General features: G+C 37.4%; 38 protein-coding genes and 1 riboswitch (1 of these 39 only partly in view). Of the genes, 6 read left to right on the top strand and 32 right to left on the bottom strand.

Going from position 1 to position 57,671, the window contains the following annotated elements; translation table 11 throughout:
* The 9 genes from DW721_RS08970 to uvrA form a co-directional block, all read right to left on the bottom strand.
* On the bottom strand, window positions 1–2,342 hold the 5' portion of the coding sequence (locus DW721_RS08970; RefSeq protein WP_118745533.1) for an ATP-dependent Clp protease ATP-binding subunit. It extends 109 nt beyond the left edge of the window; 2,342 of the gene's 2,451 nt are visible here — the first part of the coding sequence; the start codon lies at window positions 2,340–2,342; its stop codon lies off the left edge, out of view.
* A gap of 128 nt (window positions 2,343–2,470) precedes the next feature.
* Window positions 2,471–3,871: a cohesin domain-containing protein gene (locus DW721_RS08975; RefSeq protein ID WP_118745534.1), complete on the bottom strand. Its 1,401-nt coding sequence runs from the start codon at window positions 3,869–3,871 to the stop codon at window positions 2,471–2,473.
* A gap of 35 nt (window positions 3,872–3,906) precedes the next feature.
* Window positions 3,907–6,120 (bottom strand): SH3 domain-containing protein, encoded by a 2,214-nt coding sequence (locus DW721_RS08980; RefSeq protein WP_118745535.1) that lies wholly within the window; start codon window positions 6,118–6,120, stop codon window positions 3,907–3,909.
* Window positions 6,121–6,249: 129 nt separating this feature from the next.
* Window positions 6,250–7,128: an Hsp33 family molecular chaperone HslO gene (hslO, locus tag DW721_RS08985; RefSeq protein WP_022013789.1), complete on the bottom strand. Its 879-nt coding sequence runs from the start codon at window positions 7,126–7,128 to the stop codon at window positions 6,250–6,252.
* Between the two features lie 104 nt (window positions 7,129–7,232).
* Window positions 7,233–8,111: a class I SAM-dependent methyltransferase gene (locus tag DW721_RS08990; protein ID WP_118745536.1), complete on the bottom strand. Its 879-nt coding sequence runs from the start codon at window positions 8,109–8,111 to the stop codon at window positions 7,233–7,235.
* A gap of 43 nt (window positions 8,112–8,154) precedes the next feature.
* Complete coding sequence (locus tag DW721_RS08995) at window positions 8,155–8,733, bottom strand: hypothetical protein (protein ID WP_118745537.1); 579 nt, start codon at window positions 8,731–8,733, stop codon at window positions 8,155–8,157.
* 21 nt (window positions 8,734–8,754) lie between these two features.
* Window positions 8,755–10,032: an AAA family ATPase gene (locus DW721_RS09000; protein WP_118745538.1), complete on the bottom strand. Its 1,278-nt coding sequence runs from the start codon at window positions 10,030–10,032 to the stop codon at window positions 8,755–8,757.
* Window positions 10,033–10,327: 295 nt separating this feature from the next.
* Window positions 10,328–10,918 carry a 5'-deoxynucleotidase gene (gene yfbR / locus DW721_RS09005; RefSeq protein WP_118745619.1) on the bottom strand — a complete coding sequence of 197 codons (591 nt, stop codon included), beginning with the start codon at window positions 10,916–10,918 and terminating at the stop codon, window positions 10,328–10,330.
* 83 nt (window positions 10,919–11,001) lie between these two features.
* Window positions 11,002–13,845 (bottom strand): excinuclease ABC subunit UvrA, encoded by a 2,844-nt coding sequence (gene uvrA / locus DW721_RS09010; protein ID WP_022013785.1) that lies wholly within the window; start codon window positions 13,843–13,845, stop codon window positions 11,002–11,004.
* 301 nt (window positions 13,846–14,146) lie between these two features.
* Between uvrA and DW721_RS09015 the strand changes: the two genes are divergently transcribed.
* The gene (locus DW721_RS09015) at window positions 14,147–16,075 is read left to right on the top strand and encodes a GGDEF domain-containing protein (RefSeq protein WP_118745539.1); all 1,929 of its coding nucleotides are present in this window, start codon (window positions 14,147–14,149) and stop codon (window positions 16,073–16,075) included.
* Between the two features lie 170 nt (window positions 16,076–16,245).
* Here DW721_RS09015 and DW721_RS09020 read toward each other — a convergent pair whose 3' ends face one another.
* The 9 genes from DW721_RS09020 to metK all read right to left on the bottom strand — a co-directional run bounded on the left by DW721_RS09020 (window position 16,246) and on the right by metK (window position 30,098).
* Complete coding sequence (locus DW721_RS09020; protein WP_118745540.1) at window positions 16,246–18,333, bottom strand: methyl-accepting chemotaxis protein; 2,088 nt, start codon at window positions 18,331–18,333, stop codon at window positions 16,246–16,248.
* Between the two features lie 111 nt (window positions 18,334–18,444).
* Window positions 18,445–19,353, bottom strand: coding sequence for an alpha/beta hydrolase (locus DW721_RS09025; protein WP_118745541.1), 909 nt, complete (start codon window positions 19,351–19,353; stop codon window positions 18,445–18,447).
* 96 nt (window positions 19,354–19,449) lie between these two features.
* A complete protein-coding gene (locus DW721_RS09030) occupies window positions 19,450–20,244 on the bottom strand; it encodes an ABC transporter ATP-binding protein (RefSeq protein WP_118745542.1) in 795 nt (264 codons plus the stop codon).
* Window positions 20,238–21,194 (bottom strand): ABC transporter permease, encoded by a 957-nt coding sequence (locus DW721_RS09035; protein WP_022013780.1) that lies wholly within the window; start codon window positions 21,192–21,194, stop codon window positions 20,238–20,240. Before DW721_RS09035 ends, DW721_RS09030 begins: the two co-directional genes overlap by 7 nt.
* Window positions 21,195–21,481: 287 nt before the next feature.
* Entirely contained in the window at window positions 21,482–21,751 is a 270-nt protein-coding gene (locus DW721_RS09040; protein ID WP_022013779.1) for a hypothetical protein, read from the bottom strand.
* 7 nt (window positions 21,752–21,758) lie between these two features.
* Window positions 21,759–23,906 (bottom strand): glycoside hydrolase family 13 protein, encoded by a 2,148-nt coding sequence (locus DW721_RS09045; RefSeq protein WP_347560368.1) that lies wholly within the window; start codon window positions 23,904–23,906, stop codon window positions 21,759–21,761.
* A 157-nt stretch (window positions 23,907–24,063) separates the two neighbouring features.
* The gene (locus DW721_RS09050; RefSeq protein WP_347560370.1) at window positions 24,064–25,518 is read right to left on the bottom strand and encodes a CCA tRNA nucleotidyltransferase; all 1,455 of its coding nucleotides are present in this window, start codon (window positions 25,516–25,518) and stop codon (window positions 24,064–24,066) included.
* A gap of 137 nt (window positions 25,519–25,655) precedes the next feature.
* Window positions 25,656–28,121, bottom strand: coding sequence for a cellulase family glycosylhydrolase (locus DW721_RS09055; protein WP_118745545.1), 2,466 nt, complete (start codon window positions 28,119–28,121; stop codon window positions 25,656–25,658).
* Window positions 28,122–28,910: 789 nt separating this feature from the next.
* Window positions 28,911–30,098 (bottom strand): methionine adenosyltransferase, encoded by a 1,188-nt coding sequence (gene metK, locus DW721_RS09060; RefSeq protein ID WP_118745546.1) that lies wholly within the window; start codon window positions 30,096–30,098, stop codon window positions 28,911–28,913.
* 222 nt (window positions 30,099–30,320) lie between these two features.
* A riboswitch (SAM riboswitch) is annotated at window positions 30,321–30,416 on the bottom strand.
* A 195-nt stretch (window positions 30,417–30,611) separates the two neighbouring features.
* Between metK and DW721_RS09065 the strand changes: the two genes are divergently transcribed.
* A complete protein-coding gene (locus DW721_RS09065; protein WP_243035977.1) occupies window positions 30,612–32,006 on the top strand; it encodes a glucosaminidase domain-containing protein in 1,395 nt (464 codons plus the stop codon).
* Between the two features lie 369 nt (window positions 32,007–32,375).
* Here DW721_RS09065 and DW721_RS09075 read toward each other — a convergent pair whose 3' ends face one another.
* The 3 genes from DW721_RS09075 to DW721_RS09080 all read right to left on the bottom strand — a co-directional run bounded on the left by DW721_RS09075 (window position 32,376) and on the right by DW721_RS09080 (window position 33,797).
* Window positions 32,376–32,828: a PT domain-containing protein gene (locus DW721_RS09075; protein ID WP_243035978.1), complete on the bottom strand. Its 453-nt coding sequence runs from the start codon at window positions 32,826–32,828 to the stop codon at window positions 32,376–32,378.
* 99 nt (window positions 32,829–32,927) lie between these two features.
* Entirely contained in the window at window positions 32,928–33,089 is a 162-nt protein-coding gene (locus DW721_RS16085) for a hypothetical protein (protein WP_182436280.1), read from the bottom strand.
* A gap of 3 nt (window positions 33,090–33,092) precedes the next feature.
* Entirely contained in the window at window positions 33,093–33,797 is a 705-nt protein-coding gene (locus DW721_RS09080) for a hypothetical protein (protein ID WP_147355396.1), read from the bottom strand.
* 499 nt (window positions 33,798–34,296) lie between these two features.
* On the opposite strand from DW721_RS09080, the gene DW721_RS09085 reads away from it, so the two are divergent.
* The gene (locus tag DW721_RS09085) at window positions 34,297–36,915 is read left to right on the top strand and encodes a response regulator (protein ID WP_118745549.1); all 2,619 of its coding nucleotides are present in this window, start codon (window positions 34,297–34,299) and stop codon (window positions 36,913–36,915) included.
* A 178-nt stretch (window positions 36,916–37,093) separates the two neighbouring features.
* Window positions 37,094–39,043: a sugar-binding domain-containing protein gene (locus tag DW721_RS09090; protein WP_118745550.1), complete on the top strand. Its 1,950-nt coding sequence runs from the start codon at window positions 37,094–37,096 to the stop codon at window positions 39,041–39,043.
* A gap of 12 nt (window positions 39,044–39,055) precedes the next feature.
* Here DW721_RS09090 and DW721_RS09095 read toward each other — a convergent pair whose 3' ends face one another.
* The 5 genes from DW721_RS09095 to DW721_RS09115 all read right to left on the bottom strand — a co-directional run bounded on the left by DW721_RS09095 (window position 39,056) and on the right by DW721_RS09115 (window position 48,061).
* Entirely contained in the window at window positions 39,056–39,778 is a 723-nt protein-coding gene (locus tag DW721_RS09095) for a metallophosphoesterase (protein WP_118745551.1), read from the bottom strand.
* An 87-nt stretch (window positions 39,779–39,865) separates the two neighbouring features.
* Entirely contained in the window at window positions 39,866–40,612 is a 747-nt protein-coding gene (locus tag DW721_RS09100; protein ID WP_118745552.1) for a hypothetical protein, read from the bottom strand.
* 137 nt (window positions 40,613–40,749) lie between these two features.
* A complete protein-coding gene (locus DW721_RS09105) occupies window positions 40,750–42,324 on the bottom strand; it encodes a DEAD/DEAH box helicase (RefSeq protein WP_118745553.1) in 1,575 nt (524 codons plus the stop codon).
* A 421-nt stretch (window positions 42,325–42,745) separates the two neighbouring features.
* Complete coding sequence (locus DW721_RS09110) at window positions 42,746–45,655, bottom strand: cellulase family glycosylhydrolase (protein WP_118745554.1); 2,910 nt, start codon at window positions 45,653–45,655, stop codon at window positions 42,746–42,748.
* Window positions 45,656–46,141: 486 nt separating this feature from the next.
* On the bottom strand, window positions 46,142–48,061 hold the full coding sequence (locus DW721_RS09115; RefSeq protein ID WP_118745555.1) for a methyl-accepting chemotaxis protein: 1,920 nt from the start codon (window positions 48,059–48,061) through the stop codon (window positions 46,142–46,144).
* 333 nt (window positions 48,062–48,394) lie between these two features.
* Between DW721_RS09115 and DW721_RS16365 the strand changes: the two genes are divergently transcribed.
* Complete coding sequence (locus DW721_RS16365) at window positions 48,395–48,643, top strand: ATP-binding protein (protein WP_243035979.1); 249 nt, start codon at window positions 48,395–48,397, stop codon at window positions 48,641–48,643.
* Here the strand turns inward: DW721_RS16365 and DW721_RS09125 are convergent.
* From DW721_RS09125 to DW721_RS09145, 5 genes are all read right to left on the bottom strand, one after another.
* Window positions 48,630–49,286 carry a retron system putative HNH endonuclease gene (locus DW721_RS09125; protein ID WP_118745557.1) on the bottom strand — a complete coding sequence of 219 codons (657 nt, stop codon included), beginning with the start codon at window positions 49,284–49,286 and terminating at the stop codon, window positions 48,630–48,632. The genes DW721_RS16365 and DW721_RS09125 overlap by 14 nt on opposite strands.
* Window positions 49,283–50,551 carry an AAA family ATPase gene (locus DW721_RS09130; protein ID WP_118745558.1) on the bottom strand — a complete coding sequence of 423 codons (1,269 nt, stop codon included), beginning with the start codon at window positions 50,549–50,551 and terminating at the stop codon, window positions 49,283–49,285. Before DW721_RS09130 ends, DW721_RS09125 begins: the two co-directional genes overlap by 4 nt.
* Window positions 50,552–50,628: 77 nt before the next feature.
* The gene (locus DW721_RS09135; protein ID WP_118745559.1) at window positions 50,629–53,454 is read right to left on the bottom strand and encodes a glycoside hydrolase family 3 protein; all 2,826 of its coding nucleotides are present in this window, start codon (window positions 53,452–53,454) and stop codon (window positions 50,629–50,631) included.
* 620 nt (window positions 53,455–54,074) lie between these two features.
* Complete coding sequence (locus tag DW721_RS09140; RefSeq protein ID WP_118745560.1) at window positions 54,075–54,995, bottom strand: hypothetical protein; 921 nt, start codon at window positions 54,993–54,995, stop codon at window positions 54,075–54,077.
* A 26-nt stretch (window positions 54,996–55,021) separates the two neighbouring features.
* Window positions 55,022–55,453, bottom strand: coding sequence for a hypothetical protein (locus DW721_RS09145; RefSeq protein WP_022013221.1), 432 nt, complete (start codon window positions 55,451–55,453; stop codon window positions 55,022–55,024).
* Between the two features lie 422 nt (window positions 55,454–55,875).
* On the opposite strand from DW721_RS09145, the gene DW721_RS09150 reads away from it, so the two are divergent.
* Complete coding sequence (locus DW721_RS09150; protein ID WP_118745561.1) at window positions 55,876–57,066, top strand: serine hydrolase; 1,191 nt, start codon at window positions 55,876–55,878, stop codon at window positions 57,064–57,066.
* 200 nt (window positions 57,067–57,266) lie between these two features.
* Here the strand turns inward: DW721_RS09150 and DW721_RS09155 are convergent, their stop codons facing one another.
* Window positions 57,267–57,506 carry a polya polymerase gene (locus DW721_RS09155; RefSeq protein WP_118745562.1) on the bottom strand — a complete coding sequence of 80 codons (240 nt, stop codon included), beginning with the start codon at window positions 57,504–57,506 and terminating at the stop codon, window positions 57,267–57,269.
* Window positions 57,507–57,671 lie beyond the last annotated feature (165 nt).

Below are 57,671 nucleotides of genomic sequence, written 5' to 3' on the forward strand. Positions count from 1 at the left end.
TCTATCTCTGTCTGTATTACTCTTCTTATAGGTCTTGCACCATAATTTTTGTCAAATCCTTTGTCTGCAATATATTCTACTGCTTTCTCTGATACAGCAAGATTTATACGCATCTGTGCATTGGTTCTGCTGCTAAGGTTTCTGAGCAGTATTCTTACTATCTCTTTGAGATTTTCTTTTGTGAGCATATGGAATACAAGTACTTCATCAATTCTGTTTATAAACTCAGGCTTGAAGATTTTCTTTACTTCATCCATAACGCCCTCTTTCATCTTTTTGTAATCGGCTTCCTCACTGTCGTCAGTACCAAAACCAAGGCGGCTAGGCGATACTATACGCTGTGCACCTGCATTTGAAGTCATAATGATGATAGTATTCTTAAAACTTACCTTTCTTCCCTGTGCATCCGTAACATGACCATCTTCAAGTATCTGAAGAAGAATGTTAAATACATCAGGATGAGCCTTTTCGATTTCGTCAAAGAGTACGACTGAATAAGGATGTCTCCTCACTTTTTCGCTTAACTGACCACCCTCTTCATATCCTACATATCCCGGAGGTGAACCAATCATTTTTGAAACACTGTGTTTCTCCATATATTCGGACATATCAACTCTTATTATCTCATTTTCTTTTCCGAATACAGCTTCAGCAAGTGCCTTTGAAAGTTCCGTTTTTCCTACACCTGTAGGTCCTAAGAAAAGGAATGAGCCTATCGGTCTGTTCGGATCTTTAAGCCCTACCCTTCCTCGTCTCACAGCTTTTGATACTGCTTCGATAGCTTCTTCCTGTCCGACTACTCTCTCATGAAGTATGCTCTCAAGTTTTTTTAGGCGCTCTGTCTCTTCCTCCTGAAGCTTTTGAACCGGTATTTTTGTCCAGTCGGCGATAACCGCTGCCACATCATTTTCATCCACACATACTTCTTTTCTGTTTTTCTCTTTCTCTATGTCAGTGCGAAGTTTTTCAAGTCTTTTTTCTGCATCAGACTGCATTTTCTTTAGCTCTCCGGCATGGGCATAATCTTCATTTCTAATGGCATCCTCTTTTTCTTTTTCCCACCTTAATATATCTTCTTCAAGCTCACGGAGCTCAGGTGTTGAAAGGTATCTGCTAAGACTAACTCTAGCCCCAGCCTCGTCAATAACATCTATCGCCTTGTCAGGAAGAAATCTGTCATTTACATATCTCTCAGACATTTTTACTGCCGATACTATGGCACTGTCACTTATCTTTACTCCGTGGTGCTCCTCATATCTCTCTTTAAGACCTGCAAGTATCGCAATAGTCTCCTCCGTGTCCGGCTCACTTACATCTACCGGCTGAAAACGGCGTTCTAAAGCTGCATCTTTTTCTATATACTTGCGGTACTCGTCTAGCGTTGTTGCTCCGATAAGCTGAAGTTCACCTCTTGCAAGTGACGGCTTTAATATGTTTGCCGCATCAAGTGCACCCTCTGCACCACCTGCTCCGATAATAGTGTGTATCTCATCTATAAATAAAAGAATATTTCCCGACTGTGTAACTTCTCTTACAGCCCTTTTTATCCTCTCCTCAAACTCTCCTCTGTATTTTGAACCTGCGACCATTCCTGAAAGATCAAGTGTGAGCACCTTTTTGTCCTTAATAATATCAGGCACATCACCTGCCGCAATCTTTTGTGCAAGTCCCTCAACTACTGCCGTCTTTCCGACACCCGGTTCTCCGACAAGACACGGATTGTTCTTTGTTCTTCTGCTGAGTATCTCTATAAGTCTTGTAATCTCTCTGTCCCTGCCTATGACCGGATCAAGTTTTCCGTCTTTTGCATACTCGGTAAGATTTCTGCTGTACTGGTCAAGCATCGGTGTTGCAGATTTATTCCTTCTGCTTTTCTGCATCATATACTCATTTTTGGCACTGTTTACATCCTGCCCCGTCGCCGTAAGAAGATCCACATAGAGTTTCTGGACATTTATCCCTCTCGTATTGAGAAGTCTTACTCCAAGACACTCCGTCTCTTTAAGCATTGCAATAAGGATATGCTCTGTTCCCGCCTGAGCTGAGCCTAATCTCTCCGCCTCGGTTATGCTGTTTTCAATAATCTTTCTGGCTCTTGGTGTATATTGCGGTCTTTCTGCCACCGCTACTCCCTCGCCTGTTTCAATCATTTCCTCTATAAGAACCCTGAGTTTTTCTTCCTCCACTCCGTTCTCACGCATAACCTCTGCTGCAACACCCTTAGTTTTTACAAGTGCTATAAGCAGATGTTCAGTTCCAATATAACCGTGTCCAAATGATTTTGCGACACTCAACGAATTATCAAGTGCTTTTTGTGCACTTTTGGTAAATTTATTTCGCATACGCTCAAAACTCCTTCATTTTATTAGTCTGCCTGCAACAGCTAAGTCTTTAATTTCTTATATCCATAAATCTGTAACCAGGCTGTCAACCGCTGCTATACGGCTTTCTTATTTCATAATTTTTACTCTCATTCTCTATGCCAATAATGCGTAATGTTGTTACTTTTTTCCTCAAACGAATCCAAATCTGTTTTTTCGTTATTATCTCCCAACATCTCTTTTTCTGATATATCTGTTCCTGATACATCTTTTTTTGACATACCATCTTTTAGACTGTCAAATTTCGGCATATTTTCACCATATATGTGTTTTATCTTTCCCATATATTCTATTGTATCTGTGCTGTCAACAGTTCCGGCATTATCAATACCACCGGCACTGCCGTCTGAAATACCACCATATGCACTTATAATATTATTATTCTGCCGATAATGCAAATATATTGTTATCATTCCTATAAACATCAACAGACATATGATAACCATTATTCCCACAATATATTTCATCGTCTTTAATTTTGTTTCACTGACAGAATCTGAACCTACAACAGTATTTCCGATACTTTCTTTGTACCATGCTTTTACTTTATCATAGGGCATAAAGCTGTCATTTTCCGTATCATACAGATAAAACTCCGGCTCCTGTCTTCCGCATTTACAATATATAAGTACAAATTTATGCTCAAGATTATCTTCGGTGGCATATGCCGTTATGACATGACCACTTAGAACTATCTCTGTTTTTCCAAACCCTGTCGGAATATCCTTGTCATTCTCTAGCGGAACAACCTTATATTCTTCATTATAATGAATGGTTATAACGCTGTTCTGATATGTTGCGGTCACACTCTTAACCGCATCTTTTGTAGTATTTTTTTTATCATCAGCGTTTATTTTTTTCTTTTTCGTTTTAGGTTTCGGACTTTCACTCGGCTTTATATCATCTTTCGCAGACTCATCATTATTTTTTTTGCCATCGTAAGGTTTTTCTGTCCCTGCCGGTTCTTTACCGTCAGGCTCTTTATTGTCATTTTTTTTGGGTGCATCCGCTTTTTTAGCACTCTTACTCTTAACCATTATATTAAGTGTGTCGGAAGATACTGACATCTTTGAAGAATCTTCTGAATTATATACTGCATATGGCTGTTTTAATTCTATTGATGTACTGCCCTCTTTTCTCGCGACAAACTTAATGGAATATTTAAGACTGTTCACCCCGGTCTCCCTGCCTGTATCTTCTATTTGAAATCGGTTGTCATTGCCACTTGCAATACTCCCGCCTGTCATATACTGAAGGACTCTGCTGTCATAAGAAAAACTGCCCTCAAAGCCACTCATGGCATCAGATGAATTTACCGTGATTATCACATAAACTATATCCCCTTTTGAAACCTGACCGGATGATGCCCTTACCGACACCTCAGCACTTGCTGCACTCACATTTACAGCTTTGGTATTTATGCATACCATTAAAAAAAATAATGCAAATGCAAACTTATAAAATATATTGATTTTTCTTTCTTTTTTCAATCAAATCACCCCTGCCACCACTAATACAATATCATCTATTTTCGTGTCACAACAATTTTGTATTTTCTTGTATTTCCGCTTTCAGATTTCACTTTTACATAGAAAGTATTTGTCCCGACTTCAAGGCTCTTTATTCCTGTGCCTGTCATTGTCGAATGTTTGCTTACCTTTGAAGCACATATCTTTACACTTGAAACACTGTTGTTCACCGTCAGTGTATATGTCTTTGTTCCGTTATCTCCAAGCACAAACTTACTGTCAAACACATGATCTTTAATATAAAGCGTACTCAGATAATTGTTTGGATTCTTGCCACCGGACGGAACATCACATGCTTCCTCAGGCATATTATCATACACCGGTATTGAAAATACCATCGACATATTTTTATCTATCACACCATAAGCCGCAACTGTTTTTGTCGCCTCATTGTTTGGTGCTTCTATATTTCCCATATACTGATGATTATACCTGTTTTTAGCTGTGACATTAAATTTTTCAAGGTACAGAGTATTCTGTCCCATATTTATATAATTTTTTCCTATATACTGTGCACCGCCGACTAATGACTTGTATCTGTTATTCCACGGGCGAAGATAGGTCTTTCCCGTTTTCGCCCATTTCAATCCGTTTGCCACTGCACCTCCGGCAACAACACTGTTATTTGCACCGATATTATAAAAATTGTATATTCCTTTATATCCGGATACAGTTCCAGATACCGAGCTGCTCATTTTATTTGCATTTATTACAACCTCCTGCTTCACTCGTGACGCAAGATGATAAGGACTTACCTTAGATTTTTTTGCAGCCGTCATAAATGTTTTTGAATATTTGACACTCACATTTTTGCCGCTGCTCTTATATGTATATTTTTTATTATACATAGGTGTATTTTTTAAGATATTTTCAACACCCGACTGTGTCTGACTTCCCCTCTGATACTCAAGACTCTCAAACTGGAAAATTCCTCTTTCATCAAGGAAATTTCGCGGATCCATATAATATTTTACCGCTTTTTTTGATGCCGTAACCCAGGTACTTCCATCGTATGGTATATACCTGTCCTTTGTCCAGTCATAAGCCTTTGCTTCTGTCGATTTCCACGCATATGACTTATTTATACTCAAAAGATTAAGCCCTACCTTTGACTCATTATTTATGACCGTAGACCATTTTAAACCGGTCTTATAAGGCTTAAACTCCCAACATGGATATTTCTCATGAAGTTTTACAAGTTCCGTTATATAATCATCCGGAAAACCTGCCTTTTTCAGATTTTTCTTAAATTCGGCATTAGTTTCAGGTGCAGCTGTCGGCTTTTCCGTCACTTTAGGTGCTGCCGTTGCATCAGGTTTCTTTGAAGGTTTAGCTGTCACTGTCGGTTTCTTTGTCACTGCAGGTTTTTTTGTTGCACTTGCACTTTTCCCTTTGATTATCTGAAAATATACATTGTCAGCCAAAATATACCCTGTATATGTTATCTTTGCCGATATGAATTTCACCTTAAAATATCTTTTTGATGCGACCGTCTTTTCCCCTAAAATAACAAACTGGTCACCATTTTTTACAACTATTTCTCTGCCTGATGAATTGGTAATAACAATAGCCTTTCCCGGTGTTTTTAACATATTAAGATTTCTACTGCTCTTTGATATTCCCGGAAGTCCTGTCCCATATGAAACATTCACATTTTCTGCTGCTATATATCCCTTATAAGATGTTCCCTCATATACAAATAAAGCATAATACCATCTTTTCACTCCGGATTTTTTTTCAATGTATATTCTAACTTTTCTTTTTGAAGGAAGTGTGATTTTTTTGCCATCTTTTGTAAGATATTCCTTTTTTGCGTTAAGATTTTTTCTTACATTTGTCTCAGAAAACACATATCCTACTATTGAAGTATATGTTTTACCTGTTTTAAATTTTAAATATTTTTTATTTACATAACCGTTGAGATTTCTACTGTTTTGCGTAAATTTAATATGATACCAGTCTCCATTTTTTTCAATAACGATAACCTTCTGTCCATTTGACAGCACAACTGATGTTCCGCCTGCCTGTAATTTAGCATAAGCTGTCCCCGGTCCTTTTCGTACATTTAAATACCCATTCACATTTACGACACCTATCGCATATGCCTTAAGCTCTTTGTGACTCTTACCCGGATTCAAAAAAAGTAAAAAGCAAATAAATGCAACTGTAAAAAGTATATATTTTTTCTTTTTTAAAGGCTTTAAAGACATCTGAACATTATCTCCTTAATCTACGCTGTATATCTCTCAGTCGTTTCATGTATCTCATAATCGTTATCTGCTTGATTATCACAATACTTTTAATATATTTTTTCTGCCTGTTTGCTTAATCTAAAACAGTTATTTTATAAACTCTTTCAACTGCTCCGTATCAAATTTATAATGTGAGCCGCAGAACTGACAATTAACTTCTACCGGCTTACCGTCATCTATCATTTCCTGCAGTTCTTTTTTTCCCAGACTTGCTATAACCTTTGATACCCGCTCGAACGAACAGTCACATTTATACTGCGTAGGTACAGTTTCAAGTATCTCCACATCCATTCCCTCAAGTACATAATTCAAAATATCCTCAGGAGTCATGCCCTTATCAAGCATCTCTGTAACAGAATGAACTTCGCCAAGTCTTGCCTCCAGCTTGTCAATAACCTCATCATCTGTGTCCGGCATAACCTGAATTATAAAACCTCCTGCCTGACGCACATGATTATCCTTATCCATAAGAACTCCAAGACCCACCGAAGACGGAACCTGCTCAGATGTTGCAAAATAATATGTCAGGTCTTCTGCTATCTCACCTGATACAAGATGTGTCTGTCCATTGTAAGGCTCTCTAAGACCTATATCTTTTATAACATTTAAAAATCCCGGTCCGAGTGCACCCGAAACATCAAGCTTTCCCTGTGCATTTGGAGGAAGTATAACATTCGGATTGTTTACATATCCCTTTACATCTGCGTTTGAGTCAGCCGTAACAGTTATGCCGCCGATAGGACCACCACATTCTATCTGAAGTGTGAGTACATCTTTTTCACCTTTCATCATACTTCCCATAATTGAAGCTGCCGTAAGAAGTCTGCCGATAGCCGCTGTTGCAACCGGACTTGTGTTATGTATTTCCCTTGCTTTCTCAACAATATCCTTACTCGTTACCGCAAACGCTCTAAGCTGATGGTCTGCCGCTGTTGCCCTAACTATATAATCTTTATATTCACTCATTTTTAATCTCCGTTTCTATTTTTATATTATATTGGTAACAGTTCAGGCATAAAATGATAATAGACAATATAATGAGCTTATTCATTGTATTATTAGTTCTCATTTTACGCTGGAATAGTCTTTTTTTCAGGTCGCTGTGCCACGAAATAAATCCTCTCGCTGTCCTCTTTCGCCGCATTTTCCGTGAAAGCGTCATAGACCTCAAGACATGAAAGCCCCGCCTTTTCAAGACAATCTCTCACAAACTTAATATCATATGCCCTCTGGTGATGAATTTCTTCCGACCTTTCAAAAAGGTCGTTCTCATCATCAACAAGACTGTATATCGTAAGCAGATATTCATTGATGCCTGTATCCTTATGAAATTCATTTTCCCATATAAAACTTGCATCCTCTCTGTTCTCTGCAATCGTCCTGCTGCCAAGTATATTCTCATAAAAATGTCTCGTTTTCATGTCAAAAATAAAAATCCCTCCAAAATCAAGAAAAATCTTTACTTTTTTAAAAACCTTAAGCAGATCATTTTCATCCGTTATATAATTCATGCCGTCACAGACACACACCATAGCGGCGGCAGTACCGTAAAGGTCAAGTTCACGCATATCCTGATTTAAAAACAGTATCTCATTTTTACTCTCGCCTGTTTCCTGCTCCTGTGCGTTATACTCCATAGCATCCTTCAAACTATCAGACTTACTTTCACTTTCATATGGAATTTCATCAAAATCCTGACAGCAATACTTCTGCCTTGCAACCTCAAGCATCTCATATGACATATCGACACCTATCATATCATACCCGTCATCTGCAAGCAACTTTGTCATTGTACCTGTACCACAGGCAAGATCTGCCACTATTCCGTCTGTAACACCATATTTTATCAATAAACCATGAAGATAATCATGCCACTGTTCATAGGGAATGTTATCCATGAACTCATCATAGACATAGGCAAATTCTCCATATATCTCGTCCTGTTCCATAATATACCTCATTTTCTGTGTTTTTCATAGAGTTTTTCTTAACTTAATCATTAATCAAACGGCATTTCTTTTCATATTCTTCCAAAAATTCCTGTTTTCCAATAGTATGTATTTCTCTATATAAAAAGCCTTTGAATTTTTCAATTCCAAACAATATCCTTGTTTCTGGGTCTGCCTTTGCCAATTCTCCCATCTTATTTTTAAATTTTGAAAAGCCTTTACTCGGATTTTCTTTCTTTTCATCACTTATGGCATCGTCATTATAAACCACAAACAATACGGCTTTTTTCTTAATCTGGTTAATCGAATACTTTTCTTTCAGAAAAAAATAAGCCGTGTATATACTATCATACGCTTTAGGCGGTAAAGATTTTTTGGGTAATTGCGATTTTCTCGCATTTTTAAACTCAATAAACCAAAAGTCATCATCATCCGATAAGGCAAACGCATCTACTGAACTCAGACTTTTTTTACTTCTATATTCTTTACAGACATCTTCCGTATAAGCATCAAAATCATAAACTTTTACTTCACTTTCTATAAAGTCTATATTTTCATCACTTTTTGATGTTTCCTTTATTGTGCTTTCATATTGCTCCATAACATTTTTGTATTCTTTCATATATCGCCATGTCCCCATATTCTACAAGTAATCTAACGGTTTATACAACATTTCATAAATTTTATCAGTATTATTAGTAACATCTTCCGTAGAAAAATAACCGTTTGCATCTTCATTCATAACATAAAATCTACCCTTATCTTTAAGAGAATAGTTTGCTAACGAAACTTCGACAGCTCTCATAAAATACGGACTGTGTGAATTTATCACTATTTTTATATTTAATTCTTTATTTAGCAAAACTAATATTTCCGCAAATTTAACCTGCCATTCCGGATGTAAATTAGACTCCGGTTCATCAATAAGCAAAATACTGTTTCTATTTAGTGAACCGTTTTGCAATAATTTTTGGATTACAAGCATATTTTTCATTCCTGATGCAACATTTTTAACATCAAAACTTGTATTTGTTTTTTCATCTTTATACAACAGGCTGCTCCCTGACTCCCCGGTAATCAATTCACCATGTAATATTTCTTTTAAGATATTAGCAAAAGCATCTGTATTTTCTTCAATATCACTAAATGTCTCAAATGAAACATCTATGCCAACTTCTTTATACAACGCTTTTCTAAGCTCACTGTAAAGTAACAATGATACTTTTTTGTCATTAATTATATCCGTAAAATGACAGGTATCAATATACCATATTGAATTTACAAAATTAGGATAACTTTTACATGAAATCATTTTATTATCCTTAAACTCCGCAAAAGTTTCATTTGTGTCAAACTCAATCTTTATATTTCCATTTTTCTTACAGCCAAACGAATTAATATTTCCTTTAAAAATATTCTGAAAGTTTCTGGAAAATATAAAACGCACATATTCTGAATCATTTCTTTTTAAAATTGTTACTAACTTTTCATATAACGATTCTATTTGTTTTTTAATTACATTTCTTTTAAATTCCGGGTCATCTATTCCATGAATTTCAAATTTATCAAAATAATTTTCTTTTTTTATGTTTTTTTCAACAACTTTATTTAACTGTTCAAGTGTTAAATTCTGTTCTTTTTCAAATATTTCATTCACCTGACACCAAAATTCTTTAACAGCAGGCAAAAGACCGTACAAGTATGACAAAATACTGCCCGAATTTTCAACAGCTTGAATAAAACTTTTTTCCTTTTCTTCCTCAATTTTTTTCTTTATATCTGAATTTGAATACAAAAGAGAATATATTGCTTTTAAAATCGTGCTTTTGCCGCTGCAATTATAGCCGCCAATGACTGTTATTCCATCCAGCTCAATATCGGCACGATTTATCAGACCTATGTTACTTACAGATATTTTCATACTTCACTCCTATCCTATATTATGTACTCTCGGAATCTTCTGAACGAAGAATTTCGAGATGGATTTTTGATATACAATGACATTTTCGCAGTGCGTACACGGTGTGTACGACGAGAAAATGGAAACAGTATATCGGAAATGCAGCCGAAATGACTCGTTTTGAGAAGATACCGAGAGTACATTATTAGTTCACATAATCAGATATATTATAATTGACTCAAATATAATCGTCAATCACCTTTGCTTTTCCTACCACTTAGTATTCTACGCACTGGAAGTGTGGAAATACTCATTCTCAGTTCAACTCATCCAGCGTCTTTTCATACTCCGGCACAAACTCCTCACAGAAAATTTCAGCTTCTTTGCACTCTAATTCTCTTATCGCCTTAAAAGTTGACTCTTTCGCATGATTAAACTCTCTGTTTCCTGTTTTTTCTTCCTCTATGCACTTGATAAGAGCCGATATTTTATCTGCCGCTTTTATAAGTCTCATAACTGATGCATCCTCTTTTGGCAAAAGATATTTTTCATACTCCAAAGCCATATCCTCAGGAAGTCTTGAAAGAAGATTTTTCGCCGCATTTACCTCAATCTCCTTATAGGCATCTTTTATTTCAGTGTTGTAATATTTAACTGGTGTCGGCATATCTCCGGTGATAATCTCCGTACAGTCATGATACATTGCAAGCAACGCTATATGCTCAATGTCATAGTCCATACCGAGCCTGCAATTTCCTATAATGGCTAGAGCATGAGCAACCACCGCTGTTTCGAGAGAATGTTCACTGACATTCTCCCTAAGCGAATTACGCATCAATGCCCATCTTTCAATATATTTCATCCTCGACAGCATGGCAAAAAATGAGTTGTCATTTTTCTTATCCATAAGCATATCTCCTCTCCACTTTTTATCTCCCACTAAGCATTTGCAAAACCATCATAATCTGTCAGGTAAGCTGATATTCGCAATCACCTCTCAAGCATCTTCTTTATAAATGCCCCTGTATAAGACTTCTTGCTTTTTGCCACCTTTTCAGGTGTGCCCTTTGCTATGACTGTTCCACCTTTTGCTCCGCCCTCAGGGCCTAAGTCAATTATATAATCTGCTGTTTTTATAACATCAAGATTATGCTCTATCACTATAACGGTATTGCCATTCTCTGTAAGTCTCCTCAATATGTCAACGAGTTTGTGCACATCTGCAAAATGAAGTCCTGTTGTCGGCTCATCAAGTACATATACCGTTTTTCCCGTACTTCTCCTGCTAAGTTCTGTGGCAAGTTTGATTCTTTGTGCTTCACCACCTGAAAGCGTTGTTGACGGCTGACCGAGTTTTATATATGAAAGTCCCACTTCATAAAGTGTTTCTATCTTTCTTCTGATAGTCGGTACTGCTTCAAAGAATGTGAGTGCTTCTTCCACTGTCATGTCCAGCACATCATATATGCTCTTGCCTTTATATTTTACATCGAGCGTTTCCCTGTTGTATCTCTTTCCACCGCATACCTCGCAAGGAACATATACATCCGGCAGAAAGTTCATCTCTATCTTTATAATTCCATCACCGTGGCAGTTTTCACATCTTCCTCCCTTTACATTGAAGCTGAAACGGCCTTTTTTATATCCTTTCGCTTTTGCATCAGGTGTTGCGGCAAACAAATCTCTTATCATATCAAATACCCCTGTATAAGTTGCAGGATTTGAGCGTGGTGTTCTTCCTATCGGAGACTGGTCTATATTGATAACCTTGTCAAGCTGTTCAAGACCCTCAACACTATTGCAAAGTCCCGGTATAGTTCTCGCCCTATTCAACTGTTTTGCCATATACTTATAAAGTATCTCATTTACAAGCGAACTTTTTCCCGAACCTGAAACTCCCGTAACACAGGTCATAACTCCCGTCGGAAACTCTACATTTATATTTTTGAGATTATTTTCTTTTGCACCTTTTACCTTTATCCAGCCTGTAGGCTCTTTTCTCACCTCAGGAACAGGTATCTTTTTTCTGCCGCTTAAATAATCACCTGTTATCGACTCCTTGCAAGCCATGATGTCTTTTGCCGTTCCAGTAGCAATCACTTTGCCGCCATGTGAACCGGCTCCAGGTCCTATGTCTACTATATAGTCAGCCGCAAGCATCGTATCTTCGTCATGTTCTACAACAATAAGTGTATTTCCGAGGTCTTTTAACTTCATCAACGCACCGAGCAGCTTATCATTGTCCCTCTGGTGAAGTCCTATGCTCGGCTCATCAAGTATATAGGCAACTCCTACAAGCCCCGAACCTATCTGCGTTGCAAGTCTGATACGCTGTGCTTCACCACCTGAAAGACTCGCCGTGTATCTTGAAAGTGAGAGATACTCAAGACCTACCTCAACGAGAAATCCAACTCTTGCTTTTATCTCTTTAAGTACAACCCTGCCTATATTTAACTGATTTTTTGTAAGTTCAAGGTTGTCAAGATAATTTTTAAGTTCTATTATTGAAAGTTCAGTTATCTGTGCGATATTTTTGTCCCCAACTGTTACTGCAAGTGCTTCCGGGCGGAGTCTTTTTCCTTTACAAGCCTTACAAGGTGTTATCCTCATAAAACTCTCATACTCTTTCTTGGTGCTCTCTGACGCTGTCTCCCTGTATCTTCTCTCGACATTTTTGATAATTCCCTCAAAAACAACATCATAGACACCAACGCCACGCTGACCTCTGTAGTGTACCTGTACACTCCTGCCATCCGTTCCGTGCATAAGCATATGCCTGATATTTTCAGGAAGGTCCTGATAAGGGGTATCAAGCTCAAAACCATACTCCTTAGCAAGTGCATCAAGGACACATCTGGCATAGCTTGTCTTGTTTGTAACAGACTGCCATCCGTTTACGACAAGTGCTCCATCCGTGATACTCAACGAAGGATCAGGTATCATAAGTTCCTCGGCAAACTCCATCTTATAACCGATACCGTGGCATACCTCACACGCACCAAAAGGATTGTTAAAAGAGAATGTCCTCGGCTCTATCTCATCAATGCTCACACCACAGTCAGCACATGAAAAACTCTGGCTGAATCTAATCTGTTCTTTACCCGGAATATCTACTATAAGAAGCCCGTCAGAAAGTCTCATAACATTTTCAATAGAATCGGTAAGTCTCTTTTCTATTCCCTCTCTTACAACAAGCCTGTCAACCATTATCTCTATATCATGCTTTTTATTTTTCTCTAACTTTATATCCTCTGACAGTTCATAGATGTGACCGTCAACGACAACTCTTACATAACCGCTCTTTCTGGCACTTTCCAAAACTTTGATATGTTCACCCTTTCTACCTCTGACAACAGGTGCAAGGAGCTGTAATCTCGTGCCTTTTTCAAGCTTCATAATCTCATCACATATCTGGTCTACCGTCTGTCTCTTTATCTCTTTTCCACACTTAGGACAATGTGGTATTCCAACTCTCGCATAGAGAAGTCTGAAGTAATCATAAATCTCCGTAACAGTACCTACAGTCGAACGCGGATTTCTGTTTGTAGACTTCTGATCAATAGAAATAGCCGGCGGAAGTCCTTCTATCTTCTCGACATCAGGTTTTTCCATAAGCCCCAAAAATTGTCTGGCATAAGAAGACAGAGACTCCATATATCTTCTCTGTCCCTCCGCATAGATTGTATCAAATGCAAGAGATGACTTTCCCGAACCGCTAAGTCCCGTAAGAACCACAAACTCATCCCTCGGAATGTCAATATCAATACCTTTAAGATTATGCTCAGATGCCTTTCTTATCTTTATATACTTCTTAACTTCCTCATGTTTTGCCATAAAAACCTCATTTCTAAATCATCTTATCAACATTGCAACATAAATATTTCTTTTATCTTAACACCAAATATTTATGTTTTCAAGTACATATGTTCGTTTCATTTTAACTGTTAAATAAAAATTCATATATTATTGTTGCAGTTCTTTCTTTTTTTTATTATAATAAAAGAATATAAATCGGCAAATTATTTTTATATAACTGATATTATGATGTCATGGACAAAATGTGCTTTGCCCCACAACGGACACCACGGATTGCTTCATTGCATCATATTATTTTATTTAGGAAAGGTCGTGAAAAATGTTAGGTATTAAAAATCGCATTATAGCTGTCTGTTGTGCTGCAATTGATTCAGACTCCATCAAATACTATATGAATTATTTTACTGAATATGCCAAAAAAAACAACTACAAAATACTATTTTTCCGTTCCTTTAGTGATTTGTACAGAGCAGCTTCACAGGGTAAACACGATATAGGTGAGAGTTGTATATTCAGCCTTATAAATTATAAACTCATAGATGCTATGATAATATTGTCGGAAACGATAAAATGTCCTGCCGTCCGTGATGATCTTATTTGCCACGCAAAACTTAATAATATACCGGTAATTTCAATAGACCACTATATTGAGGGCTGCTACAATATAAATTATGATTATAAGACTGCACTTGAAAAAATATTATGTCATCTTATAGAAGATCACCATTATACCTGCATCAATTTTATTGCAGGTATAAAAGGAAACGCCTTTTCAGATGAACGCATCGACATTTATAAAAAAGTTCTTAAAGAACATAATATTCCTATTGAGGAAGAACGTATAGGATATGGTGGATTTTGGAGTATTCCTACCAAAAAAGTCATAAAAGATTTTATAAACAGTGAGCTTCCGATGCCACAGGCAATAGCTTGTGCCAATGATACTATGGCTATCACGGCATACAATTCACTTATCAATGCAGGATATGACCTTCCACGGGAAATAGCCATTACCGGATTTGATGGTCTGATACAGGCTATCGAACACTATCCTGCTATCACTACTGCACAGCATGATTATGAAAATGCCGTTATAAAAGCATTTGATATTTTAAATGATATTTTTAACCATGAGGAAGTTCCTGCCGTCAACTATATAAATTCTAATGTTATAATAGGCGGTTCATGCGGATGTCATTATGACAGCATTAAAAAATACAATAACCTTTCATATAACCTAAACAACAGGTATGATGCTCAGATTCAATTTAATAAAGACCAGATAAACATGACTGCCGACCTTAACGACAATTCTTCATTTCAAGGTATGTTTGACAAACTCACACGGTATGCAAAAAATTTTTTCAGCCATCGTTTCTGGCTTTGCGTTGTTGATAATTTTCTGACAGAAGATGAAGAATTGTCCGACATTTTGGACGATAATGCATCACTTCATTTCGGATATTCAAATCATATGGATGTTGTATTATCAAAACACGATACCATATGGCAGGGAATGACTGACTTTGAAACTTCAAATCTTCTGCCAAATATTGAATCCGTGCTTGAAGAGGAAGATAATATACTATTTCTTCCATTGCATGTACTGGATCATACGATTGGATATGCGGCTTTAGTGTATGAACCTGACAAAATGAATATGGAACAGCTCTACCAGTTTCTTATGAATGTAAGTACTGCACTTGAAACCATGAAAGTACATCAGAGACAGCAAAATATTATATCCAGTCTTGAAAATAAATATATACATGATCCTCTTACAGGTCTTTTAAACAGACGCGGTTTTTATCAAAAAGTTTTGCCTGATTTTAATCGGTGCATAAATGAAGAAAAACATTTTATCGCAATCTCTGTTGATTTGAACGGATTAAAAAAGATAAATGACACATATGGTCATTCAGATGGTGATATTGCTATCTCTGCAATAGGAAACATACTTATAAATTCAAGCTTTCAGGATGAGACTTGTGCAAGATTTGGCGGTGATGAATTTGTCATGGCAGGTCCCCTCGCCGATGGTCTTGATGCTAATGATTTTTGGGATAAAATTCATCAAAATATCAATATTTATAATAAAATGCATAACCATCCTTATGATGTAAGTGCAAGTATCGGCATAATAACCGGGATTCCTACTCCGGAGATTTCACTTGATGACTTTATAAAAGCTGCTGACGAAGAAATGTATAAAGATAAAGTTCTTCACCATCAACTAAGAGAACAATAAATCTTGTCAGTATCTATCCTGCATCGTAACAGTCAGATATTGCATTTCTTATATTATGAAACCTGCTATCCATTGCAATGCAGCTTTTGTCTACTTCATCTTAGAATAAAATAACAATATGCCAAAAACTATCACTAACCAAAAGATTCTGAGAGTTTTTGGCATATTGCTTAAATACTGTTATTAACATATTCTCTTATTTCATTGTCATCCTCCGGCATCTGGCATCCCACTATGAACACACCTTCATTCTCAGAGCACCTGATGACTTTACCTTCGAGAACATTATGCTTTGGAAGATCAAAATCTTCTATGGTTATCTTAATCTTTGCTCCTTTGTTTTCCTTAAAATAAGACTCTTTCGTGAGCAATGCAAAACCATTTGCACTTATATTGTCAAGTTGTCCATCAATCTCTTTTCCGGTCTCTTCAACAAATATCTTACACTTATTGCTTATATCCATACGAGGATACTTTCTGCGGTTCTTTATCTTCGGTCTTGATGTCACGAGTATCTCAAATAAATGTGAATTTTGTGAAGCTGACGAAACAACTTTCGCATCTTTCCATATATATAATACATTTCCAACCGTAATCTGCATCCTGCATAATCTATCCTTTGCCAAATCGCTATTTAATTTAGGAAGATTTACTTCTATCCTGTCATCTTTCTGCTTTTCAACTTCACCATGATATACTTCTGCTGATGCACCATCCATCGTTATCTGGACTTTCATTCCCGGCATAATATCTTCAACTCCCATAAAACCACCAATACCAAGTTCACACATAAGAGCTTCCACTGTTTTTTCAATATCATTAATATTGGTCATGGACTCTTCATATTTACTAAGCATACGGCTGCTCATCTCGTTTGAATATGATATACATCCTGTCATATCGGAAACAATTCCGGATACACTATCCATGTTATCCACAAGCTGATGATTTGAGCTTTCAACCTCTTTCATTGCAATATCAATTTCCTGAATATGACTTTCAAGCTGTTTTGAATCATTATTTATCTTGCCAACATTTTTCCCGGTCTTTGTAACTTTCTTGTATGTTTCCTGAACAAGATTTATCGTCTCCTCCATAGAAGCCGTCATCTTGTCTGATGTTTCCTGAAGTCTTATAAGTGCATCCTCTATCATTCCTGATGATGACTGTGTTTCTGTACTTAATGAACTTATCTGCTGTGCAACTACTCCAAAACCTCTTCCTGCTTCACCTGCTCTTGCTGCTTCTATAGAAGCGTTTAAGGCAAGCAATGTTGTTTGTTCAGTTATTTCTTCAATTTTGCCTGTTTCAGCCTTAACTCTTTCAAACTCTTCCCTGAAATTTTCAAGAATCTGTCCCATATCAGATGCCAGATCTGTCATAGCATGAGTAGTCTCCACAAGACTCTCAAGATCTGTCGAACTTGTCTTTGCGTGTTCTGTTGACTCTGCTGTCAGGCTGACCATCTGCTCTATCATTTCTGCCACGCGTTCTACCTGCGAACTTATGTCAGTTGTCATTTCCACCGATGAATCGGTTGTATTTTCAAGCTTTGTGTTATTATCTGTCAATGTAACCATTCCATCGGCAACAACACCTGCACTATGTGTATTTTCAACTGAAATCTCTCTTACAACGGAAACCCCGCTCATAATAGAGTTACTTGCCTTTTTAACTTTCTCTACAGTAGTTATAACTCGTTTAAGGTCAGCCTTTATACTGTTTGTCATTGCACCATCTGATTCGTTAAGATGATGTATCGACATGACATAACATATATAACAAAGCACTGTAGCTGAAAATTCAAGCTGGTAATTTTTCATATCTGCTGCCGAATTGTAACCACACATTACATGATATACAGAACTTATAATGATTATTATAGAATTGACAATTCCACAATATATCATAAATTTACGGTTCTTATACAATACCAAAAGACTTGTCACCGGCAATACATATGTAAATGCTATAGGTGACTCAGTCGTACTTATGACAAAAGTATAAAAAATCCCATATCCGACAACAAGGTCATATTTATACAAATCCGTTTCCCAGCCTTTTTTTCTAAGCAATATCTCGCCGGCTATTATCGGAATCCAGCAAAGTGCCAGAAATACAAAATAATATGATGCGGTATTTAATCCTTTAGATACATCCGAACCATAATTTGCTGAAAGAAGTATTGCAAAAACAAACCATATACGCCTTGCTTTTCTGTTTGCTTTTTCTTTAAATTCATTTTCATTATAATCCATAACAGCTTTACCTCCGTATATTATAACTGTTCGGATAATTGCAAAATCAATGTTAAATTTTATTCACTCTATAAGAACAGCAAATAATTAGTTTTCAATTTTATCCTCAAACTATACAATGATTCGTGCAAAATAATCCGACATTCTTTTCATCGTTTCATGACTTTCCGCCAAATCAGGTTCAAAAACACTGAATGCGTGTGTTAGTTTTTTATCTTTCTTAAAATATAACAATTCACTTTTTGTATTTACCGGTTTCAGTGCTTTATAAAAGTTGAGTGTATATTTTCTAAGATTGTCACCTCTGCTTGATACAAGAAAACATGGCGGCAAGGCTTTAAGCAGCTCTTTATTTTCCGGATTTACATACTTAGCAAATGTACTCTTTTTATAATCTTTTCCATAAAGATATTTCGGAAGAAACAATCCTAATTTATCAAATTTATTTGTATAAAACATTCCACTTATAAGTCCCATTGCCTTTATGTCTATTTGAGCCGGTTTTACTTTTGCCCCCTTTGCCATACCGGCACATTTCATCATCGCAGCAGTGTATGTGAGCAGACACGCCCCGCCACTGTCTCCTGCTGCAAATATCCTTTCTGCATCTCCATTATAATTTGAAAGATTATCGTTTATAAAATCTAATGCTCTTGACAAATCTTCACACTGGTCATAAAACATACAGTCAGGCACAAGTCTGTATTCCACACTGAATACAATATATCCGAGTTTACACAGTTTAGCACAAAAATATCTGTTAAACTCCTTATTTCCAAGAATAAGTCCACCTCCATGTACATTTATTATGACTGGAAGCTTTCTATGCTCCTGCTCCGGTGTTATAATTTTAGACTTGTAGACATCAAGATGGTGTGCTTTTAATCCATCTTTAAGATATGGAATATCTCTGATTTCTTCAACATCATCCGGAAATTTAAGCCTTTTGTCTCTTTCTTTCTGTTCTTCTAAGAAGTCTGCTCTTTGCTTATAAAATACATTTGCAATAGTCTGACCCATTTTTCCCTCATTTCCGTTTTTAATTATGTAAATATAAAACTTTTATATATATTATTAAGAGGGTGTCACTTTTTTGTGACATCCCTCTGTTAAAACCTATCCTAACAACGCCTTGTCATTTGAAAACTCCTCACCGCTCACTTCCTCAAATTTCTGAAGAAGATCTTCGACAGTAAGTTTTTTCTTCTCCTCGCCTTTTATATCAAGAATAACCTTTCCTTCATTCATCATAATAAGGCGGTTTCCGTGTATTATCGCATCTCTCATATTATGTGTTACCATCATCGCAGTAAGATGATTGTCAGCGATAATCTTATCTGATAATTCCAGCACTTTTGCTGCGGTCTTTGGATCGAGTGCCGCCGTATGCTCATCTAAAAGAAGAAGCTTAGGCTTTTTAATCGTTGCCATAAGAAGTGTAAGTGCCTGTCTCTGACCGCCCGAAAGAAGTCCGACTTTTGATGTCATTCTATCTTCAAGACCAAGATCAAGTTTTGCAAGCATTTCTCTGTATTTTTTCTTCTCAGACTTAGTAACGCCCCACTTAAGACCTCTGTGCTGTCCTCGTCTTGCCGCAAGAGCAAGATTTTCTATAATTTCCATTGTCGCCGCTGTTCCGTTCATCGGATCCTGGAATACCCTGCCAAGATAAGGTGCTCTCTTATGCTCTGAAAGACCTGTCATATCAACTCCGTCAATAATAATACTTCCCGAATCTATAGGCCATACACCTGCAACAGCATTTAGAGTGGTAGATTTTCCCGCTCCGTTTCCACCGATAACGGTAACAAAATCTCCATCCTCAAGTTTTAAATTGACACCATTTAATGCCTTCTTTTCGTTTATAGTACCAAGATTAAATGTTTTATACACATTGTTTAACTCTAACATTTTCCGGCACCTCCTTTTGCGGCTTTTCTGTATGAATTTTTAGCCTTTCCCCTGAGGTAAGGAACCGCAAGGAATATCGCAACTACCATAGCTGAGAACATCTTCATATCTATTGTAGGAAGACCGAGCCACAATACAAACTGTATAACTATGTAGTAAATTATACTTCCGACTGCAACAAATGCAAGTCTTCCGCTGAAATTGAGTTTCTTTCCGAATATAGCTTCTCCAAGTACCTCACCGATGATAACAGAAGCAAGTCCGATAACGATAGAACCCCTGCCCATGTTTACATCGAAGTTACCCTGATACTGTGAGAGAAGTCCGCCTGCAAATCCAACAAGACCATTTGAAAATACAAGTGCAAGTACCTTTGCAACATTTGTGTTAATTCCCTGTGCCCTTGACATATTTGGATTGCATCCTGTTGCCCTGATAGTGAAACCAAGCTCTGTTCCAAAGAACCAGTACATAAGTGCGATAACGACCAAAAGTATGATAACGACCGTAACTATCGCGGCAGGATTGTCTCTGCCTGAAACAACGAGTTTATACATATCTACATTTACAGCCTGATTTGCTTTTCCTTCAGATATGTTCAGATTTATCGAATATAATGAAAGCTGTGTAAGAATACCTGCCAAAATATCCGGAATACCGAGTACCGTATGTAAAATACCCGTTATAAGTCCGGCAAGCATACCTGCAACAAATGCAACTGCAACTGCTGCAACCGGATTCCATCCTTTCAATATAAGCATTACCGTAACAACACCACCGGTTGCCATAGTACCATCAACCGTAAGATCGGCAAAATCAAGTATCTTAAATGTTAAAAACACTCCTATCGCCATAATTCCCCAGATAAGACCCTGGGCTACAGAACCAGGCAGTGCACGAACAAGTGCTGTGATATCCTGTGCACATACCACTGGAATTAAACTGTACATTTTTTCCTCCGTTCCGCCGTTTTTACATCCGGCACTTTATTCCGTCCGGGTTATTTTTATAACCCCGCAAACACCTCCAATCTTATTGTCAGTGCTTGTTGTATCAAGCAATTTGTATGTAAACATACATTGCTATATATTTTTAACCCTTTCATCACATTATATTATAATTATAAAAGCAATGAAAATATATAAATAACGGACAACTTTTTTGCTGTGTAATTATTGCTGTCCTATTTTGCGGCAGCAATACAAAATAATTATTGTCAGAAACTACCGCACACTCTCTACTCATCAGTCTTTTTTATGGTATCACCCGTAGATATTTTCGTATTTTTGTCAACTCCGCCTATACTGCTGCCGCCGACATAATAATCTTTCTGTGGCTTTGGTGATACCGTTTCATTGACGCCTGCACTGTAGGCACTCTCAAGTCCCCATTTGCCATGCCTTTCCACCACAAAATAATGTATGACTATTGCAGCCGCAATAACCGTCACAACTGCTATGACGGTCTTTCTTCCACTGCCGTGCATCCAGTCTCTTATCTTTCCCATATCTCATCTATCCCATGCTTTCTATATCTTTTATTATCATTCCCGACATCGGAGGACATTCAACATGGATAAGTCCATTTACGACCGGATATACCTTTGCTTCATCTGAATAACCTTCCCTGTCACTAAGCATCAGTCTTGCCATTCGTGTCTCCTGTATAATTCCCATTCGCCATACCGGTATGTCAGCTTCACGAACCTCATCGCTGCTGTTTATCATAACAACTATCTTATCATTTTCATCAAATCGTCCATAACCTATAAGTTTATACTGACCTTTTAAGAACATTATCGATCCGGTCTTAAACACCTGATAATCCTTGTGTATCCTTATAAGCTGTCTGTGGAACTCTATAAGTTCATTGTCCTCTCTGCCCCACGGATAAGTTCTTCTGTTATCCGGGTCAGTCCATCCACAAAGTCCTGCCTCATCACCATAATATATAGTCGGTGCTCCCGGCCATGTCATCTGTATCATGACACCAAGCCTGAAAAGAGCTTTATCTATGCCCTCATCTGCCGCCTGAGGTCCTACACTTGCCGTTCTTCCAACTCTGTGATTTGTTCTCGTCATAAATCTTGAATGATCGTGATTTGAAAGTTCATTCATGGCAACCTGAAGCGACTGTGTATTAAATCTTGTCATATAATTTCGCATAGAACCGAAAAACGCATCAGCATTACCAAGAAGATCTTCCCTGTACTCATCACTGTGCTTTTCAACACCTGTCAAAAACCATGTGATAGGTTCCATAAACGCATCGTAGTTCATAACGGTATCCCACTGGTCACCTTGAAGCCAGCTTGTCGGATCACCATAATGCTCTGCAAGAACGATAGCTTCAGGATTTGCTTCCTTGACATTTCTTCTAAACTCTTTCCAGAAATAGTGATTGTACTCCTGTGACTGACCAAGATCTGCCGCCACATCAAGTCTCCAGCCGTCAACATTGTACGGCGGTGAAACCCATTTTCTCGCTATATGCATGATATAGTCAAATAAAAGCGGTGAATCTTCATAATTTAACTTAGGTAGTGTATCGTGTCCCCACCAGCCATCATAGTGATAATTGTACGGCCACATATCTTCATTAAACCTGAAGAAAGTCCTGTAAGGACTGTCTGCGGATATATAAGCTCCTTTTTCATAACCCTCGGCATCCTCATAAATGCACTCTCTGTCAAGCCATTTATTGAAAGAACCACAGTGATTGAAAACTCCGTCGAGAATAACTTTCATGCCCCTTTTGTGAACTTCCTCGACAAACTCAGCAAAAAAACGGTTGCTCGCCTCAAGGTTTTCTTTGTCTGTAACCCTGCACACATATTTTGTTGCATATTTGTTTGGGTAAGTACCGTCACACATGAGATTTCCATTTTCGTCCCTGTGAAGCACTTCACCCTCATCTTTAACTATCTTTCCGAAATGAGGATCTATATAATCATAATCCTGAATATCATATTTGTGATTTGACGGTGATACAAAAATCGGATTAAAATATATCGCATCTACACCAAGTTCCTGCAGATAATCAAGTTTCTGCCATACTCCTGCTATATCTCCGCCGTAAAATTCCCTTACACCCATTGCTGCCGGATACTTAAACCAGTCAGTAACCTTGTCAGTACCCTCACCTATATAGACATACTCATCTTTTTCAACATCATTTGACCTGTCACCGTTATAAAAACGGTCAACATATATCTGATAAAATATTGCACCCTTTGCCCAGTCAGGAGTGTGAAATGATGGTGTTATCGTAAAATTATAATACGGCTCAACTCCGCTGCACACACCTACGCTGTTGTAATAAACAGTGACCGTTCCGCTCGTCACCTCAAAATAATAATCTATCATCTTGTCAGAAAGTTCGACCGTACTCTCATAATAATCAAACAGTCTGTCATTATATACTTTCTTCATCTCGATGCGCGTATCAGTACACACAACAAGAACCACTCTGTCAATATTTTCCCTGCCGGTTCTGAATCTGAGTTTTACACTCTCATTTGCTTTTGGTTCAGGCGGAATACGATACTGTGCCGTACCATCACTAAAAAGAGCCTGTGGGTTAAATATCGTTGTAAGATTGTCGATAAAAAGCTGTGTCTTCATAGCTTTTGTCATCTTCGCAAGCCTTACATTTAAATCCATAATAATCCCCATTTCCGAGCAATTTATTTATAATACTATTTATCTTTGCTCTAAAATAAATAGAAGTAGTGAAACTAACTTAATACTTATGCCACATCATAAGTTATCATTATCCCTTACAATGTAACAGGTGCTAAACACATTTACAGTTATTTTACTATAAATCTTCGTTCTCCTCAACATTTTTATTGCCGTTCTCACATTTAAGATAGTTTAACAGACCATCTTTCGTGTTCAGTTCAGGTTCGTCAAGTACCTTGTCGAGCATTGCCTTAAGTATCTCTCCCATCTTTGGTCCCGGTTTTACTCCGGCGGCTATAAGGTCTGAACCTGTCACCGCAAGGTCTTTTATCGACAAAGGCTGTGCATTTGCCATAATATATTCAAATCTCTTAACACCTGCGTCTATCTTTGCAAGTTTTTCATCACGCTGCATATCGCTCTGTGCCAGAACATCGGCATACTCAACAAGAAAAAGCATATCCATAATGTCAGCACCTATCTTTGACACGGCACGCCTGAAAGCCCTGCTCTTATCTTCCATACGGTAATCATGAAATCTTATGAGCCTGCACGCTTTTGATATGGAGTCATTGTCAAAAGTAAGTCTCCTCATTATCTTCTTTGCCATTTTCTCACTCTGTGCCGGATGACCGATAAAGTGACCGATTCCTTTTTCATCGACTGTCATGACTGCTGGTTTTGCTATATCGTGAAGAAGCATCGTCATGCACAAAACCGTCTGCTGTTTTTTATCCATTTTAGCGGCAAGTTGTTTTGCCGTTTCAAGTACATTCTCAGGTATCTTATCATAAATCTTTTTATCGGAAGTAATCCCAAAGAAACAGTTCATAAGCTCTATACCGCATATGCTGTGTTCTCCGACCGTGTAGATATGATGCGGATTTTTCTGTTCAGTTTGCATCGCAGCATCAAGTTCAGGCAGAAAATATTTTGTCATGCCTGTTTTATAGGCATCCCTTATCCGCCCTGCTTCTTTAGAAACAAGCAGTTTCGTAAGTTCAACTCTTATCCTCTCGGCACTTATATTTTTAAGATGGTCTGCTCTCTCAACGATAGCTTCTCTTGTCTTTTCCTCGATGGCAAAACCAAGCTGTCCTGCAAACCTCACTGCCCTTAACATCCTGAGTGCGTCCTCGTCAAATCTCTGACCCGCATCACCAACACATCTTATTATACCATCTTTGAGGTCTTTAATACCCCCAAATTCGTCGACAAGCCCTCTATTATCGTTATAAGCCATGGCATTTATCGTAAAATCGCGTCTTTCAAGGTCAAGTTTGAGATTGTCTGTAAACTCTACTTTTTTAGGATGCCTGTTATCCTCATATTCACCGTCTATCCTGTAAGTTGTCACCTCATAACCGACATGGTCAAGCATGACAGTGACCGTGCCATGCTGTATCCCCGTGTCGATAGTCTTTTTAAAAAGCTCCTTTATCTGTAAAGGTTTTGCGGAGGTCGTAATATCCCAGTCCTGCGGTTTTCTGTCAAGCAGAGTGTCCCTCACACAGCCGCCTACCGCATAGGCTTCAAATCCTGCCTGTTCAAGTTTACTAATAATATATGAAACATTTTTAGGTAATATCATCTTCAAATTTATTTCACCTCATTTTCAGACAGCCTGCCGCAAAAAATATCCTAAAAATCTCAGGTTAAGGGCAATACGCCAGACAAAATTCCATATATAATTTTGCAAGAATATCTGCTTTTGCTCAAATACCTTATTTAATTGCTGCTGTCTTTTATTGTAATAGTGACATTGGCATTAAAAGCTACTGCGTTAGAACCTTTACCAACCATGCCAATATATATATTATCATAACCCGAAAGACCGTCTTTTGACAAATCAATCTTTAATTTTTCTCCCGTACTCAGCTTAAATGTTCCACTTGCCTTTACATCAGAGCTATTTATATATTTATAGTATGGATTATCTTCATTTACTTTATTAGCCACTTTGTAGTCTACACTACCGCCGCTACCCGCTGTAAGCGAATTTATCTTTATCTCAAGATACGAACTTGTAAATTTTGTCCAGTCTATGCCACTAATCTGATATGCAGCTCCAACAGAACTAACAGGCAGATTCCAGTCATCATCAGTAGCAACCGGTGCCACTGCATTCCAGCTTGACGCCCCTATATTTCCGGTCCATACATATTCATTTTTTGTCTCATCAGGCACATATGCTGTTCCACTCTCAGCTTTCTTATAAAGTCCCTCAAACAATTCCTTATCAATGTCATTCGACATTCTGCACTGTGAACGGCTGTAACCCATACCCGTATCCCACAAAACAGGACACATTCCATTTGCAAGTGCATATTCGCATACATTTCTTATAAACACTTCCCTGCCTGTTTTTCTTGTATATGTTCCGTCGGAATTTTCAGTATCACAGACATTATATTCACCGATAATCACAGGATAACCTTTATCGACAAACTGAAGTTTCATTTTCTTAAAGTCACTTTTAAGCGTGCTTATCTCATCATCACTTCCCCACGATGCAATATACCCCTCTTTTGAAGGTTTTGCTATATCACAGTAACCATATGGTGAATAGTAGTGAACTGAAACCATAAGATGACTTTCTATAGTATCGGTCGGCATCTTGTATCTTGTGTCACAGGTTTTTGATATGTCGGTATCATATCCTACTATAAGAAGAAATCTGTTTGCATTATTTCCGCCTGATGCACGCACTATATCGACAAATTTCTGATTTATCTGATTGACAAGAGCGTATTTTTCATCGTCTGTCAGATTTCCCGAAATAATATCATCGCTGCTCATGTCTTCTGTAAATCCGTAACCGTTTGAGTTAAGTGCATCATTTAATCTTGTACCAAGTTCCTCGTTTGCACTCTCAAAAATGACATGACCTGAATATTTTTTAAATCTTTCAGAAATCTGTTTCCAATAACTCTCATATCGTTTCCATGCAGCGGCACGCCTTGTCTCATCGGCAACTATATTTCCGGCAGAGTCCTTTTTGCACGCACCGAACTGTCCCCACCATCCACCGTCATAGTGGATATTTACTATAACATACATATCATTGTCGAGGGCATAGCCCATGATTTCTTCAACTCTGTTAAAATAACCATCACTTATCGTATAATTTCCATCATCTGAAACCATATTTGACCATGCCACAGGTATTCTTATCGTCTTAAAACCTGCATTTTTCATACCGTCAATCATTGCCTTAGTCGTGGTCGGTGCTCCCCAGCAAGTTTCATAGGCATTAACACTGCCAAGTTTATAACGTGACACACTCTCCATTGTGTTTCCGAGATTTATGCCAAGTCCGAGGTCGTGAACCATCTGATATGCCTCGGAAGCTGTTTCCGTAGCAGGTCTTCTTGTCGGAGTGGCTGTCGGTGTCGGGCTTGCCGTTGCTGTCGGTGTCGGACTTGATGTTGCTATCGGGGGAACTGTCGGTGTCGGGCTTACTGCTGCCGTTGGAGCAGCCGCAGGTATCTGGCTCGCTGCCGCTGTCGGCTTAGCCGTTGTATTCTGACCTGCTGTTGCCATCGGCTTAGCTGTCGTGGTCTGACCCACTGTCGCTGTTGGCTTAGCTGTCGTATCCTGACCCGCTGTTGCTGTTGGCTTAGCTGTCGTATCCTGACCCGCTGTTGCTGTTGGCTTAGCTGTCGTGGTCTGACCCGCTGTCGCTGTTGGCTTAGCTGTCGTGGTCTGACCCGCTGTCGCCGTCGGCTTAGCTGTCACCATCGGATTTTCGCTCACCTTCGGCGTATTTGTCGGTGTTACCTTCTTTGCCACAACTCTTACATTACATTTTAATGTTTTGCTAAAGGATTTCCACTTTGTCTTTCCTTTAATCTTCTTTTTTTCCTTATAGGAAACCTTACACCAGATAACGGCTTTTCCAACCTTATTTCCTTTTACCTTGCCCTTTGCCGTAACTGAAACAACACTCTTTTTGCTGCTCGTAAATTTAATCTTCTTTGATTTGATATTTTTGGGAACATTTTTGACTTTCAATGTAAAAGTCTTTCCCTTTTGAATCTTTTTTGATATTGCATTTAAAGCAACTTTTTGTTTACCAGTTTTGGCATATGTTGAAAAATCACCATAATAACTTCCTGTAATCGTCATTCCTGCTATCAAAACTGCCGCTGTCAGTCTCTTACAATATTTTTTTAATCTTCTGTTGTACCTCATACTTTTCTCCTTTTATCTTTTTTAATATTGGGTGTTTGCGAAACTGTCATAAATCTTGATTAAATTGTGCAGATATAACAAATAGTGTTAGTCGGCATTTTTGTCGTCGTCAGCACTTTGTACTCTAAATGAATGCAATTTTCAAACTAAAAATAATGTATGCCTGCATACAATTATTTTTAATGAAAATTATATGAGTGAAACGAACAGCGAGAAAATTTTATTTTCGAACTGTAGCATTCATTTATATGGCAGCGTTTTTTGCTGATTTATGTACTGCTACGAACGACAACATAGCGAAAGCGTGCCGACGATATTATTTGTTATAGCTGTGCAATTGACACAACATATAGTTAGTTTCGCAATTACCTATTTTTTAATATATGACTGCGAAACTGTCATAATCTGCATAATTAACATAACCTTAAACTACTCTCGCAATAACTTTAATTTTATATGTAATGAGTATCAAAATAATTTTATCATATAAGGATTAAATACAATACTTAAAATATTAGTAACAGTTGCTTTAATAAATAGAAATCAATATGCATATTTCCATTATAAATAAATATTAATTTATAATAATTATATTGCAAATTCTTCACTCATGATACTTTTCTCTTTCATAAAGCATTTATGAAATATACCGTTATCTTTTTCAATTTACAATTTTATTTTCAGAGATTTAAAAAGCTGATAAACCTATGGCTACGCTATATTCCTATACAACATAGTCCATAACTCTATCAGCTTTTTGTTTTTAAAAAATCATCAACTTATTCTTTTTTATAAATATTTCTTAAGTATCCCCACTTTATCAAGCTGCTCCCATGGAAGATTTAGCTCATTGCGTCCAAAGTGACCATAAGCTGCCGTCTGCTTGTAGATAGGTCTTCTAAGGTCAAGCATCTTGATTATTCCTGCCGGACGAAGGTCAAAGTTTTCTCTTATTATCTCAACAAGTTTCTCATCTGAGAGTTTTCCTGTTCCAAATGTGTCAACCATTATTGATGTAGGCTGTGCGACACCGATGGCATATGAAAGCTGTATCTCGCACTTGTCGGCAAGTCCTGCTGCCACAATATTTTTCGCAACATAACGCGCTGCATATGCTGCCGAACGGTCAACCTTTGTGCAGTCCTTTCCTGAGAATGCACCGCCGCCGTGACGGGCATATCCGCCGTATGTGTCTACGATTATCTTACGGCCTGTAAGTCCACTGTCTCCGTTTGGTCCACCTATAACAAAACGACCTGTTGGATTTATAAAATACTTTGTATTTTCATCTGTGAGTTCCTGTGGAACTACAGGGTCAATAACATATTTACGGATGTCCTCATGTATCTGTTCCTGCGAAACCTCAGCAGCGTGCTGTGATGAGATAACTACCGCATTTACATGAACAGGTCTGCCATTCTCGTCATATTCAACAGTAACCTGACTCTTACCGTCAGCACGAAGATAAGGAAGTGTTCCGTCTTTGCGTACCTCCGTAAGTTTCTTTGTAAGTTTGTGTGCAAGTGCGATAGGATAAGGCATATATTCGTCTGTTTCGTTTGTTGCATAACCAAACATCATACCCTGGTCGCCTGCACCGATTGCCTCAAGTTCCTCGTCCGTCATCTGATTTTCTTTTGCTTCAAGTGCCTTGTCAACACCCATTGCAATATCTGCTGACTGTGAGTCGAGAAGAACATTTACCTTACAGGTATCACAGTTAAAGCCTTTCTCATCAGAGTCATATCCGATTTCTCTTATTGTCTCTCTTGCAATCTTTTCATAGTCAACTTTTGCCTTAGTCGTAATCTCACCCATGACAAGCACATAATCTGTCGTGATAGCTGTCTCGCAGGCAACACGGCTCATAGGATCCTGCTCCATAAGTGCGTCAAGTATCGCATCCGAAATATTGTCGCTTATCTTGTCAGGATGTCCTTCTGTTACTGATTCAGATGTAAATAATCTTTTCTCCATCGTATCCTCTTTTCTGCACTGCTCTGTACCTTTCAGTCCGTATCAGGCAGTGCAAAGATACGGCTGTACTCTTATCTTGAGGAAAAAGCGACATATCACTGTATAGGGTAAAAATGGCAAAACCAGTGTTTTGCCCTGGCATCACACTACATTAAGAGCATTTTCCTATGCATCAAAAAAAGTCCACCGATACAACTCGATGGACTTGATATATCTCAACTCCTCTTATTGTTCGATTTCTCGCTTAGATTGGCACCTTCCTGTATGGGGTTGCCGTGGTTTCACAGAGCCTTCACTCTCCGCCACTCGGAATAAGAGTATTTATTTTTATACAAACATGATTATTATACATCATTTATCTGATAAAATCAAGGAATAAAATTGTACATAAATAATGAAATTATTTGTATTATTTTTGTGTATCTTTTTGATTTTTTCTTTGAAATGTGTTATAATCAATAAATATAATTTTCACTTATAAATGAATACATATTTAGTTTTTAGGAGGTTTTTATGCGAAAAAAACTATTTTCAAGAAATAACTTAGTTAAAGTTTCAGCCATAAGTCTTACTTGTGCTTTGGTATTCATCCCGGTTAGCAGCCACATAAACTCATTGTCTACCGTTCATGCAGATAACAGCGTTTCTATAAGTTCTGTTGATACACCGGACAGTAATGAACAGACAGCAGATAACGATGAACAATCTGATGAAAAAACTGCTGACACTGACAACAGTTCAGATAATACAGTTTCAAACACAACAGGCAATAAGGCAGACAGTGATAAGCCGATTTCAGGCAAAAATACTTCACAGTCTAAGAAAACAACCATAAAAAAGACTAATACTTCAACCGCTTCCACTAAAAAAGGAAGCAGTAAAAAAAATACCCAATCAAAAAAGAATAAAAACAAAAATCAGGAGCCAAAACATTACAAACCAATAATAGGCAAGACTGTAACTGTCACAATGAAACATCTTCAGAAAAAATTAAATAAAATTTCTTCTGAGCTTCAGACTGCACAGAGCAAGGCTTCACGCACGAAACGCGTAATATCATCAAAGAAAAAACAGTTATCTTCAATAAACACACTTAAAGACAATGCCATTGAAGAAACCAACTGTGTAACTGTTTCAGATGTTTTTGAACCATCACAGTCGTTAAAATCATATGCTAAACAATATGACTCATCACTTAGCATATATCTCAACCAGAATGTTTCATCAAAAACGGCAAAAACATCTTCCGATGATAATACCGTATTACCTGATTTTGAAAAAATTTCCGGACTTATGGATACTGTATCTATAAAAAAGAATATTAAACATTCAAAAAAAGCTATTAAGTCATCAATAAACAAAAATACTACAAAAGTAAAAAATATGCAGAAAAAAATCAAAGATACGAAAAAAGTCAAAAATACAGTTTCAAAATATGTTATTGTTTCAATAAACTCTAATAACATATTTGAACCGTCAAATGTAAGTACAAAAACCTTAAAGAATGCACTTGAGGGAACTAATCTTAAAGAACTTGCACCTGCATTTGTCAAGGCTGAGAAAAAATATGGCATAAACGCCATTGCCATGACTTCAATAGCAGCCCTTGAATCAGGCTGGGGCAAAAGCAAGCGTGCCATAAAAGACAACAATCTCACCGGTCTCGGTGTCTACAGCGATTCTGCAAAAGGAATAAATGCCGACACCAAAGAAAAAAATATCCTTATGACAGCCGAAAGACTTGCCACACATTACAGTAAACCCGGTCAGACATTTTATCATGGAACAGGTTTTGACGGAGTAAATAAAAAATACTCGGCATCAAAGACATGGGGATGGAAATGCGAAAACATTGCATTCCGTATTATGAACAAGATAGCAAATCCGGGAATTGAGTCGCTAGGATGATTATATTTATGGTAAATAAAAAGAACGAAACAGGCATAAAAAGAAGCAAAAAAGATATACTTGTAATAGCTGATTTAATGTGTTATAATTGAGTCAGCAAAAAAGTGATATAAATGTTTACGATAACACCAAAACAAAACCCTCATAAGGTCGCAACTTATGAGGGTTTTTCTTATTTTGTTCGAGCATTTAAGTGTTAAAAGTATATATTTTACATTTTCCTAAAACTTTTCGGCAATTTCACCTTTTTACAACCCTTGAAAGCATTCTTTCCTATCTTCTTCACGGCTTTTCCGCCGCTTACTTTCTTAAGTTTGGTACAGTTCCTGAAAGCATCCTTTCCAATAGTCTTTACATACTTTCCTATCTTTACAGAAGTTGTCTTCTTATTGTTTTAAAAGCCTTATCTCCGATTGCCGTTACTTTAAATGTATATCCTTTTATCTTAATGCTGTCTGCTATCACAAGGCTTTTCTTACTGCCCTTTACTCCTGCAGCCTTAACAGTCCCTTTCTTTGCATCAGATTTAGTTACAGTGTATTTTATTCCCTTATACACCACCTTTTTATTTTTCTTGGGCACTGCTCTTTTAGCCGGCTTTGCCGTTGGCTCTACTGTTGGTGCTTTTGTCGGTGCATCTGTCGGTCTTACCGCAGGTCTTACAGTCGGTTTGACGGTAGGCTTTGTAGTCGGCTTGGTAGTAGGTTTGACAGTCGGTGTCTCCGTAGGCTTCACTGTTGGTGTTGCAGGAACATCCGTTGATATTACAACGGGTGTGTTTACAGGCGCCGGTATAGCTGATGGAACAATTACCGGTATCAAAATGCACTTCCGGCAATGCTGAAAACTCAGCTACAAGCTGTATAAAGCATTTCACGGATAAATCCCAGAACCCTGTTAAATGTATCTGCTACTATGTCTTCAGATACAATCACCTGCTAATTTTCCATTATCAATAAGAACCGGAGATTTATCCGCCACTTTATCATCATCAGATGTTTCTAAATGCCCGCTATGCTCGCTGGTATCTGTAATAATATTGGCATTGCTTTCTCCCGTGCGTAACTGCTCGCCTGATAACAAAGGCTAAGATACTTCGGAAATGGCATATTCTCCGTCTTGTGTTGGTTCGTGTACAAATCCTCCAGCTTGAACATTTCCGTTAGAAATTCCTCTACCCTCTGATGCACGAAGCCTTTCATTTTGTTCAATCCCATAAGCATCGTATACATTTCTATATCGTTCTCGTATATGTACTCCATCAGTATCTTTGCATACTGACCTTCCTCGCTTATTATCTCCGCTTCCGTCGGAAATCCCAGAACTTCCTCTTCGGACGGCATTTCCCCCAGATATTCTTCCTCTGTCATGTTGTCCGCTAACATTATTAGTTCTTTCCTTTCCTCTTCCGTTATTTGTTCCTTCTCCAACTTGTCCAACAGTTGATCTAACCTTATCACTCTTCCTGTCATAAATATTGCTCCTTTCCTTTTTATATTCTTCAAAATAATTTCTTAATCGAAAAATAACATTATTTGATAATAGGCTTATTGCTGCTCCTACATCTGCCAAAAATTGAGCATAATCTTTGGCAGCAATGCTATAATAGATTTTTTCTATTTTTTCCGGTAGTATGTAAGAATCATTATATCTGTTCATTATAACAAACATACTACACTCAAAAACAAACTCAGCCATATCATCATTTTTAAATAAATTTACTTTCCTACCTAAAATTGTATCACAAACATATGTTCGAGTCAAGTTTTTTATGCTTTCCCATATGTTCAACTTATACTTATATTCCTTATTATAATAAGACAGTATCTGTTTTATAAATAAATGCTGATAGATAAAAGCAGGCATAAAAAAAATCAAAAACATATATTTCTATGTTGCCTGCCAAGAAAGCACCCAAAGAATAGATTATGCCACTGCGAAAATAATTCAGCACCACAACCACCTTGCCTTATATCCCCATTTTGTGTATATTATTACTAACAATACCTTATGTATCATTGCTATTTAGCCAAAAATCAGTAATACACTACATAGTTAATTGCGAAACTCTAGGTAGGCTATATTTTTTTGTGCAACTTTACATATCATAAGCAAGGTGCTTCTGACACCGTCGGTACTTAAGCTGCGTCTTTTACAGCTTTATGTACCGCTACGAGTGTCGGGCAGCGAGAGCGTGCCTTGTGTTGATATTGTATATGTTACACAAAAATTCACAACCTATAACGAGTTTCGCAATCACCTAAATACACTACATTATGTGAGGAGAACTATGAAAATACTAAAAAAACTTATATGGGTCGCTCTTGCGATAGAGATAATCGTGCTTTTAGTCGTGGTTATCAATTCAAATGTTGACAATATGACCCTGTCAAAAGGCGAGATTTATGATTTTAATACCGGATGGACCATCACCAGACAAGACGGTTCTTCCCAAAAGATTAAGTCACTTCCATACAGTGAAAAGTCAAAAGCCGGCGAGAAAATAATACTCAGCAATACCATTCCAAAAAAATACCGTGGTATGACTATGTCCTTTTTGTCCGCTGATAAACAGTTCCGTGTTACGATAGACGGCAGACAGGTTTATGAATTTGGTGTCAACGACTCAAGGCCTTTCGGCAAGACTCCGGGTAGTGTCACAAATTTTATCGACATTCCCGAAAATCTTACAGAAGGAAAAATTGAGATTGCAATGACCTCGCCGTACGACAACTATGCCTCTAACATTACAGGCATTACCATCTCGAAACGAGATACTTCTATATTAAATCTCCTTAAATCAAACCTTGGCAATTTTGCTATGTGCATCATAATACTTGCCTGCGGCATTACGCTTTTTATGCTCGCTTTTATTCAGGCATTTTCAAGACAGACAAGAGACGGTATAAGTTACCTTGGCTTTATGTGTATTTTCGGTACGATTTACTTCTCAATAGAAACAAAATCACTGAATGTTTTCTATGGAAACCAGACGCTTTACTCAAATCTTGTGTTCCTCGTACTTATGCTCTGGCCTGTCTTTATGCAGATGTACTACATTAACAATCTTGAGGAAAAATTCCAGAAAATTTTCTATATATTACTTTTTCTTACTCTGACAAATGTAGTATGCCAGCTTACATTACAGATTCTTGGAGTATTTGATTTTATGAATATGGCTTTTGTATCACATATTCTTATATTTATATCAGGTATGGCAATACTCTTTTCACTTGTCTGCACGCTACGAAAAGGTAAAGATAAATTATTCGCATTGGAATTTCTCGGAATTTTAGCCTTTATAGGTGGCAGTGCTGCAGACCTTATCCGTACATATACTATCCATATCGGTGATTTTGGCAAATACAGCCGCTTTGGAATGACTATCTTCTCTCTCCTTATGGTATTTGTACATATATTAAAAGTCATCCGAGGTTACAGTGCGAGCATTGCCGAAAATGCCCGTCATATGCAGATGGAAGTTCAGGTAATTGAGGAGAAAAATCAGGAACTTACTATTGCAAATGAGGAAGCCGAAAAAGCTAAGGCTGAGGCAATAGCCGCCGCCAAAGCAAAAAGCGTATTTCTTGCCAATATGTCGCATGAAATACGAACTCCTATCAATGCTATTCTCGGAATGGACACGATGATACTTCGTGAAAGCGATGATAAAGATATTCTCGAATATGCCGGAAATATCCAGTCTGCAAGCCAGACACTTTTATCACTTATAAACGATATTCTTGATTTTTCAAAAATAGAAACAGGCAAACTTGAACTTGTTCAAGGGGACTATGCACTTTCCTCTCTTATAAACGATGTTTATCATATGCTTCTCGGCAAGGCGAAAGAAAAAGGACTTGTATTTAATGTCGATAGTGACAAAAATCTCCCTGCCAAACTGTACGGTGACGAGGTACGCATACGACAAATACTAGTAAACATATTAAACAATGCAATAAAATATACTGAGAAAGGCTCTGTCACATTAAAAGTCGGTATGGCTGAGCAACAAAATGCCGATGCCATAAACAATAATAAAGAAACGAAAACAAATGACTGTACAGAAAACAATAATACTTCTGATATTGAAAATGAAACTATGTCTTATCATGATAATATTATTGATACAGATAATAAAACTATACATGACAATAATAATGTTGCCGGCTCACAGCCTGCAAAAAATATAATAATAACTTTCACTATATCCGATACAGGCATCGGCATTAAGTCGGAAAATATCTCACATCTTTTCGACTCATTTTCACGATTTGATGAGAACAAAAACAAACATATAGAGGGAACGGGACTTGGTCTTGCCATCACAAAACAGCTAACAAAACTTATGAACGGCAAGATAAATGTCACAAGCAAATACGGTGAGGGCTCTGTTTTTGAAGTAAGTATTCCTCAGAAAGTTGTTTCCGATTTAAAGATAGGCGATATTTCAGAAAAATACAATGCAACACCTGATAAAAAGAAGATGAAAGCTTCATTTACCGCACCTGATGCTAAAGTTCTTGTCGTTGACGATGTAAAAATGAATATCAATGTGTTTAAGGCACTCCTTAAACGAACTAAAATATCGGTTGACTCTGCAATGTCAGGTCCTGAGGCACTTGAAATGATTAAGGACAATAAATATGATATTATTTTCTTAGACCACATGATGCCTGATATGGATGGTATCGAAACTTACAAACATATGAAAGAACTTGAAGAAAATCCTAACAAAGATACAACAGTTATCATGCTCACCGCCAATGCCATAATGGGAGCAAAAGAAGAATATCTCGGCATCGGATTTAGTGACTATCTGAGTAAGCCGGTGCAAGCGGCAAAACTCGAAGCTATGATACTCAAATATCTTCCTGAGGAACTTGTCACAAAGCCTGATATTTCATAATGTAACATAAAACAATGATAGTGTAATAAATACTGCATCGACAATATTTTGTCACAAGGCTCGTACATTAAGCAGCCACTACAAAACAGAAAATAACAATTTATTTCTGAGCAAAATAAGTTGATTTTATGTGGTTAAAAACTTAAGATGCACAAATGTGTACAGAAATGGAGATAGCATGAAACAAAACAGCGGATTTGAAAAAAAACTTTATACAACATGGGGACGAAATATTGATAAGAACAATGTTTTAACAGAGTACCCAAGACCTCTTTTAAAGCGTAACGCTGACAGCTATGTAAATTTAAACGGTATATGGAAGTATGCTTTCACGGCTTCTAATAAAAGACCGGTGCGTTTTGACGGTGATATTCTCGTTCCTTTTTCACCTGAAGCACATCTTTCAGGTGTCAACAGACAGCTTAAACCTAACGAATATCTCTGGTACGAACGAATAGTTACATTTGATATAAACAGGTTGTCAGACAATTCACGATTTATAATCCATTTTGGAGCAGTCGACCAGATATGCAGCGTATATGTAAACGGAATAAAAGTCTGTTCCCACTCAGGTGGCTATCTCCCATTTGATACTGATATAACCGATATTTTAAAAAGCACTGCCACAAAAACTTCATTCCGACTGACTGTGCGTGTGAAAGATTTCTCTGACACTTCATATCACGCAAGAGGTAAGCAGTCACTTAACCCAAAGGGAATGTTTTATACTGCACAGAGCGGTATATGGCAGACTGTATGGCTCGAATATGTACCGGAAATATATATCAAAAAGATTATAGCAAAACCAGATTTTGATACAAAGGTACTGCGTATTAAAGTTGTCACAAACTCCGACAATACAGAAAACAATTTTTATTATATATCAGAAGCAGAAAAAAAACATGATAACTGTCAGATTAACAAAAATGATACTAAAATTTCAGGTGGCAAATCAACCATTCACAGAAACAGATTAACAAAAACAAATGAAATCAAAGTCTGTATCAACAATCCTGATATTTATATAGACATACCTGACGATAAAACACAAGCTGACAGTACCCACGATGAATTATATAAAGACAGCCCTTACGCACCATTTACATATTACGGCATAAGTGACACTTTTATTGAAATCCCACTTGACAAACTCGATATTAAAGCATGGACTCCCGACACCCCATACCTTTACACTTTTTCAGTAAATTTGGGAAAAGATTATGTACAAAGCTATTTCGCACTCCGTACTTTTACGATAGAAAAAGATGCCAATGATATTCCCCGCATCTGTCTTAACCACAGACCAATCTTCCAAAAAGGTGTTTTAGATCAGGGTTACTGGCCTGACGGACTTTATACTTCTCCATGTGACAACGCACTTATATATGATATTAAGACCATGAAATCTCTCGGTTTCAATATGCTCAGAAAACATATTAAGATAGAAAATGACCGCTGGTACTACCACTGTGACCGTCTCGGCATGATAGTCTGGCAGGATATGGTTAATAGCGGCAGCAGGTACAAATCATGGTTTGTGACCTATCTCGCCACTTTTATGAGCCTTTTTGATATTTCCTGCAGCGATAAATTTAATCATCTTTTTGCAAGAACTTCAAAAAAAGGCAGAAAAGAATTTATAAAAGAAACTATGCAGACGATTGACACGCTCTCAAATCATCCTTCAATCGCAACATGGGTGATATTCAATGAGGGCTGGGGACAGTTTGAGACAAACAAAATCACAAAACTTGTAAGAAAAGCCGACAATTCAAGGTTTATAGACCAGGCAAGCGGATGGTTTGACCAGGGCGGCGGTGACATAAAAAGCATACACAATTACTTTTTCCCTCTCCGTCTTTTCAAGAAAGAAAACCGTGCTTATGCACTTACCGAGTACGGCGGCTATACGCAGATAATAAAGCAACATAATACCACCAATAAATGTTACGGTTATGGTGACTGTAAAAATTCTAAAGAATTAAAAAGACGCTATAAGAAAAGAGAGAAAGAAATTTCCTCTCTTATCCCACATGGGCTTTGTGCAAGTATATATACCCAGCTTTCCGATGTCGAAAACGAATTAAACGGAATCCTGACTTACGACAGAGTGGTAAACAAATTTTAATCCGTTAAATTTTCACACTATCAATCTCGGTACAAAATCAAGATAATCAGACGAGACAAGACTATATTTTATCCCGTCGTGCTCACCTGTTATACTGTAATCAAACCTGTCTTTTCCGTGAAGATGCGAATAAACTACCTGCCTTACACCAAACTCCCGTGCCAGCTCAGTAAATACACCCTCTTTTTCATGTTTATTTGTCGGAGGATAATGGAGAAACATGATAAAATCGTTATAATCCGCTTCTTTTGCGGCTTCATACGATTTTATCAATCTCTTTCTCTCATTCTTAAACCTTTTTTCTATCTTATCCTCTGCCAGATAACAATACTCATCCGTCGAAAAACCTTTAGAACCAATAAGTGCATATTTCCTTCCACTCAAAACATCTTCATATTCATAGAAATTGTCCTGTAGAAATAAAAGTTTCCCTGCAAAAAGTTCATTCAGGCTGTCCGTCCTGCTTGTCTTGTTCCAAAATCTGTCATGATTTCCACGAAGAAGAATTTTTCTTCCCGGAAGTGCCGCTATAAACTCAAGGTCTTTCATGCTGTCATCTAGTTTCCTGCCCCATGAATGGTCACCTGTGACAACCACTGTATCATTTTCATTTATTATATTACACCAATTTCTCTTTATCTTCTCTGCGTGGTCTTTCCACTCATCACCAAACATCTCCATCGATTTTCCCGACTGGAAACCAAGATGTAAATCCCCTATTGCATACAGTGACATACCCTCTCCTCCTTCGTACTTATTTTCATCACCCGTTAGTATTTGTTATATTTGTGCAATCGACACAACATATAATTAATTTTGCAATCACCTATACTCTTTATCTTTTTTATCTGCATCATCATCTGCTTTGTCCACACTATCATCTGTTTTATCTGTTTCATCTGCACTGTCATGTAACTCATCAGCCTGTTTGATTGCTTCCTTATCCTTGTCATCCTCAATCTGTCTTTTCGTCTCCTGTGCTTTCTTGTCCTCTGCGATAGCACGAAGTATATTTCCTATATCCTCCGGTGAAAACATCCCGATTGCCTTGCCGAGTTCACCTATGTTCTTACGGTTTACTCTGAGTGTTCCACCTTTCGCTAACGGAATTATTATCACCTCTGACGGGTCGCTCATGTCACCGAGAGTTATTGAATTGTCCTGCAGATTACAATTAAAGCATACACCATTATAAATAATATTTACACCGTCGCCAAGTGCAAAATATTCATTTTTGTTATTTTTTAATAATTCCTGCTCCTGTTTTTTCTCCTGTATATTCTCGCTGTTTATCTTCTCGGCGACAAATGTCTGACCCATCTGCATAAGTTTGGATATATCATCAAGCCACATTGACCTGTTTTCCTCACGCTCTTTATCTGCCCTCTCAAGATTATCCTTGCCATCCTGAACAGCAATCTCCTTGTAGACCTCCAAAACATCGTCTATCTTTGCAAGATAATCTTTCCATTCCTTTTCATCCATAGTTTTATCAGGCTCCGCCTGCGATGAAGCCGAAACATATGCCATATCATTTCTTCCACTAAATAAATTCTCTAATCCTACCATACTAATCCCTCTTTTCTTTTTATTACAAAAAATATGCGCCACAATACACTAACCATGTATTGTGACGCATTCCCTTGCTGATAAATATATCGGCATACTATTCTATTTCTTTACCATACTTTAAAAAACGAGCCATCTCATTTTTTATTTGCTGGTTCTACATTTACATTTCTGCCTTTTATCTTTGCGTGCTTCATCGCCTCAATTACATCTGCTGCATACTCTCTCGGCACTTCGACAAATGTATATTTATCATACATATCTATTGCTCCGACAAGGTTTCCCTGCATTCCGGATTCGCCTGCGATTGCACCTAAAATATCACCTATCCTGACACGGTCTTTCTTTCCTATATTTACGAAAAGTCGTACCATTCCTGGCTCTGCCCCAGTATCTCCAAATTCTTCACCTAAATTATTGTCAAGCACTGCATCTCCCATTTCCATAGAAAGGAGTGCTGCTGCCACCTCGATTGCCGAGTAATCACTGTCCTCAAGATGCTCCTCAAGAATATCTATCATCTTTCCGAGATTGTCCTGCTCGATTATTCCGCTTATCTTTTCAAGCACCTTTTCGACCTTTATATCCGTAATGTCATTTACTGACGGTATCGGCTGGCGTTTTATCTTTGTCTTGCAATATCTCTGAATATCCTTAAGTTTGTATATCTCTTTTCCGACAACAAGCGTAAATGCACGGCCTGTTCTTCCTGCACGGCCTGTTCTTCCGATACGGTGCACATAATATTCATCATCCTGCGGCACATCATAGTTAAAGACCGCTTCAACATCGTCAACATCTATTCCTCTTGCCGCCACATCCGTTGCCACGAGTATATCTGTCCTTCCGTTTCTAAAACCATTCATAACCCTGTCACGCTGGCTCTGTTTGAGGTCACCGTGAAGTCCTGCCGCAAAATATCCACGACCTTTTAAGTCCTCAACAAGTTCATCTACTTTTCTCTTTGTATTACAGAATACAAGTGAAAGTTCCGGATCATACATATCAAGAAGTCTTGAAAGTACTTCCGCTTTCTTTCTCGGATTTACTTCATAATAATACTGCTCTATCTTCGGAACAGTAAGCTCTTTCTTTACAACCTTGATTATCTCAGGTTCTTTAAGATATGTTTTTGCTATCTCCATTATAGGCTTTGGCATTGTTGCTGAAAAAAGGAGTGTCTGGTGTTCCTCAGGAAGTGTCTGAAGCACCGTCTCTATGTCCTCCCTGAATCCCATGTTCAACATTTCGTCAGCTTCGTCAAGAACTATCGTTCCGACTGTTGCCATCTTTAATGTATGTCTCCTTATATGGTCGATAACTCGTCCCGGTGTTCCTATTACTACCTGCGTCCCACCTTTCAGCGAACGAATCTGCTTTGTGATGTCCTGACCTCCGTATATCGGAAGTACCTTTATTCCGTGCATAAATTTAGCAAATTTACGCATCTCATTTGCACACTGTATCGCAAGTTCTCTTGTCGGACAAAGTACAACTGCCTGCAGCTTCTTGTTATGAGGATCTACTCTCTGCAAAAGCGGTATTCCAAACGCTGCTGTTTTTCCCGTTCCCGTCTGAGCCTGCCCTATCATATCCTTTCCTTCAATGGCAACCGGTATAGCCTGTGCCTGAATAGGACTTGCCTGCTCAAAACCCATCTCCGTAACTGCCCTTAATATACGCGTATCCAAACATAATTCTTCAAAATTCATCTTTTATTTTCCAATCTCTGTACGACGCACACATATGCAAATCTACCGTACAGTTATAGATTTGCAAAAACGACATTACTGCCCACTCACATACCTGACACTGCCGTCAAGCTATGCAAGTGAGCAGTAAACCCAATTAACACTGTTGGTTAATTATATCACAAATTCGCAATGCAGGAGAGCTTGTTCTCCTGCAACGCATCTGGATTTTGGAGTTAATTATATCACAAATTCAACCGGAAATAATGAATAAACAGTAAATTTTTTACACTGATCTCCATTTTTGAACAGCTTGCTTTAAAGCTATACAGACAACGCTGTTTGCTTTCGTTAAGAAACAAACTTCATTCAACACAAACACCCCCTTATAAAACATATTATAAGAGGGTGTTTGCAAATTTTTATAAATAAATTACTCTTTTTATTTTTTGATTACAGCCTTTTTACTCTGACCTTTTCCTTTGAATATCTTCTTATATGAAGAAAGTTTTGCCGAAGGAACTTTTATCACAAGCTTTGAAGCTGTTTTCTTAAATGTATTTGCTCCTACTTTTGTTATGACTTTAGAGTTTACTTTAACACTCTTTAGTTTTGTGCAGCCGTTAAATACATCTTTTCCTATTTGTTTTACATTTGCACCTATAGTTACTGTTGTAAGTTTCTTCGCATTCTTAAATACTGAATTTGATACCTTTACTACTTTATATGTAGTTTTGCCGACTTTTATTTTTGCAGGTATGCTTACTGTCTTAAGTGATGCTTTCTTTGAGTTTGATGCGTACTCAACACCTGTTATCTTGTTTGATGACTTAATGTATTTGTATGTTACACTTCCCACTTTAACACTCTTTGCCTCAGTTGTGTCTGTGTTATTGTCGTCATTATTATTGTCATCACTCTTTTGAGTATTGTCATCATCTTCATCAAGTTTGCTGTCAGGCTGTTCATCATCTTTGGATACCGCCATACTTGAAAGTCCTGATAATGTAAATGTCACACTTATCTTTTTTACACTTCCTATGTCACTTGCAAAGTCAAGATACTGTGCACCCTCGCTGCTTGTCTTTGACTCTATTCCTGACGAAATCACTGAACCATCCCATACATTTAAAGGATTTCCGGTATCAAATGTTGTACCACTCATTACTGACTTAGCTTCTTTGTTTGTTATCTCAATTTCTTTAGTGTCATTAACAACAAATTTTTTGTATATGATATTACCACTCTGAATCTGTGATTTTGTAAGTTTCTGTGACGCCACATCTGCATCCATTATATAAAGTGATGCTATGTGATTAATGCAGGCATTTCCGTTTGCATCTGCAAGTGCTTTTTTAGCTATATCGTTTAAATCCTTATCTGCATCTATCGTCAATGTGTATTCACCGTCTGCTTTAACAGCTACTCTGTCCGTGGCAACATCCGTGTAGTTGTATGAATTTGCAGCCTCATCAAAGTAGTACAGACGAAGTCCGAGGTTTGTCTCATAAGCACTCTCCGTAACTGAACCTACAGTCACATTTATGCTCTTTTCAAAGCCATCTGCTGTTATTACTGAGATTACTGCAACACCTGTACCTGTTGCTGCTATCTTTCCATTGCGTGATACAGTTGCAATCTTTTCATTTGATGAAGAATATCTTATTGCTGCACCATTTGCACTTCCGTCTGCCGCTTTTGCAATGGCATTTATAAATGCAGACTGTTTTTCCTCAAGTTTATATGAGTCAAAATCCGTAGTAATAGCTGTTGTTGCTTTTGCAAGGTCTGTCTTTTCAACAGTTACTTTTATTGTCTTTTCAACTTTTGTCGTTGTACTGCTGTCATATGCATCTGCCTGTGAATATGCATGGATTGTTGTTGTTCCGACACCAGTAGCCGTAATCTTTCCATTGTAAACTGAAGCTACACTAGAATCATCAGATTTCCAGAGAACTACATCATTGTTTCCGGCAGGTTCTGTTGTTGCTGTTATCTGCTTTTTCTCTCCAACTTTAAGCGTCACATCATCTGCATCTGTTTTGACAGATGTTATTTTTGTAATCGCAAGTTCTCCGTCAGAAGCATCAAATCTGTACTGAGGAGCCTCTGTATCTACAAAGTATCCTCTCATAATAGCGGATACCGTCTTTACGGAATATGGCTTATTAAAGTATCTGTTTAAAATTCTGAACGACTCTCCTGAGCCTGCTCCGTTGTTGTCCCATGCAACAACAACCATTCCGTACTTCTTTGCAAGGTAGTTTACACCCTCAAATTTGCACGCTCTTGCATCCGGAATAATCTTTGTCTGGAAACCATACTCATCTACAAGCACCGGCACACCTTTGTCTACAAATTTACTCTTAAGCTGTTTAAACTGATTTGCATACGATGCATCTGTTGCTTCATTTACCGAATTTTTGTTATATGCATCATAATCATGAACAGTTACCATAATTTTTCCTGCCGCACTGTCCTTTGGAATTTCAAAGCTTGTTGAATAATTTCCTAATGCATATTTGATATTTGTATTTAATGAACACACCGTAAGCCATCTTTTGGCATTGTTAGATCCTGTTGCTCTCACAGTGTCAACAAATATCTGGTTGAGTTCATTTATCTTTTTGTTCTGTTTAGATATTGACTCCGCATCTGCCGTCCAGCCCTGACCATGAATATATACCTCGTTCATTGATTCAAGTATAAGATGCTCATCATAATTTTTAAATCTTTCTGCAATCGTCTTCCACACTCCTGCAAACTTTGTCTTAACTCCACTCCATACTGTCTCATCATCAGATGTAATGTCAAGCCAGCCATGACTATATTTTTCATCACCATAAGTACCCTCATAATCTGAATTATTGTCTGTACCGTCATGATGAATATTTAATACAACATACATATTTTCTACTGTAGCATAATCAACTACATCCTGAACCCTGTTCATCCACTCTTCATTGATTGAATAGTCTGCATTTATCATATTTCCCCATGTGACCGGAATACGGATTGTATTAAAGCCTGCATCATGTACATATTTTACAAATGCCTTTGTAGTTTTTGCATTCTGCCATACAGTTTCCCCAACTGCATAATTTTGGTGTCCTTCTAATGTATTTCCAAGATTCCATCCTGTTCCCATTTCTGATATTATCTCACCTGCTGAAAGGTCTGTATATGGGGATGGATTGTCAGGCGTCTCAACCTCGTTTGTTGATGAAGCCATAACTGCTCCGCCTTCATTTGTCTTTGTTGCAGCAGATGCAAAGCTTGTACCTGATACACCGGTAACTGCCATTGCCGCCGAAAGGGCAAATGTCATTATCTTTTTTAATGATTTCCTCATAAATGCCTCCTATTTTGTTGTTTTTTCTACCTTCGATACGACCTGTCACCCGACCTGCGTGTGATGTCAGTCCATGTATCATCCTAATTTATATTAACATTTTTTATTTAACAATTCATTTTGATAATCAGTTGTGTTTTACATTAAAAAACTAACAAATCTGCCGTTTTGCGGCAAACAGGATACTTTTTGCTGACTATACTAAAAGTCATCTTTATTTACCGTTCACATACGCAATGAAGCTGCCACATAATAATGTAACAGCTCCATCACTATTGCTGCTTACAATATGGCTGTAATCAGCAATTTAATATTTAAGACTGTTTTGAATTCCCTGACTATATTAAAGTAAATTTTCAAGCCATAACAATGTCATAAATAGTATATTTTTATGTCTTTTTACAGCTTAATCTTTTATTATGATATATATGCTTTTGTAAACCGCCAGGTATCTCAAAACTTTTACTGATATCGTTAAACTAATTTTTAGTAATCAACCTTAAATCTTCCCGTCATATCCTTAAGTGCCGCCGCCTGCTCTGAAAGAACCTCCGTTGAGGCTGCCGTCTGCTGTGCCGTAGCCGTATTTGACTGGACAACCTGTGATATGTTTTCTATCTCATTTCTTATATCGTTGGCATTTTTTGCCTGTATCTCATTTGCCTTAGACATTTCATCAAATGCATTTGCAATATTGTTTGAATCTGACACAATCTTTGCAAGTGAATCTGAGGTTATATCTGCATACTCTTTTGCACTTTCTATTCCTTTTATGCATTTTTCTATAAGCTCTGCCGTCTTTTTAGAAGCATCACTGCTCTTTGTGGCAAGTGTGCCAATCTCCTGTGCCACAACAGCAAAACCCCTGCCACTCTCTCCTGCTCTTGCTGCTTCTACAGAAGCATTTAATGCAAGGATATTGGTCTGGAAAGCAATACCGTCTATCGTATTTACTATCTTTTTGATATCCTCGGACATTTCCTCAACTGTTCTTACGACATTGGAAAGTTCCTGCATTTTCTGATTTCCGTCTTTTATCTCGCTGTCAAGATTGCCAAGACTTTCATTAACAAAAATAGTCTTATCGGAATTTGCATTTATATTCTGTGCTACATTTTCCACATCCGTAACAAGTTTCTGTAATGAAGATGCCTGTGCCATAGTACCCTCCGACAGCATTGAAGCCGCCTCTGCAAGCTGCTTTGAACCACCGTCAACATTGACAGATGAATTTTGTATATTTAATATCATATTGCTTAAAATAGCCTTGATTGAATTTATCGAAGCTGCAAGCTCATTAAACTTACCCGGATATTCTCTCATATCCTCGGATGTAAGGTCATATGCTGCCATCTTTGAAAGAACATCCCCCGACTGTGTAAGCATATCCGAAAGCATCCTGTTAAGCGATACCGCCGAATTTTGAAGTATGCCAAGCTCATCTTTATTTTTGGTATCGTTAAGCTGCACTGATAAATCTCCCTGTGCCAATGCTGACAATAGATTTTTCACCCTTACTATTGGTCTGCTTATCACTCTTGCTATTATAAGTGCTACTATTATGGCTGCTATAAGTGCTATAATATCACTTATAACAAGTTTTTTGACAAATCTGAGTATATCCGAATTATATGCTGATTCCGGTGATGCTATAACAACACGCCAATTTGCCGTTTTATCTATCTTTGAATAGCCGCATATATATTTATCACCGCCATAAGCACAGGTCATGCTGCCATTCTGTGAAGATATACAGTTTTTAATATCTTTAGGAATCATCTCCTTATACTTATCGTTCATTATATATTTTTCATTTTTATGTGCAATGACATTGTTATTTTCATCAAGTATATAAGCATAACTTCCCTGACCTACAGAAATGTGTTTTACAATATCATTCATAAAATCAACATCAGCTCTATAATAAACCACACCTATAATCCTGCCAGATGATATAAGTGGTGCTGCTATGCTTATCCCATATGTATTTGTATATTTACTTAATGTCACATCTGAAATATTGGTTTTTCCGTTAAGTGCTGCTTTTACATAATCTCTATCACTAAAGTCTGTGCCATCCTTGATACTCACACCTTTTTTATCCAGCAGATTTCCGCTCGTAAAACCATATTGTTTTGCAAGCTGTTCAACCTTTTTCATTCTTACTTCATTAGGAATATTTCCAATCAATGTCATATCAGAACCTGAAGCTTTTGCAATATTTTTGTAATTTTGCAAAAGTGCCTCTATATCCCTTGCTGTTGTCTTTGCCGATGACCTTGAATTTTTCTCCACAAGAGAAATAGTTGAACTATAACTATATAAACATGCCTCTGTACCGATAATATAAACCAGTATAATAATTGTCAAACTGAATACAATACTTATTTTAGTGCTTAATTTCATGTATTTTCCCCCTTTATTATTTAATGTACTCTAGATATCTGCCGATAGGAATACACCTATCTTTTTTATTATACTATATATTTTTAAATATTTCCATTTAAAATCATATTTTAATTTTTTATGATGTAACAGTTCAGCCCAAAAAAGATAAGTCAATAATACATGAGCTTGCTCAATGTATTATTGACTTATCTTTTTTGGGGTTGAACTGTTACTTTTTAAGTTCATTTTAACTTTGCATTGTATTATACGGATATAACCAAACAACATATTAACCTGCTGCTCAGACTTACAGTGTGAACAACAGATAATAATTACTTTAATTTAATGCACATGAAATATAAAAAAACAAAATCAGAGACAGTAAATACAAGTGATAACATGACTCCACCAAGTGGGATGCCGCAGGGCACTCCTCCTGCAAAGCCTGATGGAGACACAAACGGAGGTCCCGGTGGTTCTGCCCCGGGTGGCTCAGGAATCGGTCTTTCTGTCGCAAAAAGCATTGTCACACTGCATGGCGGAACGATTCATGCTAAAAGCGATGATGGAAAAAAAATACAGATTATTATTTTATTGTAACACTATTTAATTTTTTATCTATATACCAGATTGCAACACCTGCATATTCTTTTTTATAACCGTTTTCATCGGCATTTATGTATTTATTTTTTACTTTTTCCAATACATTTCTGCCCCATATTCCTCTTTTTTGCATTTTGCATAATTCTTCTCTAACCTGCTTAAGCATACTCTTTCTATTCAGCTTAAGCAGGTGTTTTTCTGAATTCAGATTTAATATAACATCAATGTCATTCTCAATAATATTATTATCTGAATAAATCTTACCCTCAGAATTATATTTTATAGAACACAATGTACTATTGTCTAACGGATTTACCGTTATCTTATCCCCGGATTTATGCGAATCACACGTATCATCTTTTTTTCCATTCGTTCCATCTATATGCCCCTCACATGACCCCAGCATATTCCTATAGTCTAATCTTTCTATATCACTCAGCTCATTTTCAGGAAACCAATGCTCTATTTTCATATGATTTATATCAATTCTTCTCATACAATAAGCACAGAGATACCCCTGCTCTTTTAAAAGCATTTCACGCACATCATCTTTTTCTTTATAGCCATCATAATAAGCAAACTTTTGTTTTTTATATTTAGTTAATGAGTCAGGTTCTTTCCCTTTCTTTATATATATCATTGATTCTCCCAATCTGTACTTTCAAATTCAAATCTTGTACGCAGTTCTACTAACAACGGATGAGCCGGAGCTGTTTCTATTTCAAGCTGTCTCAAAATCACCGCAGCTTCCTCATACTTTTCATCATCCATTTTTTTATTAAATAATTCAACTTTTTGTCTTACTTTTTCCGGAATTTCCTGTGTATTTTGATAATACTGCATAGAAGTATTAACATCCATACCATAATGTGACTCTGAATACCTGACTTCGTCCTCATCCACATCTATAAGCCATATATTTTTATATGATGCAAATAATATTGGTGCATGGGTTGCCGCAATAAATTGAACATTTGGGAATGTATTAAGCAGTGCACCCACAACATTCCATTGCCATCTTGGATGCAGGTGCATATCGATTTCATCAATCAGGACAACACCCGCTGTCTGTGCAATCCTGTCAAGTTTCGACGGATTTAATACTGCCATTCTATACGCAATATCAAACACCGTCCAAATTAAAGACTGATAACCTGCACTCAGATGCTCTATCGGCTGTATCACATCATCCGACTTATACATCATCTGTTCTTCCTGCTTATCATAAAATACAATATGTCCCTCTTTTTCCTCCATAAAATCCATAAATTTAGCTACCGCTGTTTTAACAGCTTCATACTCTGCTATTTTTTTCTCTTTTTGCCATGATATTTGCTCCATCTTGACACACCAGCTCATCAACAATTTTTCATTAGATGCCTCAATAAGTGCATCTGTATATCCCACTGTTCTGAAATAGTGTTTTCTAAACGGATTTTCCCATTTCTGCCTCATCTGATTCCATACTCTGCCAGCTCCTATGTACGCAAGAATCGGAAGTTCTACATTATCATCTTCAGCCATTTTCTCCGCTCTCCTGCATATATCTCTGGGCTGTGTTGTACTTCTTGATGCTTTAATACTGCTTTTACCTCTAGTCCACTGATATTCCTCGCCATATAATTGTGCAGCTATCGTAACTTCCGTAGGAACATGATATTTTTTACTGTAAGAACCGTCACCTATCTTTAAATATTCAGTTCTTACCTCATCAATATTAAAATGCCTTGTAGAAACACCTGTTATTCCACTTATAAATCCTCCAAGTCCGACAGCTATCGCCTCTAAAACAGATGTTTTCCCTTTTCCATTTTTACCCTTAATCAAATTAAACCCGGGTTTGAAATTTATATCCAATTCTTCAATATTGCGAAAATTTTTTATTTTAACATTAGATAAGTTCATACATCTTCTCCTTAAATCACCGTCAATACAAAAATAATATCATATGTTATCATGTCAGGCAAATATCAAACACCACTCTAATCATTCTTCTTTATAACAATCTTATTCATCGTTATGCCATGCGGTCTGTAAGCCACTCTGACATAATGTTCTCCTTCTCCAAGTTTTCCAATGGAAATTTCATTCTCATCTTCTTTTCCATTTGTTCCCTGGAATGTGATAGTTCCACGATAATCATTGTCTATAAATACGGATATAGGTATCTGCGTGTACTCGTTATGCTGTGAAGTTATATTTATAACTGCACTGTACTCCCCTGCTTGTGCATCAACTGCATTGAAATACATTCCGTCATCTTCAAGAATTTCTAATGCAAGTTCATCTGATACTGCAAATGAACCGTCTTTTGCAACAACTGCCTTAAGTTCTCCTTCAGGTTTGTAGCTTGTATCCCACTCAGGAGCATATTCCTCTATATCAACTTTTCCAAGTTTTATCTGCATTGCAAGGCTGTTGAGTGCAAATTTAAGCACATTCTTTGCATTTCTCTGAAGCTGTCCTCTTGTTATCTTTCCTATCGTGTACTGTGCTTTTATATTGTCGATGGCATTTTCATTTTCCGTATCAGGGCATACCATAAATATATCATTCTGAGCCTGAACCATTGCCGCTCTGTTCTTTCTATCCTGCTTTTCTCCTTCCCAGTTTGCAACCGCCCACCAGTCAGTCATAACAATACCGTCAAATCCCCATTCTTTTCTGAGAACCGTTGTGCAAAGGTCATAATTCCCTGATGTCCAGAGTCCGTTAAATGGTCCGTATGTAGTCATTACCGAGCTGCATCCAGTCTCTTTTATCGCTATCTCGAAACATTTTAAATAAATTTCCCTAAGTGCTCTCTCTGAAATCACACCCATTGCATCAGCACGGCGAAATTCCTGATTATTTGCACAGAAATGTTTTATCGTTCCCTCCACACCCGCTCTGTGAAGTCCTTTAAGCTCTGCCGCACATATCTTTCCGGTAAGAATCGTGTCCTCCGAAATATACTCATAATTTCTTCCATTTAAAGGGTGTCTGTGTATGTTCATGCCCGGTCCTAAAATAGTATCAATGCGGTTATATTTCATCTCGGCACCGAAATATTCAAAAAGTTCCCCGATAAGTTCATCATTGAAAGTTGCTCCGAGCAATGTTCCTATAGGAAGTAAAAATGCCTTAGTTCCGCAGTCCATTCTTATTCCCGACGGTCCGTCAGCACAACAGAGTGCAGGTATTCCAAATCTTTCAAGCGACGGTGTAAGACCACCAAATGCGGCAGCAGTTCCAGGGGTTACTTTCATACTGCACATTCCCTCACCTCTCATAAGGCACATGAGGTCTTCATCCGAAAGCTGTCCGATAAATGTATCAATATCTATCTTTCCATTTGCAACATCCTTAAGCGAATACCCCTCATCACCTGTAAATAATATCTCCTCAGGCATCTCACTCTCAATCCTATCCGAAAGGCTTATGGTTCTTAAAGGAACTTTCTCAAATCCCATACTGTATTCACATGAATTTTTCTGATTTTTTTCTGCAGACTGTATTTCAATATTATCATTACTATTTTCTACTGTCTGTTCTTCAATGTTTTCTGAAACCGGATGCATCCTTTCAAATTCCTCAATCGGTGCAAGTGCTTCCTCAAGCTGTTCCATTACCTGAAATTCCTGTGAAAAACTTCCGATACATTGAGCCTTAGCAACACTGTTTCCCACATAAACTTTATATTCACCAGCTTCAAGCACAAACGCAGACTTATGTCCTGTAATACCTGCGTCATCATACGATGCAAAATATGATTTAGGGCATGAGATACTTATATTTTCACTTTCATTTGTAGCTAACTCTTTGGTCTTTGCATATCCGGCAAATGTACGCACCGGTTTTCCAAGTTTTCCCTGAGGGGCTTCGATATAAATCTGTACAACCTCTTTTCCTTCACAATCACCGGTATTTTTCACGGCTGTATCCACAACAACGCTGTTTTCATCAACATTTTTTACACTGCCGCTTATCTCAAAATCCGTATATGACATACCGAAACCAAACGGATACATCACTTTATCGGCGGCAGCAGTCTGAAAATATTTATAACCTACATAAATATCTTCCACATAATAATTCTTGTCAGCATCTCCAAAATATGATGCTGACGGATAATCTTCTATATTATAAGCAATGGTATCAGTCAGCTTTCCGCTCGGACTAACCGTTCCGTCAAGAACATCGAGGACACCGTTGCCGCCCTCCTGACCGCCCTGCCAGACATACATAACAGCAGACGGCTTATACTCATCCACCCATTTCATGTCGATTATATTTCCGACATTTAACAAAACAACACTCTTTTCAAAAGTTTCAGTAACATTCTTAATAAGCTCACGCTCAGTCTGTGTCAGATAATAACTGCCCTCATCGGCTCTGTTGTCCTGATCCTCACCTGCTGTTCTTCCTATGATAACGATTGCCACATCATTTCTCTTTTCAGCTTCACAGATAAACTCCTCTGACAAAGGCATCTCTTTCTGCGACCACGGAACACTTCCCCAGCCGTTACCCTCATCAAAAGGATTTTCCTTTATCCACTTTTCATACTCCTCACAAATGCACTCGTCCACACTAATATCCTCGCTTTTTCTCAAAGCATCAAGAATACTGACAACATACTTTGTATTAACAAGACCACCTGAGCCAAGACCGCCCTTATAATAATAAAAAGCTCCAATACCAAAAACCGCAGTCTTTGTCCCTTTAACAAGCGGCAGCACACCGCCCTCATTTTTAAGAAGTACACATCCCTCAGCTACAGCCTGTCTGGCAGCTTTCGCATAATTTTTCTCATTTAACTCAAACATAAAAACCTCATTTCTGCACACATTTTTTGTATAATGTGAACTAATCTATATTTCATATATAAGATTTGTGTCAAGTGTACGCAGACACAAATCCTGAGTGTGAAAAATTTTATTTTTCACGCTATCCTCAGTAAATATATATACTTTTTCCTCAAATTTTTTTATTTCCGAATATTATAGTTACTGTTCAAACCTACAATTCTACCATCACATCTCAGAAATTTCCACACAAATCATAATGTATTCTAATATATCTCATCCCAAAATAAAACCATAAACTTATTATTTTTTGTATATTTATATCTCAACTTTTTCTAAAAACTAATTTTTTTGTCAAACGGCTATTTGTAGCAGGCTATGCTGCCTGCTTATAAAGGTAATTTTCGTTTACTATTTTTATGTAATACCAAAATTTAATAATATCAAACTTTATATATAAATCCTTGCGATACACAGCCGTGAATAAGGGGTATTATTCCGACCGAATGGTGTTAGAACATCATCGGTACTTGGCGAGCGTTTTGAAGCTCGCTTATGTACCGCGGCGAATGTTCTCCGAGCGAAAGCGTCCATGAGCGTGGAATAATACCTTTATTCACGGCGTCCGCTCTTTATATTCATTAGAAAACACCATCATCCAGAAAAACCACACTGTCCCCCAATTTATCATCAAGTATCTCCCACCCCTTTACATCATTCACGGCAAGTGCCCCGGATATTGCAATCACCGGAAATCTGTCGCACAGCTTTTTATAATAGTCTGTCATCTCCAAAGCTGAGCGAAGAACAGACACCGCCTTTGTATCAGGTGTCTTAGGCAGAATATTATCCATAATATCCTCACTGTTTCTCTCATACATTGACACCATAGGATAAAAAGCTCTGTCAACACCTCTCTCATAGTCAGGCACTTTTCTGTCACACAGACTTTCCATACTGAAAGCAGGACTGTCACAGCAAGTCCTATACTCCACTCCCTCACACTGACAGCCTACCTCTTTTTCTATATAATTCTGCCATGTCTCCTCCTCGTTCCCCTGAGTATTTAACTTATCTTTTCTCTTAGAACTCTCCCCCGGAAAATAATACATATCCGCTTCTTTCCTATATAATCTCCCTGCCCCAGCATCAAGCATAAATACAACATCCTCTCCCATCTTAAATCCACAGCTTTTTACTGCCGATGACATCATCTTCATAACATCAAAAATATCATAGAGATAACCCCTTATGTCCCTTGTCAAAATATCATCATTTTCCTCGATTGATGACATAGTCCCATATCTTATTTTCTTTTTTATTGATGTTACAATCTTTTGTCCCATATCTAACGCATTTTCATAAGATTTTGCCCCAACAGGCAGAAAAACCACCTTTGCAAAATCAAGACTGCTGCCAAATATTTTTCCTTTCCTAAAAACATCGACGACAGGAATATTAAATTCCTTTCCCGAAAAAACTGCATAATATTCAAAAGGAACATTCTTCCTGCTCTCATCTGCTTTTCTTAACTTAAAAGAATTAGTTATAAACTTCCCCATAAAAATCCCCTTTCATTCTTAAAATGTCACCAAATCTTATAATTCGGCAGTTGACTTCCCAAAAGTATATATTCCATGTAATCATGCAATACTATCACCGGACATGACAATAAAATCCATAAATTTGTATATAGCAGACATATCTGCCCTTTAAGATTGTATTGCTGCCCGGAATAGTCCCACACATTAAGATGCATCTGCCTGTTGACTATCATACCGACTACAAATTCAACACCGGTTATCATAAGACCACATATAATCATCTGCCCTATAAGCGATGCCCCATCACCTAACAAATTTTCAACAGCTCCTACGAGCATAAAGCATAATCCGCCTGCCAGCAGCATTGAAATATGGGAATATCCCCGGTATAAAATTTCAATTCCACAATAAAGAAAACCACCCGTCAAAAACATTATCAGATAAACCTGAAAATGATTCATACCTGTCCCCATCATATGAACCTCCTTTGTAATATCATGTACTCTCAGAATCTTTGATTAAATTGTACAAACATAACCTATAAGTAGTTACATAATTACTTCACCATTAACACTTTATAAGTAGTATGTATTTTTTTATCTAACTTATACTACTATTCAAATGTCAAAAATACAGTATTTTTTTCCATCATGCTGTGATAAACTATAAAATATAAAAATTTTAAATTTTTTAACAAAACATTCTAGTGTGCTGACCTATTCATATTTAACTAAATAGCAACATGCCAGTACACTAGTCAAATACCTTGCGGATGCAATCGTACAGAATAAATTTATTTGTTCCATACTCACTCTGCTTTCGCATGAATAAAATATACTCTCTAAATCTTTTGATCAAAGAATTTCGAGAGTACATTAAATAAGAATCGAGGGAAACAATGAATACAGAAATTTTAAAAAGACTTGATGATGCAATCTCATCAACACTTATAGGAAACTCAAAAGACCCTGATTGCAATGTCGGAGCAGCCATTTGTATTATAAAAGACGGCAAGGAAGTCTACAGAAATGAATATGGCGAAGCAGACAAAGAAAATCATATTCCGATGGAAAGAAATTCAATTTTCAGATGTTATTCTATGACAAAACCGGTCACGGCAGTTGCCGTTATGACACTTGTTGAAAAAGGAGTTATCGCTCTCTCAGACCCGGTAAGCAACTTTATCCCTAGTTTTAAAAACCAGACTGTTCTCACTGAAAAAGGCTATGTTCCTGCAAAAAGAGAAGTTGTCATTCAGGATCTTCTCAATATGACAGCAGGTCTTACTTACCCTGATGCTTCATTCCCTGCCGGAAAAGAAATGCAAAATATGATAGATAAGTATTATGCCGATGTCGAAGCCGGAAATCCTATATCTACATATGACCTTGCTGTACTTATCGGTGAGCAGCCACTTGAATTTCAGCCGGGCGAGGGCTGGAGATACAGTTTTTGTGCCGATGTTCTAGGTGCGGTGATTGAAGTCGTAACCGGCAAGACATATGGCGAATACCTTAAGGAAACAATATTTGAGCCACTAGGAATGACTGAAACTGACTTTTATGTTCCTATAGAAAAACAAAACCGTTTTATGCAAAACTACCAGTATATGCCTGAAACACAGACAATGGAGCCTTGCACCTGGCAGCACTTGGGACTTACATATATGCACAAAAAGAAACCGCTTTTTGAGTCGGGCGGAGCAGGACTTGTCTCTACGATAGATGATTATTCAAAATTTGTAAATATGATGCTTGGTAAAGGAACGCTTGGAAATGTACGCATACTCGGCAGAAAAACAGTTGAGATAATGACAAGAAACAATCTCACACCAAAACAGCTTGAAATGTATGACTGGGATACTATCAAAGGCTACGGCTACGGAAATCTCATGCGTGTAATGATGGATGTTCCTGCAAGCCAGAGTTTTGGCTCAGAGGGTGAATTTGGATGGGACGGCTGGCTTGGAAGTTATGTCGCAATGGACCCAAAAGAAAATCTTGCCATCATTTATGTAATACAAAAATGCGGCGGCAATGGCTATAGGGATATTCAGGTAATAAGAGATATTGTTTACTCGGCACTTTAACACTATTAAGTATTCCTGACTATAATTTATTGAAATATATTAACTCTTTATTTTCAACACTTATCTTAGTAATTACAGAGAGTATGAATTAAATATTCATACTCTCTGTTTTTTACTTTAATTCCTTATGCTTATACATATAAAATATGATGCAAGGGGCAAAATACCTTTTGACCCCAACATCAAAATATATAAATGTATCAGATTTTTCCTTTCATCATATAATCAAGGAGTCTGTTTGCATCTTCGGGTTCTGATGCTACTATCTCAAGTTCTTTTACATATGTCGTGTTCATAAGCTGAGCCATTGCCACAAACTGCGTAAGTTTACTTTTAAGATTGATTCTGTCTCCCTCTGATGATGTAAGTTCTACACGCCCTTCGCATTTGTCAACCACCTTAAAAAAGTCGTTGATGTCCGGAATATTTGTAATCTTCATCCTTTGCCTCTTTTCTGCACCGTCTTTTCCTAAACAAATCTGCCAGACGATACAAGATTCAGATTTGCCTTTTTCCAATTTTTTACTTATATTTATTTTATAATATTATATTTATAATATCAAGTAGCAAATTTTCTGTCTTTATATTAAATATAAGAATTTTCC

The organism is Clostridium sp. AM27-31LB, assembly GCF_003480745.1.
Taxonomy (GTDB): Bacteria; Bacillota; Clostridia; order Lachnospirales; family Lachnospiraceae; genus Butyribacter; species Butyribacter intestini.

Coding starts and splice junctions, on each gene's coding strand:
- DW721_RS08980 (WP_118745535.1), bottom strand. CDS start 6,120: ATGTCTTTAAAGCCTTTAAAAAAGAAAAAATATATACTTTTTACAGTT.
- hslO (WP_022013789.1), bottom strand. CDS start 7,128: ATGAGTGAATATAAAGATTATATAGTTAGGGCAACAGCGGCAGACCAT.
- DW721_RS08990 (WP_118745536.1), bottom strand. CDS start 8,111: ATGGAACAGGACGAGATATATGGAGAATTTGCCTATGTCTATGATGAG.
- DW721_RS08995 (WP_118745537.1), bottom strand. CDS start 8,733: ATGAAAGAATACAAAAATGTTATGGAGCAATATGAAAGCACAATAAAG.
- DW721_RS09000 (WP_118745538.1), bottom strand. CDS start 10,032: ATGAAAATATCTGTAAGTAACATAGGTCTGATAAATCGTGCCGATATT.
- yfbR (WP_118745619.1), bottom strand. CDS start 10,918: ATGGATAAGAAAAATGACAACTCATTTTTTGCCATGCTGTCGAGGATG.
- uvrA (WP_022013785.1), bottom strand. CDS start 13,845: ATGGCAAAACATGAGGAAGTTAAGAAGTATATAAAGATAAGAAAGGCA.
- DW721_RS09015 (WP_118745539.1), top strand. CDS start 14,147: ATGTTAGGTATTAAAAATCGCATTATAGCTGTCTGTTGTGCTGCAATT.
- DW721_RS09020 (WP_118745540.1), bottom strand. CDS start 18,333: ATGGATTATAATGAAAATGAATTTAAAGAAAAAGCAAACAGAAAAGCA.
- DW721_RS09025 (WP_118745541.1), bottom strand. CDS start 19,353: ATGGGTCAGACTATTGCAAATGTATTTTATAAGCAAAGAGCAGACTTC.
- DW721_RS09030 (WP_118745542.1), bottom strand. CDS start 20,244: ATGTTAGAGTTAAACAATGTGTATAAAACATTTAATCTTGGTACTATA.
- DW721_RS09035 (WP_022013780.1), bottom strand. CDS start 21,194: ATGTACAGTTTAATTCCAGTGGTATGTGCACAGGATATCACAGCACTT.
- DW721_RS09040 (WP_022013779.1), bottom strand. CDS start 21,751: ATGGGAAAGATAAGAGACTGGATGCACGGCAGTGGAAGAAAGACCGTC.
- DW721_RS09045 (WP_347560368.1), bottom strand. CDS start 23,906: ATGGATTTAAATGTAAGGCTTGCGAAGATGACAAAAGCTATGAAGACA.
- DW721_RS09050 (WP_347560370.1), bottom strand. CDS start 25,518: ATGATATTACCTAAAAATGTTTCATATATTATTAGTAAACTTGAACAG.
- DW721_RS09055 (WP_118745545.1), bottom strand. CDS start 28,121: ATGAGGTACAACAGAAGATTAAAAAAATATTGTAAGAGACTGACAGCG.
- metK (WP_118745546.1), bottom strand. CDS start 30,098: ATGGAGAAAAGATTATTTACATCTGAATCAGTAACAGAAGGACATCCT.
- DW721_RS09065 (WP_243035977.1), top strand. CDS start 30,612: ATGCGAAAAAAACTATTTTCAAGAAATAACTTAGTTAAAGTTTCAGCC.
- DW721_RS09085 (WP_118745549.1), top strand. CDS start 34,297: ATGAAAATACTAAAAAAACTTATATGGGTCGCTCTTGCGATAGAGATA.
- DW721_RS09090 (WP_118745550.1), top strand. CDS start 37,094: ATGAAACAAAACAGCGGATTTGAAAAAAAACTTTATACAACATGGGGA.
- DW721_RS09095 (WP_118745551.1), bottom strand. CDS start 39,778: ATGTCACTGTATGCAATAGGGGATTTACATCTTGGTTTCCAGTCGGGA.
- DW721_RS09100 (WP_118745552.1), bottom strand. CDS start 40,612: ATGGTAGGATTAGAGAATTTATTTAGTGGAAGAAATGATATGGCATAT.
- DW721_RS09105 (WP_118745553.1), bottom strand. CDS start 42,324: ATGAATTTTGAAGAATTATGTTTGGATACGCGTATATTAAGGGCAGTT.
- DW721_RS09110 (WP_118745554.1), bottom strand. CDS start 45,655: ATGAGGAAATCATTAAAAAAGATAATGACATTTGCCCTTTCGGCGGCA.
- DW721_RS09115 (WP_118745555.1), bottom strand. CDS start 48,061: ATGAAATTAAGCACTAAAATAAGTATTGTATTCAGTTTGACAATTATT.
- DW721_RS16365 (WP_243035979.1), top strand. CDS start 48,395: ATGAAATATAAAAAAACAAAATCAGAGACAGTAAATACAAGTGATAAC.
- DW721_RS09125 (WP_118745557.1), bottom strand. CDS start 49,286: ATGATATATATAAAGAAAGGGAAAGAACCTGACTCATTAACTAAATAT.
- DW721_RS09130 (WP_118745558.1), bottom strand. CDS start 50,551: ATGAACTTATCTAATGTTAAAATAAAAAATTTTCGCAATATTGAAGAA.
- DW721_RS09135 (WP_118745559.1), bottom strand. CDS start 53,454: ATGTTTGAGTTAAATGAGAAAAATTATGCGAAAGCTGCCAGACAGGCT.
- DW721_RS09140 (WP_118745560.1), bottom strand. CDS start 54,995: ATGGGGAAGTTTATAACTAATTCTTTTAAGTTAAGAAAAGCAGATGAG.
- DW721_RS09145 (WP_022013221.1), bottom strand. CDS start 55,453: ATGATGGGGACAGGTATGAATCATTTTCAGGTTTATCTGATAATGTTT.
- DW721_RS09150 (WP_118745561.1), top strand. CDS start 55,876: ATGAATACAGAAATTTTAAAAAGACTTGATGATGCAATCTCATCAACA.
- DW721_RS09155 (WP_118745562.1), bottom strand. CDS start 57,506: ATGAAGATTACAAATATTCCGGACATCAACGACTTTTTTAAGGTGGTT.